We start from the raw sequence: 57,671 nt of genomic DNA on the forward strand, positions 1-57,671 counted from the left end.
CCACCCGTGGATCGGGCAGGTCCCGAAAACTGATGAGTAAGCTGATCGGGTTTTCGTCTGACATAGTGCCTCCTGGTTAGAGGCATCCTATTATTCCCTATCAGCACTTTTGATGCGATTGCCCTGAGCCAGTCGGAGCTGCTCCGCTAGCATACCGAATGCAATACACGCCTGCCAGCCAGAAGCCTCACCGCCTGAGCGAGCAGCCAGCACCAAGGATTTTCCTGCCCGGCGACCGGCATGACGAACCTTTGCCCTCGCACCTTAACCTCCCTATCCCCACCCCACCCGCGTGTAGCATGGCCCGATCATCGACAGTCGCGGCCCGCCTTCCCACCGCTGACAGCCACCCTGCGCGGCGGTATAATCATCTCTGCTTGTTCCAGCAAACGGTGTTACCGGAGTGTTTCCTGCCACCCGGCGGGTTGCCAACACCCTGCGCAATCCGGGCCGGGTTTCCGCCCGGACTGGCCCTAATCGGAGGAGCGCCATCGTGGATCGTCCAGTTCGTGTCCGTTTTGCGCCCAGCCCCACCGGCCCATTGCACATCGGTGGGGCGCGGACGGCGCTGTTCAACTGGCTGTTCGCCCGCCATCACGGGGGCAGCTTTATCCTGCGGATTGAAGATACTGATCGCAGTCGCTACAAAGCCGGCTCGCTGGAGCAGATCATCGAGGGTCTGCGCTGGCTGGGCCTGAACTGGGACGAAGGCCCGGAAGTGGGCGGCGCTTACGGCCCGTACTTCCAGTCCCAGCGCACTGAACTCTACCGTGAGTGGGCTAACTGGCTTGTGGCGAACGATAAGGCGTACCGCTGCTACTGCACGGCTGAACGCCTGAACGCGATCCGGAAGTCGAATCCCTCCGGCTATGACCGTCATTGCCGCTACTTGACGCCGGAGGAACGGGCAACCCATGAAGCGCAGGGTGATCCCTTTGTCATTCGCTTCAAGATGCCGCTGGAAGGCACAACCACCGTATTCGACGAGATTCGCGGCAATATCGTGGTGGACAATGCTACACTGACCGACCTGGTGCTGCTGAAGTCGGATGGCTTCCCCACCTATCACCTGGCGAACGTGGTCGACGATCACTTCATGGCCATCACGCACATCATGCGCGCCGAGGAATGGATCCCCACCGCGCCCGTTCACCGTCAGCTCTACGAGGCTTTTGGCTGGGAGATGCCGCGTATCGCCCACCTGCCCGTGATCCTGAATCCCAGCGGGCGGGGGAAGCTCAGCAAACGCTCGGCGGGGCGGCTGCCGGATGGGCGGCGGGTGCCCGTGCTCCTGCACGAATTCCGTGAGGCGGGCTATCTACCGGAGGCACTGGTAAACTTCCTGACCAATATTGGCTGGAGCTTTGGCGAGGATCGCGAAGTTTTCAGCGTGGAAGAGACAATCGCGCGCTTTGACCTGTCACGGGTTAACCCGGCGGGTAGCAAGTTCCCGCTGGAGAAGCTTGACTGGCTCAACGGGGTATACATCCGGCAGAAAACGGTGGAAGATCTGATGCCGTTGCTGCGTGAGCGCCTGGAGGCGGCGGGGTATACCGTGCGCGATGAGGTGCTGCGGCAGGCGATCCCGCTGATCCAGCCGCGTCTGCACTCGCTCAATGACGTGGTAGAGAAGGCTGGCTTCTTCTTTGCGGAAACGGTGACGCCCACGGCGGAAGATCTGATTCAGGAGCAGATGGACGCTGCAAGCACACGGACAGCCCTGGAAGCGGCTTATGGTGTGCTGGCCGGCCTGCCGGTCTTTGAGACCGCGGCCATCGAAGCGGCGCTGCGCGCCCTGGCCGGGACATTGGCGCTCAAGCCACGCCAGCTGTTCGGCGTCCTGCGTGTGGCGGTGACCGCCCAGGCGGTGGCGCCGCCACTGTTTGAGACAATGGCCATCCTGGGCCGGGAGACGACACTGGCCCGGATCGCCGCGGCGCAAGCGCTGCTGGTCGATACACCGGTTGAGGGTTAGCGCCGCGCGCCTGCCTGTTGAGGATAACCAAACACCCCTCCACCCTGTATAACGGTGAAGGGGTGTTTGGCGTTTACAGGCCGGCGGCTACTCGCCTTTGGCAGCGATCTTGGCCCACTTGTCGCGCAGGGAAACCGTCCGGTTGAAGACCAGCTTTTCCGGCGTCGAATCGGGGTCGACGCAGAAATAGGCTATGCGCTCAAACTGGTAACGGGTGCCGGGCGCGGCGCCGGCAACGCTTGGCTCTACCCAGCAGGTCGGCACGATTTCCAGCGAATTGGGGTTGAGGTTGGCCGTGAAATCCTGGCCTTCTTCCACGTCATCCGGGTTGGCCTTGAGAAACAGGTGATCGTACAGCCGGGCTTCCGCCTGGATGGCATGGGCAGCGGAAACCCAGTGCAACGTCGCCTTGACCTTGCGGCCATCCGGCGCATCGCCGCCGCGTGTTGCCGGATCGTAGGTGCAGCGCAGTTCCACGACCTGTCCTTGGGCATCCTTGACCACATCCACGCACTTGATGAAGTAGGCATAGCGCAGGCGAACTTCCCGCCCTGGCGCCAGGCGGTAGAACTTGGCGGGCGGGTCTTCCATAAAGTCGTCCTGTTCGATGTACAGCACGCGGGAGAACGGCACCAGGCGGGTCCCCATGGCCGGGTCTTCCGGGTTGTTGATAGCCTCCATGTACTCGACCTGACCCTCCGGGTAATTCTCAATGACCACGCGGAGGGGGCGCAGCACCGCCATCACCCGCGGCACGCGCAGGTTAAGGTCCTGGCGCAGGCAGTGCTCCAGCAGAGCGATATCCACGATGCTGTTGCTCTTGGAAACACCGATGCGCTCGCAGAAGTCGCGGATGGCTTCCGGCGTGTAGCCGCGCCGGCGCAAGCCGGAGATGGTCGGCATACGCGGATCATCCCAGCCGCGGACGTGACCATCGCGGACCAGGCGCAGTAACTTGCGCTTGCTGAGCACCGTGTTGGTCAGGTTCAGGCGGGCAAATTCGATCTGCTGCGGATGATAGATCTCCAGCTCATCCAGGAACCAGTCGTAGAGGGGACGGTGATCCTCAAATTCCAGCGTGCAGATGGAATGTGTGATCCCCTCGATCGAGTCCGACTGACCGTGGGCGAAGTCGTACATCGGGTAGATGCACCAGGTGTTGCCGGTGCGGTGGTGCTCAGCGTGAAGGATGCGATAAAGCACCGGGTCGCGCATATTGAGGTTAGGCGAGGCCATATCGATCTTGGCCCGCAACACACACGTACCATCCGGAAAGTCACCGCGACGCATCTGCTCAAAAAGAGCCAGGTTTTCCTCCACCGAGCGGTTGCGATAGGGGCTTTCCCGTCCGGGTTCGGTCAGCGTACCGCGATATTCGCGGATCTCGTCGGCGCTGAGATGGTCAACGTAGGCCTTGCCCTTCTTGATCAGCTTAATGGCAAATTCGTAAAGCTGTTCAAAATAGTCAGAAGCATAGAAGAGCCGGTCTTCCCAGTCCGCGCCTAGCCAGCGCACATCTTCGATGATCGAGTCGATGTATTCCTGATCCTCTTTGGTCGGGTTGGTGTCATCGAAGCGCAGGTTGAACTTGCCATTGTACTTCTTGGCGATGCCATAGTTCAGGCAGATCGACTTGGCGTGACCGATGTGCAGGTAGCCGTTTGGCTCCGGTGGAAAGCGGGTGTGGACACGTCCGCCATTCTTGCCAGCGCGTAGATCGGCTTCGATGATCTCGTGGATGAAGTTGGTCGCGCCCGGCGCAGGAATTTCCGCGGGGGGCAAAGGAGGGTTACTGTCGCGTTCGTTCTCAGGCGTAGTCATAGTCATCACCTTGGATGGCGGGTGCAGGTCTGCCCATAAGTGTAGCTGATTTGCCATAGCGATCATACATTGCCGGGCCGCTTTTTGCAGCCTTGACATTCAGGCCGGGCTTGCTAGAATAAGCAATGTTGATGGGGGATAGTTTAATCGGCAGAACGACTGGTTCTGGCCCAGTTAGTCTTGGTTCGAGTCCAGGTCCCCCAGCCTGCAAAAGCCTTCCCGGTGGGAGGGCTTTTTCATTTTGTGGGCGGCTTGCTTTGCCGCTTAACCTGGCGCGTCCCGTTCGTCTGGCCTGTCATCTCTTGGCTTTTGCCCCTCCCTTGGCTCTTGCCTCCGGCCCCTTGCTTTCCGTTTTGTCGCTCCAATCACGACCGTTCCAACCCATCCTCAGCGGTTGAGCGGTTGACAGACCGCGCTTGCCCCGCCATAATCCCGCGCATGAGCCGACCTGCTTTCCTCACAATGGGCCTGCTGCTCCTATTGACCGGTGTCTTGCTAGCTGGCTGCGACCTGATCGCCCCGGCACCGCAGCCGATCTACATCACTGCCACGCCGGTAGAGCCGCTTCCAACCGCGACCCCAACCCTCCCACCAACACCGATCCCGACCCCGACAAACACGCCGGATGTGACGCTGCGCATCGCGGAGACCCAGCTGCGCAATGGGCAGTATGAGCAGGCCATTGTCACTTACCAGACTGTACTCGATCAGCCGGCGGCTGAAGCCAACCTGCTGGCTGCTGCAGCCTATGGACAGGGCGAGGCGGCGCTGCGAGCCGGGCAATTCAACGCCGCAGTCAACGCGCTAACCCTGTTCCTTGAGCGCTATCCGACGGATGCGCGCATACCCTGGGCGTACTTCCTGCGCGCTGACGCCCTGATGGGGCTAGGGCAATGGCAGGCTGCTGCCGCCGACTTTCAACAGTACCGGGCGCTGCGCCCCGGCATCATCGACAGCTATGTCTATGAGCGCCTGGGCGATATTCTGCTGGCGCAGGGACAGACGGCGGAAGCTCTGGCTCAGTACGAGCAAGCGGTACAGGCCGGGCGGGCGCTGGTTCCGTTGCTGGCGCTGCGGGAGAAGGTGGCTCAGATTTACGCCAATGCCGGCCAGACGGCAGCAGCGGTGACCCACTATGATGCCATCCTGGGCGTGGCCCGTAACCCCGGTTACCGCGCCGAGATTCTGTTCCTGGCAGGGCAGGCGCTGGCGCTTGGCGGTGATCAGGCCGGGGCCTTCGCCCGCTATCGCCAGGTGGTGGCAGACTACCCGGATACGCCGTACGCCTACCAGGCATTGCAGGCCATGCAGGAAGCCGGGCAGACAGTTGACCCGGCGCTATGGGGGCGAATCAGCTTTGCCGCCGGGGACTACAACGGCGCGATCACAGCGCTGCACCAGTACACCAGCCAGACGCCCCTGAGCGAGATTCCCCCTGCTGTGCACCTGACGCTGGGACGCGCCTACCGGGAGGTGGGCAACTTTGGTGCGGCCTGGACGGCCTTCCAGACTGTGATCGACCTGGCGCCGACCAGTCCGGAGTTCGGCGTTGCTCTGCTGGAGCAGGGCCGGACGCGCTTTGTAGCTGGCGATACAGCGGGCGCGATCGAGCGCTACCGCTACCTGGCGGAGACTTACCCGCAGCTCCCGGAAGCGGCGGAAGCGCTCTGGCGCATCGGGTACCTGTACGACACGCAGGGTCAGACGGCAGAGGCGCTGACGACATTTGAGCGACTCGGGAAGAACTATCCTGGCAATCAGTGGGCGATGAACGGTCTGCTGCGGGCAGCCACCATCGCGCTCAAGCAGAATGACCTGGCTACAGCGGAACGGGTGCTGGCCATGCTGGGGGCGACGGGCAACGGCCAGGATGTTGCGGCGGCTTACCTGTGGCTGGGACGCCTGGCCCGGCAGAATGGCAATCCCACCCAGGCGGAAAGCGCCTTCCGGGCGGCGGCAGCAGCTGATCCGGGCGGATACTTCAGCATCCGCGCTGAGGACCTGCTGGCCGGGCGTGGGGTTTTTGAGCCACCGGCCAGCTACCGCTTCGAGTTTGAAAACCAGGTGGAGCTTGGCCAGGCGGAAGACTGGTTGCGGGCCACGTTTGACATCGCCCAGACCGAGGCGTTGTGGCCGCTTTCCGAACGTCTGGCCGCTGATCCACGCCTGATCGCCGGGCGGGAACTATGGGCGGTGCTGGCGGTCACCGAAGCCAGCGAGGAGTTCTACAGCCTGCTGGACGAATACAAGGATGATCCGCTGGCCAGTTACCAGCTGGCAATCTGGCTGCGCGGCATTGGCGCTTATCCGCATTCGATCACTGGCGTAGCGAATATCCTCAAGAAAGCCAATGTCCCCACACTGGCTGCGCCGGCTTACCTGGCCCGGATGCGCTACCCGATCTTCTATAGCGACCTGGTGATCCCGGAGGCGCAGCGGTATGGCTTTGACCCATTGTTGCTGTTCGCCCTGATCCGGCAGGAAAGCCTCTTTGACCGCTACGCTACCGCTGCCGCTGGTGAAAAGGGCCTGACCCAGGTGATTCCAAGCACGGGCGATTACATCGCAACCCGGCTGAACTGGCCGGACTATGATCACAGCGATCTCTTCCGGCCTTATGCCAGTATCGCCTTTGGCGCGTACTACCTGTGGGAGCAGTTAAGTCGCTTCGGCTTCAATATCCCGGTCGGGCTGGCGGCATACAATGCCGGGCCAGGGAATGCTGCATCATGGCTGGAGGCTACCGGCAGCGATCCGGATGTGTTCATTGAGGGCATCGGCTTCGAGGGTACACGGACATATGTGCGCCGGCTCTACGAGCACTATCATGTCTATCGCCAGCTCTACGGGACGGGGTGAAGCTGTTGCTGGAGGACAACAAAAAGCCGGCCCCCCTGGGGACCGGACTTTTATCTGGCGGTCAAAAAGTATTTATTCGGTGACGATATTCATGTCCAGCATCTTGCGGACCTTGTCCACCAAGTCATGGTGCAGAATGGGCTTGGGCAGGTAGTCATTGGCGCCAGCATCCATGCCACGCATGACGCTCTCAGCGTCGCCACGTGCAGAGAGGATGAGCACAGGGGTAGACCGGGTGGCGGCACGGTTGCGGATAACACGGCAAAGCTCAATGCCATCCATGCCGGGCATCATCACATCAAGAATAATCAAATCGGGCGTTGTCTTTTCCAGTTCAGCCAGTGCGGCATTGGCATCTTTGGCCTTAATGACGTTGAAACCGCCACGCTCAAGCATAATACCGATCAGAGTTAGAGCGCCGATCTCATCGTCTACCACCAGAATATGCTTCATCCCCGATGTCTCCCTTCCTGTGGCGACGTTGAGGAATTCCATCACCGCTGCTGGGTCTAGTTTAGCATTCTTCGCAACCTTTGCAAACCGCCCCTGAGGGCCAGGTGATGTGATTTTAGGAATTCTTAAGTTGGCGTCCTGTTCTTCTGCAGGCACGGCCTCGCCGGGCACAAGTGAACCATCAGGAGGATGGCATGATTGACGCGGAACGGACGACAGTCGCTTACGGCGATGTGGTGCTGTTTGTGAGCAAAGATCGCAAGACATTCCTGCGCTTGCTGACACCGGGGGGGCGGTTGCAGACACATTACGGATTCATCGACTTTGATTCCGTGATCGGGCTGCCCTTTGGCAGCCGGTTAAAGACACACCTTGACCAGGATATCTGGATGCTGGCGCCGAATATCGACGACCTGATCCGCTATATGCGCCGCGAGACGCAGATCATCTTCCCCAAGGACCTGGGATACATCCTGCTCAAGCTGGGGATTCGCCCCGGCGTGCAGGTAATTGAGGCGGGCACTGGCAGCGGCGGGCTGACCACCGCACTGGCGATCATGGTCGGGCCAACAGGGCGGGTCTATAGCTACGAACGGCGTGCCCGGATGCAGAACCTGGCCCGCCAGAACCTGGAAAGGCTGGGTCTGCTGGATCGGGTCACCCTGATCGAGCGCGATATCGCCGAGGGGTTCGACCAGCAGGGGGTGCATGCAGTCTTTCTGGATGTCCATGATCCCTGGATGTACCTGGCACAGGCTCACGCGGCATTGCGGGGGGGCGGTTTCCTGGGCTGTATCGTCCCGACGCTGAACCAGGTTGTGGAGCTGAATCAGGCCCTGCACAGCCGGCTGTGGTTTCTGGTGGAAGTGGAGGAATTGCTCCTGCGCCAGTACAAGACGTTGCCCCGACGTGTTCGACCGGATGAGCAGATGGTCGGGCACACGGGCTTCCTGATCTTTGCGCGGGCGATCACGGGAGCTGACGGAGGAGAAGGACCGGAGGAGATCGACCTCTGGGACGATAGCCGGGCCTCGGATGAGTGATCGTGCGTGGTGCTGGGTACAGACAGCGGGTGATCTGCTTGACCACCCGCTGTGCAGTGCTTCGACAACTGTGAGAGGGGAAGCGCTATTCTTCCTCCTCTTCCTCCTTGCCGCGGCGGATGACTTCCACTTCGCCAGCAGCTTCCACGGGGCCTTCCAGCTCTTCCTCTTCCGGACGGGTGGCGTACTCCAGACGAACCAGCACTTCGGTTGGCTCCATCAGGATCGTCACGCCTTCGGGGACCTCGAGGTCGGCCACTGTCAGGAAATCGCCAATTTCTGCCAGCCGCGCCACATTCAGTTCCAGATGGGCAGGAATGTTGGTTGGTAGCGCCTCGATCTCGATCAGGACGCTCTCCGTAGCCACGATCGCTTCACCGGAGCGAACCATCTCAGGCACGCCCACAGTGACGAAGGGCACCTCGGTGCGGATCTGGGTGTCCAGGGACACGGCATGGAAGTCGACGTGCAGGATGTCATTGCTCAGTACATCCCGCTGCACTTCGCGGACGAGCACGGTGTGCTTATCCGCACCAACGGTGATCTCGATCAGGCCGGTGCCGCCAGCCCGGCGGAGCACGGTGCGCAGGTTATCGACGGGCACCTGGATGTTGACGGCCTGCTCCAGCTTCTGCCCGTAGATCACCGCGGGAATCCAGTCCATCGCGCGCAATTGTTTGACCTTCTTGCCGGTGATCGTCCGGGGTTGGGCTTCCAGAGTGATAATCTCGGTCATGGTTTTGGTTCTCTCCCTGCAGAGTGTTCTGCTGCCTGTGTAACCACGTGTTCCGGGTCAATCGGATGCCAGACGGACCCGCTCCGGATGGGCGGGCCGCAAATACAGGCCGCTCATGCTGAGGCCGCCGGGTGGCGGGGCAGCAGGAGCCATGGCTACCGGACACGCTGGCCGGATTCGGCTGGGCCGGACGGCAGGGCAGTTCGCCCCGGTCAACAGGCGCAACCGCAGCGGAGTGAGCCGCAGTGTACCGGGAACACGGTTTCGGCCTGGGGTTTGACGTCTTTGCTGGCGCAATCCAGCGCTGGCCATGGCCGCCGTCCGCGACGCGCAGGAAGCATGTCCGGTGATCAGCCGCTGGCCTGACCCCGCCATTCTAGCGATCGGCTGGCCTGCCGTCAATGGCTGGTTGGCGCTTTCCAGCCACCGTTCCGGGCGGAGCAAGCCACAACTGGCTTTGCTGGTTGGAACCAGGACGCCCGCTGCCAAGCGCCCACAGGCTGGTTATACTTCACCGGAGAGCGACACACCGGGAGACTCAGGTGGCAACGATGGATCAACAGATCAGGGATATCATCCAGCACATTCACGATTCGCCCGTGCAGGCTGTTCTGGTGGCAAGCGGCGGCGGCAGCCAGGCGCTGGCCTGGTTGATGAGCGTGCCAGGAGCCACACGGACGGTGCTGGAGGTTACACTGCCCTACAGCCACCCATCGTTTGAGCGATTCCTGGGGAAGCGCCCGGCGCACTTCGTGGCGCGGGAGACGGCGATACAGATGGCCGCCATCGCCTACCGGCGGGCGCGGATCCTGGCTCCGGAAGGCACGCCGGCGATCGGGCTGGCCTGCACGGCGGCGCTGGTGACCGACCGGCCTCGACGCGGTGAGGATCGCTGCCATGTGGCGGTGCGCGATGAGCGCCGGATCACCACCTATGCGCTGGTTCTACAGAAAGGCAGCCGCGACCGGGGCGAGGAAGAGGATATCGTCAGCCGGCTGGTGATCCGGGCGCTGGCGGAAGCCTGTGGGTGTGCTCAGCCGGTAGCGCTGCCTCTGCTTCCATCAGAACGTGTTGAGGTAAGCTACGAGGACGCGCCAGACCCGGTGCTCAAGGTGTTGCGGGGGGAACTGCCCGCCATCCTGATCGAGCTGAATGGGCAGGTCAGTACCGAGTTACCGCGTGATGTAGCGGTCCTGCCGGGCGCATTCAACCCGCTCCATGGCGGCCATACTCAGCTGGCGCATATGGCCGGGCAGTTGACCGGACGGCGGGTGATCTTTGAGCTTTCAGTGCTGAATGTGGACAAGCCGCCCCTACTGGAGGCGGACATTCGCCAGCGACTGGAGCAGTTTTACGGCCATGGCGCTATTGCCGTGACGACCACGCCGTTGTTCGAACAGAAAGCGCGGCTCTTCCCCGGCAGTGTGTTTGTGGTTGGCTATGATACGGCTACCCGTCTGGTCAGCCCACGCTACTATGGCGGCGACGCAGGCGCGATGCTGGCCGCACTGGAATCGATCCGCGACAGAGGATGCCGCTTCCTGGTCGCCGGGCGTCTCTTTGAGGGTCGGCTGCATACGCTGGATGATGTGCCGGTGCCTGAGGAATTCGCCGGGATGTTCACCGCGATCCCGGCGGAGGTCTTCCGCGTGGATATTTCGTCGACCGCGCTGCGCGAGCAGGCCAGCGGCGGGTTGTAAAAGGGAAGGACCATGGGGATTCTCGCAACGCATCCTTACGTGGCGGCATGGTACCGCGCCAGCCGCCCGCGCACGCTGACCGCCACCTATGCCCCGCTGGGATTGGCAGCGGCCATCGCCCTGGACGATGGCGTGTTCGAGGCTGGGCGGTTTGCGCTGGCGCTGATCGGTGCGCTCTTCCTGCAAATTGCCGCCAACCTGATCAATGAATACGCTGACTTCCGGCACGGGGCGGATGCGCTCAAGCAGGCCGGGCAGGGGATGGTGATCAAGCAGCGGGTGCTGACCCCGCGCGAGGTGCTTTGGGGGGCCATCCTGACGACGACTGCCGGCGTGATCATTGGTCTGGTGCTGCTGCTTCAGAGCGGCCCGCTGTTGTTGTGGATTGGATTAGGGGGCGTACTGGTCGTGATCACCTACACCGCCGGGCCATTCCCACTGGCGTATCACGGCCTGGGAGAAGCAGCTGTGTTTGTTTTCATGGGGCCGCTGATGGTGCTGGGCGCCTATTACGCCATGTCTGGCGGCCAGACCAGCCTGACCCCGTTGCTGGCCGGGCTGCCGATCGGCTTCATGGTGGCAGCGATCCTGCACGCCAACAACATCCGCGATATGGATGCTGACCGTGCCGTCAATAAGCGCACGCTGGCGGTGATCTTTGGGCTGCGCGTGGCGCGGGTCGAGTACATTCTGCTGGTCGCCGGGTCATATGTGATGGTGGCAATGATGGTTATCGCCGGGGTGATGCCCTGGCCGACGCTGATTGTGCTGGTGACCGCGCCGGAAGCTTACCGCCTGATCCGCATCTTCACGACCAGCACCGACACGGCCCTGCTCCACCAGGGACAGGGGCGCACCGCCCGCCTGCATGGGCGGTTTGGGCTGTGGCTGATGATCGGCTGGTTAGTGACCGTGGTACTGGGTAGGCTTTAAACAGGGGCAATCAACAAAGGCCTCATGCCTGATCAGAGCAGCGGCGCACAGGTCAAGCGCAGGGCAACCGACGGGCTGGCGGCGGGACGAATGCGATCGGGCCTCTGCTATAATGAGGACAAAACCGCCAAGGAGTGCACCTGCCCATGATCCGCCAGCGTCGCTCTCATGCCCCGCAGTCTTCTGGCCCCGTCCGGGTGCCGCCGCACCTCCAGCGCAGGCGGACTCCGGCCCCTGCTCGTGTCATCCAGCCGCGCCCGCTGGTCTATGGGCGGCAATCGTCCCCCCTACGTTCGAATGTGAATGACCGATCTGCTGCCGGTTATGTCCATGGCGCTGCCCCTGCCAGGCGCAGACCTCCCCGCGCCCGCCAGCAGCGCCGCTGGCTACTGTGGGGCGTTGCCGTGCCCCTGGCGGTGATCCCGGCCCTGCTGATCATGTCTGTGGTGCTGCTGGGGCTGGGGCTGACGCTGGCCTACGCGGGACGGGTCTTCCCGCAGGTGATGGTAGCGGGTGTCCCGGTGGGCGGTCTAACACAGGCGGAAGCCGCCCAAACGCTCAGCCATGCCTGGGGAACCGTGCTGTTGCGCGATGGTGAGCGTGTCTGGCCGGTTGAAGCTACGGCGCTGGGCGTAACGCTCGACACAGAGGCGACGGCCGCCCGCGCGCTGGCTCACGGGCGCGGACGCGGCGGACGGCTGGACGGCTTGCTCCGTCCGTCGAATATTGGTCCTGTGCTGGTGATTGATGAGTCAGTCGCCCGCGCTGGTCTGACCTCGCTGGCTCCACAGGTAGCTCTGGCGCCGGTCAACGCTGGCGTGCGCCTGGTTAATGGTCGCGTGGAACCGACGCCACCGCGGGAGGGCCGCGCTCTGGACGTTGAGGCGACATTGCAGCGCCTGAGGACTGATGGTGCGCTGGCTGATGGTACGCTGGCGCTGGTCATGCAGCCGGTCGCGCCCGAAGTAGTCGACGCCACCCCGCTGGTCACGGCGGCGGAACGCCTGCTAAGCCAGCCGCTGGATATCCGGCTCTACGATCCGGTGACCGGGGACATTGTCCACTGGACGTTGCCGCCGGAGCAGTGGGGGGCGTGGCTGGTAGCGGTGCCCGATCCGGGCCAGCCAATTGGCCTGGCGCTCAGCCTGCAGGAAGGAGCACTGGGAGATTATCTGCATGGGCAGGCCGCCGCGGCGCTTGATGCGTCCCGTTATTTGAAGATTGAGGAAGTCGTGGCGGCGGTGCAAGCTGGCCTGGCTAACGGGCAGCCCGCTGCTGATGCCCGCGTTTATCACCACGACCGGCAGCATACCGTCCAGCCCGGCGAGACACTGATCAGCATCGCCTGGGATTATGGCGTACCGTACCCCTGGATTCAGCAGGCTAACGGCGACCTGACCGGCGTTTCCGCCGGGCAGACGATCACGATTCCCTCGCCGGATACTTTTCTGGAATTCCCGGTGGTAGCCGATAAACGCATCGAGGTCAGCATTAGCCAGCAGCGTGTGCGCGTTTACGAGGGCGGCGCCCTGTTGTGGGACTGGCCGGCCAGCACCGGCATCGCCGACAGTCCCACCTGGCCGGGCATTTACCAGATCATCTCCCACGTCCCCAACGCTTATGCGGCTAACTGGAATCTGTATATGCCTTATTTTCTGGGAGTCTACCGGCCAATCCCCGGTGCGGATTTCACTAACGGGTTTCACGGCTTCCCCACACGCGGCGGCAGCCAGCTCCTGTGGACGAACAGCCTGGGCCATCGCGTCACTTATGGCTGCATCCTAATTAGCACTCGCAACGCGGAACTGCTCTACAACTGGGCGCAGGAGGGCGTCGTGGTGGAGATCACACCGTAACGGCGACGCCCCGATCAGGCAGATCACCCTCGGAAAAGATACGGGGACGGCTTGCCAGGAAACCGTCCCCGTTGCAATCCAGGTCTCTGCCGCGCTCAGGACTGGCAGAGATACAGGTGAATAGACTCAGCGGCGTGCAGCCCGGCGCGGATGGCCGTCACGACCAGATCCGGCCCGGTGACAGCGTCGCCGCCAGCCCAGACGTTGGTCATGGTGGTTCTGCCGGTTTGCGGGTCAGCGACGATCAGCCCCCAGTCGCGCGTCTGTAGTTCGGGGTTCTGCTCGCCCAGGGTAGCGTCCGGCCAGTAACCCAGCGCCAGCGCAACAGTATCCGCCGGCTCCATGTACTCCGAGCCTTCGATGGCCACCGGCCGGCGCCGACCACTCGAATCCGGTTCGCCCAGACGCATGCGGATGAATTCGATGCCGATCAGATTGCCGTCTTTGTCACCGATGAATCGTTTGGGCGCGGTCAGCCACTCAAAGCGGGCGCCTTCCTCACGAGCATTGGCGCGTTCCACCCGGCAACCGGGCATCTCCGCCTCGGTGCGGCGGTAGGCGCAGGTGACATCAAGCCTGTAGCCCTGAGCCTTCTGTAGCCGCAGGGCGGTACGGACACAGTCCATGGCGGTGTCACCGCCGCCAATCACAAACACCCGCCGTCCAACGACCGGTCTGCCACTCTCGGCCAGGTGGGTGGGCTGCAGTGGGCGGGGGACATTGGCCCGGATCAGGAATTCCCCTGCCTGGTAAACGCCCTTGAGGTTGGCGCCTTCCCAGTTGGCCGGAACTTCCTTGTTGGCGCCTACAGCAACGTAGACCGCGTCATATTCCGTCGTAAGTTGACTGAGCGGGATGTCCCGGCCGATCCGGGTGTTGGGCACAAAGCGAACACCGATCGTCTCCAGTTGTCTGACTTTGGCGGCAACGCGATCCTTGCTGAGCTTGAATGCGGGGATGCCATAGATGAGCAGGCCGCCGGGGAAAGGGTTAGCATCATAGACGGTCACGGCGTGGCCTTTGCGCCGCAGGCTCTCCGCGGCGGCCAGCCCTGACGGCCCACCGCCCACGATCGCTACGCGCTTGCCGGTATCCGGGGCAACAGTGCCGAGGGGGATGCCTTCGGTAGCAATCTGGTAATCGATCACGAACTTCTCGATCTTGCCGATGCGCACGGGTTCGCCGCTGGTGCCGCCGCCATGCGTGCACGAGCCTTCGCACAGCCGTTCCTGTGGGCAAACGCGGGAGCAAATCTCCGGCATCGGACTGGTCTGGCGGTAGACATTGGCTGCCTCGATGAAACGGCCATTTTCCACCAGGCGCATGATGGTCGGGATGTCATTCCCCAGCGGGCATGCTTGCTGGCAGGGCGCCGGATCGGGGCACTGGATGCAGCGCCCGGCCTCAATGCAGGCAATCTCCGCTTCGTAGTTGAGATAAATTTCGTCAAAATGCTCAAGGCGCTGGCTGGCGTCCTGCTTGGCGACGGGCTGCATGGGCTGGTAGGCGCGTGATTTGCGGTCGATATTCAGATCGGCTCGCTGGTCTGCCATGAACTTGTTCATCCTCCCGTGAGCACCCGATCACGACAGGCCTGATCAGGCTGGTGGTCGCAGTCTACTACTACCATAGGCGAAGGGCGACAATCTGGTAAGTGAAGGCTATCACATTTGTCCGGTTACCTATGGTTGGAATGGGTCGCCTGGTAACCGGCAGTGCGATCGATTTTCTTCAGAACTTCCATCGATTCTTGTATGGTTTGTCGTTGACGTTCGGCGTGTGAGATACTAAAACAATAAACCGGGTGGGTAAAGGCGATCTGCAGCCATGACCCACTCCGCTTGTTGATGACAACGGTTCGGAAATGGCCGAAGGGTAAGCCGATATGTCAGGGCATTCCAGGAGAAGCATCGGGGTACTCACCAGTGGCGGTGACGCCCCCGGGATGAATGCGGCAGTGCGGGCGATAGTCCGCACGGCGATCAACCTGGGGCATGATGTCTATGCGATCTACGAGGGCTACCAGGGTATGGTGGATGGCGGCAACTTCATCCGCCGGATGACCTGGGGGTCGGTGGGCGGCATCATGCACCAGGGCGGCACGGTGATCGGTACGGCGCGTTGCGCTGCGTTCCGCACCCGCGATGGGCGCCGGCAGGCAGCCCGCAACCTGCTGGAGCATGGCATCGATAGCCTGATTGTGATCGGCGGCGATGGCAGTCTGACCGGCGCGAATATCTTCCGGCAGGAGTGGCCAGAGCTGCTTGAAGAACTCGTGCAGCGGGGCGAACTAAGCCGCAAGAAAGCCGATGCGCATCGCGAATTGCGGCTAGTGGGCCTGGTCGGATCGATTGACAACGATATGGTTGGCACGGATATGACCATCGGGGCGGACACAGCGCTGCATCGGATCACGGCGGCGGTTGATGCCATCGCCAGTACAGCGGCCAGCCACCAGCGGGTATTCGTGATCGAGGTCATGGGGCGGCACTGCGGCTACCTGGCATTGATGAGCGCCCTGGCAACCGCCGCCAACTGGGTGTTGATCCCGGAAAGCCCGCCCGAGGTGGACGATTGGGAAGATGAGATGTGCCGGGCGCTGCGCGCCGGGCGTGAAACCGGCCGCCGCCACAGTATCGTCATCGTGGCAGAAGGCGCTCAGGACCGCTTTGGTAATCCCATCACCAGCCAGTATGTCCAGAAGGCGCTGGAAGAACGGCTAGGGGAGGAAGTGCGCGTCACCATCCTGGGGCACGTGCAGCGCGGCGGTGCGCCGAGCGCCTTTGACCGTAACCTGGGCACCCTGATGGGCTACGCGGCAGTAGAATGCATTGTCTCTGAAGAGGCGCGGGAACCCCTCCTCATCGGCATCCGTGAGAACCGGTTGGTTCATGCGCCGCTGATGGCCTGCGTCGAGGCTACCCAGGAAGTCGCGCGAGCCATTGAAGCCCACGACTACAACCGGGCGATGTCATTGCGCGGCGGGAGCTTCAAGGATGCGCTGCGCACTTTCCGCACGCTGGTGCAGGCGTACCCGCGCAAACCGGAACCCGGCCAGAAACGGCTGCGCTTTCTGGTTATGAATTGCGGCGGGCCCGCCCCCGGTATGAATACCGCTGTCCGCGCTGCCGTCCGGCTGGGGCTGGACAAAGGCCACATTATGCTCGGAGCGCGCAACGGCTTCCGCGGCCTGCTGCGCGATGACATCAGCGAGATGGACTGGATGAGCGTCAGCGGGTGGGTCTCCCGCGGCGGCGCTGAGCTGGGCACGAGCCGTAAAATCCCTGCGGAAAGCGACCTGCCCAGGATCGCCCAGGTCCTGGAGGCGCATGACGTTCAGGGCTTGCTGATCATCGGCGGTCTCTCCGGCTATCAGGCGGCTCATCTGCTGTTCACGCACAGCAACCAGTATCCGGCCTTTAACATCCCGATCATCTGCATGCCAGCGTCGATCAATAATAATCTACCCGGCTCCGAGCATAGCATTGGCGCGGATACCGCCCTCAATAGCATTGTGATGGATGTGGACAAGATCAAGCAGTCCGCGGTGGCTTCCCGGCGCTGCTTTGTGGTGGAAGTGATGGGGCGCTACTGTGGCTACCTGGCGCTGATGAGTGGTCTGGCGACAGGGGCGGAGCGGATCTACCTGCATGAAGAAGGACTAACCCTCAAGGATTTACAGGACGACCTGGCCAGCCTGGTCAAGGGATTTGAGCAGGACATGCGGCTGGGCCTGATCATCCGCAACGAGGATGTCGATCCGTTCTATACGACATCGTTCATTGCCTCACTGTTTGAGAAAGAGGGCGGCGGGCTATTCAATGTACGGCAGACCATCCTGGGGCATGTCCAGCAGGGCGGCGACCCTTCGCCTTTTGACCGGATTCAGGCGACACGCTTGGCCGCCCGCTGTATGGAGTTCCTGATTGCCGAGGCGGGACGGGTCTCGCCAGCTGGGGCGTTTATCGGCCTGCAGGCCGGTCAGGTGACCTTCACCAGCCTGGGCGATTTGCCGCGCCTGCTCGACAGCGAATTTGGCCGACCCAAGGAGCAGTGGTGGCTGAGCATGAGACCGATCGCCAGCATCCTGGCCCGGCCCAGAACGCAGTAGCTCGCAATCGTCTTTCAGGCTTCTGCGCCCGCGCCGCCTGCCGGTGCGGGTGTTTTATTCATAGCGCAGGGCATTCAACGGCTTTTCCGTGGCTGCTGGCCAGGCTGTGATCAGGGTTGCGGCGATAGTCACCAGCACCGCCAGGGCCAGCATCAGAATCACCAGGTCGGTGGGCAAAGGCATGTGAACCAGCCCTTCGCTCAGGACAGGGACGAGCGCCAGGATAAGCAGGGTGGGCAACAGGCTGATCACGCCGCCAGCGATACCAACCAGGCTGTTTTCCGCCAGCAATTGACCCAGCGCCTGCCAGCGACTGACCCCGATAGCCTTAAGAATAGCGATCTGCCGACGGCGTTCCATGGTCGCCAGGGCGACGGTTGTGGCGATCAGGGCGCTGGCGGCGAACAGGCTCAGTCCGGCAACCAGCAGTGGAAGCGCGGCCAGCTGGTTCATCAGGCGGCTGATGATCGAGTCGAACAGAGCGACGTCGAAGATGAACACGCCGGGAATGGCGCCAACTGCCGCCATAACCTCGCGCACCGCGTCCGGCTGGACGTCCACAACAATGAAGTCAAAGGGAATATTCTGGCGCGGCATCATATCCAGCGGGACCTGCAGGGCGCTGTCATTCAGGCTGAAGGGGATCAGACCGGTTGACGGCCCTGGCGCGACAATACCCACGACCTCGAAATCTTGCACCCGTTCGCCTATGCGCAGCGTGATCGGCGAGCCAATTGTCACGCCATGCGCTTCCAGTTCGGGCAAATAAGGGATGGTGATCACAGCCTGCCCGGCATCCTCCGGACCAAGGAAGCGTCCGGCGACCAGCTGGCCACGCGGCGGGTCGCCATAGGCAGCGACGCCCAGAACCAGGTTCAGGCTGACGCGACGCATGCTTGACTGCGCGTCAGTCCGGGCGAGGGCGAACCACCGTTCGTAATCTCGCGCGCCATTGATGGCCACCAACTCAAGTCTACCGGGGAAGCGGATCTCCCGGTAACCATTGACCGCCGGGATCGAATCCAGCCGGGTGCGCACTGTTCCCTGGACGAGCGACAGGGGCAGGATCACCACATTGCCACCAAGCGGCTGGCTGATACTGGTGTACAGCAGGATATTGAGGCTGCGAGTCATGATCAGCGTGCCACTGAGCGCCGTCATGCCAATAATCAGGGCCAGCAGGCTGAAGGCGGTGCGGGTGCGGTGTGTTGCCAGACCGCGGATGGCCAGTTGCAGGTTGGCGTTGCGGAAGCTGGGCAACTTGCTCAACAGCCAGACCAACGCCCAGTTGAGGGCGAACAGCACGGCCAGAAAGATGAAGGTTCCCAGCGTGGCAGTGATGCCGGGCGTCAGCGGCGGCGGCAACCGCAGGTAACGCGCAAAGCGGTGGCTGGCCACAATCAGGTCGATCAGCAGGCCAAAACCGATGATCAGCACGATGAAGCTGATGCCTGTCCACAGAGCACCCGCGCGCAGCATGGGAACATCGTCTTCCCGCAGCACCAGCTTGGGGCGGACACGGGCGGCGGTGATCATGGGCAGCAGACTGAAGAACAGGGTGACCACCAGGCCCAGGGCTATCCCGATCAGGATCGGGTCAAGGTAGGGGCGCCAGGGCAGACCAATGGCAAAGGCCTGCTGCCCCAGGTCACGCGCGATATAGCTGAGCAGCATGCCAAGCGCAGCGCCCAGCAGGCTACCGAAGAAACCCGCCAGCGTCGCCTCCGCCAGCACCAGCAGGGAGATATCCAGGCTGTGCAGGCCAAGTGTCTTGAGCACGGCGATTTCCAGCGAACGACGGTTGATCGCCACAACCATCGTGTTGATAATGCCCACACCGCCGATGACCAGCCCGACCAGGCTCAATACCAGCACAAAGCGGGAGATAGCATCCGCGATCTCAGCATTCTCCTCCAGCACTTCCCCGGCAGAAACGGTCCACCAGCGGCTGTAGCGCTGGCGGTCCGGTCGCTGCGGCCAGCTGGCGATCTCCTCTTCAATGGCCCCGGGATCGGCCTCAGGGGGCAGCTTGAGGTAAGCGCGATCGGCCAGATCGTCCAGGCCGAACAATGCCTGCTCGGCGCGATTCAGGTAGATGAAGCTGAACAGCAGACTCTGCGGACCATCCAGCGAGCTTTCGGCGGTATCCGGCACGATGCCGCTAACCGTGAAATAGACGTTGGCCGAACCGACGCGCACCTGATCGCCAACTTCCGCCCCAATCTGGCTGGCCAGACGCTGGCTCAACACAGCTGCATTGGGGGTGGCGAACAGGTCGCCCAGCAGCGCACGGGCTGGCCTGTCTGCCCGGATGGTATCGTAGAAAGGGTAAACTGCCGGATCGATGAAGACGCTCATGGTCAGGGCAGGCGGCCCGGCGCGACCATACTCCCCGATCACAGCGACCTGCATCAACTCACCGTTGAGAGTGAAGGTGATCGCGATGTCGCGTTCGGCAGCCCACGCTTCAATGGCCGGGATGTTCTCCGCACCAAAGGGGTGGTTCCGCTCTTCGGAATTGAAGATGCTCAGCACGAAGCCGCCATCCATGGTCGTGTCGGTTACCCGAATGTCGCCGCGCAGGAACGCCTGCGCGTTGCTGGTGAGGGCGTCAGTGAGCATCAACCCCAGGGCGCGCAGAGCGACCACAGAGGCTACGCCAACAGCTACCGACAGCAGGGTGAAGGCGGCGCGACGCCGATCGCGGACGATATTGCGCAGCGCATAGGCAAAAGCGAACCGAAGACGTTCGATCATGGGTGCGCCTGCTCGCTGGCGGGCTGCGGACCTTGCACTGGGGCGCCGTTAAGCGCGTCTTCAGCGATGCGGCCGTCAACCAGAATGATGCGGCGGTCGGCCTGCGCAGCAATATGCGGCGCGTGGGTGACCACGATGATGGTTGTGCCCGTGCTCTCCCGCACATTGTGGAGCGCCTCCAGGACAACCTGGCTGGAGACGGAATCCAGATTGCCAGTCGGTTCGTCAGCCAGTAACAGGGGGGGATTATTGGCCAGGGCACGGGCGATGGCAACGCGCTGCTGTTCCCCGCCGGAAAGCTGCGCCGGGCGATGGTTGACGCGATCGCCGAGGCCAAGCAGGGTCAGGATTTCCCGTGCGCGGCGGCGTGGATCAAAGCGGCGCTGACGGGCGAACTGGATCGGCAGGGCCACGTTTTCCAGGGCGGTCAGAGTGGGAATCAGATTGAAGGACTGGAAGACAAAGCCGATCTTCTCGTTGCGGATGCGGGTCAGCGCACTTTCGCTCAGGTGGGTGATATCGACACCATCAATGAACACCCGCCCGCTGCTGGGCGTATCCAGGCCGCCGATCAGGCCCAGAAGGGTGGACTTGCCGCTGCCAGACGGCCCGCTGATGGCCAGAAATTCGCCCCGCCTGACGGTCATGGTCACACCCCGCAGGGCATGGACAATGACTTCGCCCGTCCTGAAGTCCTTGCGCAGGTCTTCTGTGCGCAGGACAGTATGGTTTTCGGCCATGAGATGGCCTTACTTTCTGTTCGATGATCCGGTTTTGCCGCGCACACCAGGCCGTGCGCCCTCACTACTGTTGCACGAAGGGGTTAGCCTGTCAAGGTGACCTGGAATCACAACGGGGGACGCCGCACGCCCCCCGTCAAGAGCGGGTAACGGGATTCGAACCCGTGACATTCAGCTTGGGAAGCTGACGTTCTACCGCTGAACTATACCCGCCGATTGACCGTGATTATAGGGCGGGTGCGGAGGGCTGTCAAGATCGTTGAACGGCGGTTGCCGGGTCCGGCCTCAGCCGCGTGGCGGCCGCCGGACGTACACGCTCTCCACCAGCCCGATACCCAGCAGCAGGGTTAACAGGGAGCTACCACCTGAACTGATGAACGGCAGGGTCAGGCCGGTGACAGGCAACAGATTGAGATTCATGCCCACCGAGACAAAAGTCTGGAAGAAGATCAGGTTGGCCACGCCGTAGCACAGCAGGCTACCGAAGGGATCGGCGGCAACCCTTGCCACATAAAGGATGCGCCACAACACGATCGCGATCAGACCGAGCGCCAGCACCGCCCCGGCAAAACCCAGTTCCTCGGCGATGACGCTGAAAATGAAGTCTGTATGCCGCACCCGCAGGAAGCGTAACTGCGTCTGCGTGCCCTGGGCATAACCTTTGCCCAGCAATCCGCCAGAACCGATGCTGATCAGCGCCTGGTTGATGTTGTACTGCCCACTGGGATCAGCTTCCGGGTTTACAAAGTTGATGATCCGCTGGCGCTGGTAGTCTTCCATGTTGATCCAGAGCACCGGCAGCAAGATCAACATCACCAGGGCGAAAATCAGAATATGCTTTAAGCGCAGGCCCGCCGCCCAGGCCATCACCATCCAGGTAGTCATGATCACCACGGTAACACCCAGCGAGGGCTGCAGAAAGACCAGCAACGCCGGAATCCCAATGTACAGCAAAGATACAAACACCGTCTTGAGGTCACTAAAACGGGTGTAATTGTTGCTCAGATGCTGGCCCAGGGCGATCACCAGCAGCACCTTGCTGATCTCCGAGGGCTGGATGGGGATGCCGACATTCAGCCAGCGTTGCGCCCCCGCCGCGCCAACCAGCCCAAAGAAGGCCACCAGCCCCAGAAACACCAGGACAAGCGCGTAGATCCACTGGTAAAGTGCGCCGATCAACCGGTAATCAATTGCGGTCATGATCAACAGCACCGCGAACCCGACTACCGCATACTGGATCTGCCGGGGCACGCGGTTGATCAGGTCAGGATCGATTGCATCCAGGGTGGCGCTGCGGATCATCAGCACCCCGTAGATGACCAGCAGTACGACCGCGCTGAACAAAATGAAGTCAAACCGTCGCCAAATACTTACCCCGGTACCATTCATGCCACAGGAACCCTATCCAGGTAGATACCAGATTGGACCAACCCAAAGCCTATCGCCAAACAAAAGGGCCGCGTCTTCGACGCCGCCCCAAGCTTCCCCAACTTGCCAGCTCCTGTCAAGAGCAACCCGCCGCGCCGCCACGCAGCCCAGACCGTCGCCTACCCGCGCGAGTCATCAATCGCCAGCGGGATATCGGCCACCAGCCAGCTATCGCGCTTGCGCTGCTCCACCGTGATCTCCACGTTTTCGCGGTCAATCTGCACATACTTGGAAATCACCGCCAGGATTTCTTCCTCCATCTCTTTGAGCTTCTCAGGGGAAAGATCCAGGCGATCGTGCACCAGCACCAGTTGCAGGCGCTCCTTGGCAATCTTTGCGGAACCGGTACTGCTCCGCCCCAGCAGGCGATCGATTAGGCTGCTCATGGACGCTATCTCCTGCTATCCCATGCCTGCCGAATTGCCGCTAAAAAGCCGTGACAACCGCTTCAGGAAAGACTGTTCCTGATCCAGGGCCATCAGCGGGACATCCTCGCCCAGCAGGCGGCGGGCAATGTTGCGGAACGCCTGCCCGGCCCTGGAGTTTGGATCTCCGGCTGCCGGTTCCCCCTTATTCGATGAGGTTAGCACGGTTTCATCTTCCGGCACAACCCCGATGATCTTGATCGACAGGATCTCCACTACATCATTGGTGGAGAGCATCTCGCCGCGTTTGACCAGATCCATCTTGAGCCGGTTGAGGATGAGCTGGCCGGGGCCTTTCTCTTCAGCCTCCAGCAGGCCGATAATCCGGTCAGCATCCCGGACGGCGGAAACCTCGGGGTTAGTCACAATCAACACTTCATCAGCCGGAGCTACCGCATTGCGGAAGCCGCGCTCAATCCCGGCGGGCGAGTCGATCAGAATAAAATCGTAGTCCTCTCGCAGTTTTTGCGCAATGTCCACCATATCCGCCGGGCTGATCGCAGTCTTGTCGCGGGTCTGAGCAGCAGGGATCAGATACAGGTCCGGGTAGGATTTATGCTTGATCATGGCCTGGCGCAGTTTGCAGCGCCCTTCAACGACATCCACCAGATCGTAGACGATGCGGTTTTCCAGCCCCAGGATGACATCCAGGTTGCGCAGGCCAATATCGGCGTCAATCGCCACCACCTTCTTGTTGAGCGCGGCCAGGGCGACACTGAGGTTCGCCGTAACTGTGGTTTTGCCCACACCGCCCTTGCCAGATGTAACGGTTATCACTCGTGCGCCCATAGGCTCTCCATCAGTTCTTGAGATGAGTCCTGGCTCAATTCCATGCTTCCACCACAATGCGGTTGCCGCGAATCCTGGCGCTTTCCGGGCGAGGTTCCCGCCGCTGCTCCTTGGGGGATGTAGCGATATACCCGGCGATCCGCAGTTGCATAGGAGTCATATCCAGCGCGCAGACGGTTGCGCCTTCGTCGCCCTGCGCACCGGCGTGGACAACGCCGCGCAATCGTCCCCAGACAATCACGTCCCCCCCGGCAATGATTTCCGCACCGGGGTTGACATCCCCAAGTACTACCACATGCCCATCGCTGTGAATCGTGCGCCCGCTGCGCAGCGTCCGCTTGAAGAGCACACCGATCGTGCCCACTTCTTCCGGGTTGATCGGCGGAGGGGCGCCGTCATCTTCCTGGACGCGCAACAGCGTCTCGGCAATCCCCGCCGGAAGCCGTTCGCCAGGTGAACGCTCCGGCACAGGGGCCTCCAGCGTTGTCGCTACCCCCAGTTTCCGCGCCGTCGTCAGGGTTGTCAGGCTGCCGCTCAGCACCGCCCACAGGCTCACTTCACGATCCGCCAGCACATGTTGCAACAGACTCAACTCCTGCCGGCGCACCGAGCGCTCCCCAACATCGATCGCCAGACGCGCCCCGCGGAAGAAGTCGCGCTGCCGATCGATAACATTGGCCAGCTGGCGGGCCACCTCATCCCACGCCGCTTCGGGAGACACGTAAACGACAAGCCCATCCCGTGTACCCTTGATTTCGAGGGGTTTGTTGCCTGACATGCCACCACCTGTATCAGTCGCGCGGTCAGCCGGAATCACTCCGTCTCAGGTTCTGAGTGTTGTCCACTACTATACTCATTTTTGGCTCTTGCGCTACGGGCATTATGAGCCGCGCGCCTGCTTCAACCGGAAGTATGCTTCCATCGTGTCGCGCACAACCGGCAATGCCACTAGCGATCCTTCGCCGCCGTTATAGACAAAGGCGATGATGATCACTTCCGGGTTTTCATAGGGTGCATACGCCACAAACCAGGCGTGCGCTGGCCAGTTGCCGGGGACGCACAGTCCCAGCGGCCGGGCGATATCATCACAGTATTCAGCCGTGCCGGTCTTGCCCGCTACCTCCACGTATGGCAGCGCGGCCTTCATCCCGGTGCCATTGATGATGGTCTCGCGCATGCCCCGCTGAACGATGGCAAGGGTTTCCGGGCTGACAAATGGCGGAAGGTAATCCGGGTTGAATTGTGTCCGGTCGCAAACGCCGCCATTGAAGACATAATTGCGCGGCACATTGACCGTGTACGGGATCGTTTCGCCCTGCCAATCAAGCGTAGCCCGGTAGTTCTGCGGATCACAGCGGGCCGGATCGTAGAAGGGGCTATCCGGCTCACACCGGCAGACCAGACTGTTCTGCCCCTGAATGATCATGTCCTCCTGCATGAACAACACGGCATCCTGGCCAGGGGGTGGCTTGACTAACGTGCGGTTGACGTGCGGCGTGAAACCCTCCAGGACGTTGCCCTCGCCATCCAGAAAGCTATGGATGATCGTTGGCTGGTAGACCGTCCCACCATTGGCAATCGCTGCCACAGCGTTGACCAGCTGCAGTACCGACGTCACCACATATCCCTGCCCGAAGGCTGCGTTATAGGTATCGCCGGTTGACCAGTTCTCACCGTAGGTGCGGCGCTTCCAGTCACGATCGGGCATCCGCCCGGCGATCTCGCCAGGCAATTCGATACCCAGTTCGGAGCCAATACCGAAGGCAGTAGCATAGCGGTACAGATTATCGATCCCCAGACCGCCGGGTTTGAGCGCTGCCGGCGAAACTTCCGGGTTGCCGCCGCCGACCTGGTAGAAATACACGTCACAACTCTGGGCAATAGCCTGTATCATGGCCAGCCGCCCGTGCCCGGACCGCAACCAGCACACAAAGGTCTGGGAAGCTGCCGGATCATTGGGGGCGTAACTGTTCGGCAGCACCAGCCGCCCGGGATCAGAGAGTTCGGTGTTGACGTCGATGACACCTTCTTCCAGAGCGCCTACTGCCGTGATCAGCTTCCAGACAGAACCGGGTGGGTACAGGGACTGGATGGCATGGTTGATCAGCGGCAGCAGCGGGTTGTCGAACAGCTGGAAGTAGTATTCGCCGTCAATACTCCGCGCGAAGCGCTGGTTGTCATACGAAGGCCAGCTGACCATCGCCAGCACTTCACCTGTCTGCGGATTCATAGCAATCACCGCACCCGATTGCGTGATCACCTTGCCCGCTTCACTGTTGACGATATTGATCCGGCGAGTTAACGCCTCTTCCGCGGCCTGCTGCAACTCCAGATCAAGTGTCAGCCGAACGTTGCGACCCGGAATCGGATCCTCCTGCTGGACCACGCGCAGCGGTAGCCCAGCGACATCGACCTCCCGCAGGCGGCTGCCCCGCCGCCCAGCCAGTTCGTTTTCCAGGAAGAACTCCACCCCGGCGTACCCGATGCGGTCAAAGGCCGGATTGTAGCCCTGCTCCTGTAGCGCCTCGGCTTCCTCCGCCGGGATCGGCCCCAGATAGCCGATGATCTGCGAGGTGGTTGTGCCGGAGGGATACTCGCGCACCGCCGCGACCTCGATCCCCACACCGGGCAACAGCAGGCGATCCTCCAGGATGCGCAGGGCGACATTGCGCGGCACGTCCTGCGCCACGATGACCGGCCGGTACGGCTCGATACCAGCGCCCTCCTCGACCATCCCTTCCAAGCTACGCTGGTTGAACCGGCCGGTTGCCTCGGCAGCGGCGCGGGTCGGGGGCACATCGATCAGGGCGGATAGCCGGTTGTAGATGGCCAGTGCCGCTTCATCGTCCTCAGGGATTGCCGCCGGGACGATCGTGACATTGAAAGCAGGCACGTTGAGGGCCAGCGGTGTTCCGTTCCGGTCATAAATCACACCGCGGGACGCGGGAATGGGGAGCAGTTGGAGACGGTTTTCCTCGGCCTGCAGCGTCCAGATCTCCGCCTGTACAAACTGCAGATCATAGAGCCGGATCAGCAGGATCAGGAAGGAGAAGAAAACAATCGCACCGAAAAAGGTCAGCCGCCAACCCTGGAACGGCAGGATAATCCTTCGCATAGCACAGGCTCCAGCGGCCCGGCCATCACCTTCATAGCCGCCGCTGGCGGTCGTCCAGTGGACGCGGACGCCGTGACGGGGAAAGACCTGCCAGCAGGTGATAGACCGGAACCATCAACACCAGATTATAAACCGCCGTCGGCACAGTCACATACATCAGTAACGCCGGGATCGGCAGCGGTCGCCCGACCAATAGCAGACTCACCAGCACAACAACGTGATACAGCGCCGTTGCGCCAGCGGCCAGCAACGGCGGGATCACCAGATTACGCGGGGCATTCCGGCCAACAATCAACGCCACTGCGCCAATCGTTGTGACCAGCGCCAGCGAGGTTACCCCCTCCGGCACTGCGGAGACCAGGTCATGCAGCAGGCCGCCCACAATGGCCCATACAACGCCACGCTCGAAGCCCTGCAGCAGGCTGTACCCCAGCACCAGCAGGAACAGCAGATCCGGCGCCCCGCCAGCAATGCGCAACTCCGGCAACACCGTAGCCTGAATCACGACGGCCAATGCCAGCACGGGAATACTCAGATACCCACCCATCGATCGGCTCCGCTGGGGGTCTAGCCCGGTCTTTCAAACACGGACAGATCTACGGGCTGGAAGTTGGTGATGACCAGCACCGTCTCCAGGCGGTCAAAGTCGTTCAGGCTACGAATTTCCGCCTCCTGAAACAACTCAAACTGGAACTGGCGAATGCTGGTCACCTGGCCGATGATGATCCCCTCCGGGAAGTTCCCACCCAGGCCGGAAGTTACGGCCGTATCACCTTCCTGCAGAGTCGCGTTCAGATCGATATAGGTCATCCGCAGGCCGCCCGCCTGCCCCAGCACACTACCTTCAGCGCGGGAATTCAGCAGGCGAGCATTCACGGCGCTGATCGGATCCGTGATCAGCAACACCTGGGCGGCATTCGCACTGACCTGGGTGACCCGACCCACCAGACCCTTTTCTGTAACCACCGGCATCCCTTCAGTCACGCCATCGCGGGCACCGCGGTTGATGAAGATCACGCGGGTGAAAGCGCTAATGTCGCGGCCAATGACATCAGCCACCAGGTATTCCTCATTCTGGCGGGCGCGGGTGTATTCCAGCAATGCGGCGATACGGTCGTAGTCGTGGCGGATCTCGCGCAATTCTACGATCTCCGCCTGGTATGCCGCCAGCGCGGCCTCCAGGCTACGATTACGCTCCTCAAGCTGCTGGATGGTCAGGATATCTTCTGCCAGCCCGCTGGTACGCATGACCAAGCCGTTGGCAATGCCTTCCACCCACTGGAGGGGAACCGCCAGCAGGTTACCCACCGGGGCAGTCAGGCCTGCCACGCTCAGCGCAATCAGGATTCCGCACAGGACGACGCTGATCACAAACAGCAGCAGGCGGTTTGAACGATACATAGACTCTGCCAGTGGAAATCCGGTACACGATCCGGTGTCATCTGCCGTCAGCGCCGGCCACTCTGACGGCCGCTAACCGGCGAGCGGGGCCGCGCCAATCAGTGTTGCGTGCTGCCACGCTCCAGGCCGACCAGCAACCGCCGCAGGTTGTCATAGTCTTCCAGAATGCGGCCAGCGCCACGCGCCACGCAGGTCATCGGATCGTCGGCCAGCCAGACCTTGATGTTCGTCTCCTCGGCCACGCGTTCCGTCAGGCTCTTGAGCTGGCTCCCGCCGCCCGCCATGCAGATACCGGATTCCATAAGGTCGGCGACCAGTTCGGGTGGTGTCGCGTCGAGTGCCTCTTTGATCGTGTTGACGATGATGCTCACCGAGCCAGCTAGCGCTTCCCGCAGTTCGATCGAACTGACTTCGATCGCTTCCGGCAAGCCGGTGACCAGGTTGCGGCCCCGCAGCGTGATCGTGCGTTCTTCCGGCAACGGATAGGCAGAGCCGATCTCGATCTTGGCCCGCTCCGCTGTGCGGTCGCCGATCAGCAGGTTGTATTTGTTGCGCATATATTGCACGATATCCTCGTCCAGCTCATCGCCCGCCACCCGGATCGAGCGACTGATTACGATCCCGCCGAGCGAAAAAACGGCCACTTCTGTAGTGCCGCCGCCGATATCCACGACCATAGAGCCGTGTGTCTCGGTAATCGGCAGCCCGGCGCCGATAGCCGCGGCAACCGGCTCCTCGATCAGGAAGGCTTCCCGCGCGCCAGCACTCATCGTCGCGTCGTAGACGGCCCGCTTTTCCACCTCGGTCACGCCGCTGGGAATCCCCACCACCACCCGCGGACGGGGGACCGGCACCCAGGTCTGCTCATGGGCCTTGCGGATGAAGTAGTCAAGCATGGCCTCGGTGATGTCAAACTCGCTGATCACGCCATCACGCAGCGGGCGGATAGCAACGATATTGGCCGGAGTCTTGCCAACCATCTCCTTGGCTTCACGCCCGATAGCCAGGGGACGGCGTGTTTTCTTCTCAATGGCAACGTAGGATGGTTCGTTAATGACAATGCCCTTCCCCCGCACACTGACCAGCGTGTTTGCCGTGCCCAGGTCAATGCCAATATCGAGGGAGAAAAGGCCAAGTAGCCAATCTAGTGGACTCAACACAGTCGATTTAGTCTCCTTCACGTCGTGCAGGAAGACACGACTGGGCATTATAGCATACGGATCACGGCCCAACTACTGCGCTCACCGCTGCGCCCTTCAATTTAAGCATCCTTTCATCTTCAGCAACAGTCACGATTCTATCCCGTTTTGTACCCAAAATCGCTTCTTCGCTTCGCACAACCCGGCCTCGACCTCCCCCCGCCCGTGCACTATACTGAAAACATGGACTTGCTTCCTGAATTTCTGAAAGCGCTGGCGCGTCACAGCCTACCCCGCCAATTAGCGATGGGCCGCCCGCTGGTGGTAGCCGTCTCCGGCGGTGCGGACTCGCTATGCCTGTTGCACCTGCTACACCGCGCCAGCCCGCAACTGGGCCTGCGGCTGCATATCGCCACCCTCGATCACGGTCTGCGCGGCGAGGACAGCCGCGCTGACGCCGAATTCGTGGCACAAACTGCGGCAGACTGGGGCCTCCCGGCGACCTGTGAGCGCGTCGACGTCGCTGCGCTGGCCGCCCGGCACAACTTGAGCATTGAGGAAGCCGCCCGCCGCACTCGCTATTCATTCCTGGCTCGCGTCGCCGCGGCCACAGGCGCGGCGGCCATTGCTCTGGGCCACACCGCCGACGACCAGGCGGAAACCATCCTTATGCATCTGATTCGCGGTAGCGGCCTGACCGGGCTGCGCGGCATGCAACCGGCTACGCCGTTGACCGCCGCCTATCTGCTGCCCGGCGACAGCCTGCCGCCCGGCCTGACGCTGCTCCGCCCGCTGCTGGGCATCTCCCGCGCCGCTACCCAAGCGTATTGTGACACCTTTGGACTGGCTGCCCGCCACGACAAAACCAATGCCGACCTGACCTACTTTCGAAACCGCATCCGCCATGAGGTCCTTCCCCTGCTGGAACGCCTGACACCCGGTATCCGGGAACGGTTGGCCCGGACCGCTGAAACCCTTGCCGCGGACTATGCAGCGCTTGAAGCGCAATTCAGCGCGGCGCTGGCCACCTGCCTGGTCAGCCGCCGGGCCGATCGCATCATCCTGAGCCTCAGCCGTTTCCGCAGCGACGAGTATTGTGTAAGCAGCCAGCGCGGGATGTTACGGCTGGCGCTGCGCCAGCTGGCTCCTGCCGGGGGAGAGATCAGCTATCCGGCGCTGGAAAAGGCGCTCCGGGTGGCCCGCCAGGGCGTCACCGGCCAGCAGGCCGATTTACCCGGCGGCTTCCTGCTGCGCGTTGAGTATGACCACCTGATTTTGCAGCGGGTAGACGCTTTAACCTCACTTCCCGACTGGCCGCTACTCCAGCCGGGAATGCTTGTGCCGGTGGCTGTGCCCGGCTGTACCGCGCTGCCGGATTGCCCCTGGGCACTGGAGGTTCGCTGGCTGGCCCCCGATGAGAATCCGACGGCCTTCCACGGCCAGCCGCTGACGGCCACGCTGGCCATCCCACCAGGGACCTCACTGGCTTTGCGCACCCGGCAGCCTGGCGATCGCTTTCAGCCATTCGGGTTGGCCGGACAAACCCAGAAGGTCAAAGACTTCCTGATCAACGCTCGCATGCCGGCCGGCATCCGCGACCGCTTGCCGTTGTTGACCGCTGGTGGCGCAATCGCTTGGGTGATTGCCGGGCCGCACAGCCGGATTGCCCAGCCGTATGCGCTCACCGATCGCGCCCAGACGGCGCTCCTGCTGCGCTGGGAACGATTCTAAAAGTCAATAAGCTATCCTAAATAAACTCATTAATTTGCAGTCATAGATAAAATGAAGTATAGTTAAGGTACCCTTGACGGCCTGTATATTAGCGACTAATGCAAAAGACGCCGAGAACCTATGACTACAGATAACGAAACCGCCCACATTCTGGTCGTAGATGACGAAAGCGCCATCCGTTACTCCATCACCAAGACGCTGCAGCGTGTCGGCTACCAGGTTGACTCCGCGGCCAGCGGCGAAGAAGCGCTGGAGATGATCGCCCGGCAGAACTATGACGTCATCCTGACCGACATCCGCATGCCTGGTATCAGCGGCGTGGAACTGCTGGCCCGCGTCCGGGAAAGTGCACCGGAGGCCATTGTCATCCTGCTCACCGGCTACGCCAGTCTGGATACCGCCGTGGAAAGCCTGCGGCTGGGCGCGCACGACTACCTGATCAAGCCCAGTTCCAGCCAGGACATCCGCGACAGCGTGGCGCGCGGCATTGAGCGTGCCCGCAACCTCAAGCGGCGGCGCGCCCTGCTGGATGCCATTCAAAACAACGTGGCTGAGCTAGCCCATGTCGCAGAGTCCAAGTCGCCCGCTGCCCGCGAAACGCCGACTGAGCCAGCACACGCCCCGGTCACTCCGATTGCGACACCGATCAACACCATGACTCTGGGTCCGCTGACCATCTTCCCCGGTCGTTACCAGATCGCCATTGGCGAGCAGCCCATCGACCTGACGCCCACCGAATTTGACCTGCTGCTTTACCTGGCCGTGCACCGTGGACGGGTTGTCCCCTGCCACGAGCTAGTGCGCGAGGTGCGGGGTTATTCCATCGACGAGCCAGAAGCGCGGGAAGTCATCCGCCCCCACATCAGTAATCTGCGCCGCAAGCTCAAGACCGCCGGCCAGGACCCGGACCTGGTGGTGAACATTCGCGGTATTGGCTACCGCCTGGCCGATCTGCCCGGCATGCAGGATTAGCAATGCCGCCCCGACCCGGACGCTGGCCGCCTGCGCCGGGCGTCTTGTTGCTGGTAGGGCTGCTGATCCTGCCGTGGCTCTGCGTGCCGCCTGTCCACGCTCAGGACGACGAGATCGATCGTCTGCTCGCCGGGATGTCCACCACTCAGAAGGTTGCCCAGTTGTTCATGGTCAGCCTGTGGGGGGAAGTCCTCACCCTGGACGGCGCTGACTTCCTGGCCAGCTACCCTCCCGGCGGCGTCATCCTGTTTGGCTACAACACCAGCACACCGGAACAGATCACCCGCCTGACCAATGACATCCAGGCCGCGATCATTGCCCAGCCGGGCGCGGTCCCGGCCTGGATTGCCATTGATCAAGAGGGCGGCCCGGTTTCCCGACTGGCCACTGCAGAAGCAAACGCCTTTACTGCTTTCCCGGTCAGTATGGCCATAGCGGCTACCGGCGACCCAGCCTATGCGCAGAGCATCGGGCTGGCAACGGCGGAAGAGCTGCGCGCTGTGGGCATTACCATGAACCTCGCCCCGGTCGCCGATGTGGAGACCAACCCGGACAACCCTGTGATCTTCCGCCGCGCCTTCAGTGCCGATCCAGCGCTGGTTGGCGCCATGGCCGCCGCCATGATCCGGGGGCTGCAGGAGGGCGGAGTACTGGCCACCGCCAAGCATTTCCCCGGCCACGGTGACACCAGCGATGACTCTCACCTCACCTTGCCGGTCGTCCCGCACGATCGCGCCCGGTTGGACGTCGTAGAACTCGCCCCCTTCGGGCAGGCAATCGCCGCCGATGTGGGGGCGATCCTGGTCGCTCATGTCGCTTACCCTGCCCTTGACCCGGCGCCAGACACCCCGGCCAGTCTATCGGCGCCAATCGTCAGCGGTCTGCTCCGCCAGGAACTCGGCTTTGACGGCCTGATCATGACCGACGCCCTGGATATGGATGCCATCGACTTGCGCTACAGCCTGGCCCATGCTTCCCTGCTGGCGCTGCAGGCCGGCGCAGACCTGATCACGCCGGGACCGCACGTCAGCCTGGAGACACAGCAGGCGGCCATCGAAGCCGTGGTGCGCGCCGTCGAGGATGGCACCCTCCCGCTAGAACGGATCGAAGACTCGGTGCGGCGTATCCTGCGTCTCAAGACACAGTTCGGCGTACTGGACTGGTCGCCCCTGGACCCGGCAACGGCCCGTCAGCGGATCAACCACGACACCCATGAACAACTGGTGTCGCAACTCCTCGCCGCCGCGGTGACACTGGCCTACGACCAGACGGGCGCCATCCCGCTGAGCACCGAGCAACACGTAGCCCTGATCTACCCGGCCACCCTGCCGAGTATCGCCCGCACCTGTGAAGCTTATCATCCTGCCCTGCGCTTTGTCGGCGTCTCGCTGGGGCCAACCGCGGAAGAGCGTAGCTGGGCGGTCGAGGCCGCGCGGGCGGCGGAAATCGTGATCGTCTTCACCATTGATGCAGCGCAGAATCCCGACCTGCAGGCCCTGGTCCACGCCCTGCCTCCGGAGAAGACTATCGCCGTGGCGCTTCGCTCCCCCTATGACTGGCAGCAATTCCCGGATATTGCCGGTTACATGGCCGTCTATACCCCCCTGCCCGCAGCCATTGATGCTGCCTGCGCGGCCCTGTTTGGCGCCCAACCGGTCACGGGCGTACTGCCGGTGAATCTTGGCCCGGCCCTCATGGCCGGCAGCGGCCTCCGCCTGCCCTGACTGCAGCAGGGTATGTTATACTCCTGAGGCGAGGCGTCTCCTGGCAAGGCTGTTTGCCTGACCGGTGATTCGTTCCCGCAGCGACTTTTGGCCGATTGTGACGTAGTGATTCGCGGCGCAATAGCGCCATCCTCCGAACAGATCGTGCCCCGGCACTTGAGAGGGTCAAGACATGGGAGCAACGCTCAACCCCAACCTGCTGGCGCCAGATACCGCCGCCCTGCTGAATGACACCGCGGCCCTGATGGACCGCTACCGCAAGAACAACATCTTCCCGGAAATGGCGTTGCTGGCCCTGATCGAGGCCAAGGACACGCCGGGCCATGCCCTGCTGCAACGATTTGCCGCCAGCAATAACGTCGATCTGACCCGCCTGGCCCGCCAGACCCGCCTGGCCGTGGAAAGCCGCCGCGATCTCCCTGGCGACCTGGCCTTCATCACCCGCGACAACAAAGCGGTGCAGCTTTCCCGCCAGATGATCATCGCCATTGACGACGCCCTGACCTATGCCGAGCAGAGCAACGAGGTCTACGTGCGCACCGACCACCTGCTGGCCGCCATGAGCCAGAAGCGGCTGGGCACAGGCGGCATCCTGGCCCAGTATGGCATCACGCCGGAAGCGATGCTCAGCCTGATCGGCGGCAGCCCGGCCAAGTCCGCCAGCGCCTCAGCTGTCGCCCGGCAAATGGGCGGCACCGCCGTTGACTACGTGGCGCTGGCCCGCGCCGGAGAAAAGCGTCCCGTTCACTACCGCCAGGCGTTGCTGACCGAACTGATCAACATGCTCGCCCAGCGAGTCAACCGGCATGTCATCCTGATCGGGCAAGAAGGCGTCGGCAAACGCACCCTGGCGTACAGCCTGGCTCTGTTGATCGCCGAAGGCAAAGGCCCGCTGGGGCTAGACCGGCTGGTGCAGATCGACGAGACCGCCCTGCTGGATGATCCGGTGCGGGCCATCCGCGCCGGGATCAACAAGGCGACCGGCGGAATCCTGTTCATCCCGCAAATCGACCGTTTCTTTGACCAGCAGACGCGCCTGCGCCAGCCCAAAGTGCCCGCTGACCTGCAGAAAGCCTTTCTGAGCAGCGATCCCGTGATCATTGGCACAACCACCGAAGCGATCTACAACGAGGTACTGGCTGCTATCCCGGCAGTGCATGAGCACAGCCAGCGCCTGCGCGTCCCCGCACCGGATGAAAAAGAAACGGTGCTCATCCTGCAGACGCTCAAGCCGCAACTGGCCGCCGATTACGACATCACGATCACCGACGATGCACTGAGCATGGCCGCCGCCCTGGCCAATCGCTACATGTCCGGCACGCCCCTCCCGCGCAGCGCGGAGAACCTGCTCCACCGCGCCGCGGCGCTGGTCAACATGGGCAGCCAGCAACACATCGCCTTCAAGCCGGAGAAAGAAAACGGCTTCGATAGCACCCTGGACGCCGAAGATGTCACCCTGGCCGCCAGCCAGATGACCGGCATCCCCGTCAGCAAACTGGGCGAGGACGAGCGCAACCGCTACGCCCGGATGGTTGAGCATCTGCACGAGCGCATCATCGGTCAGGAGGAGGCGGTGCTGGCCGTCAGCCGCGCCGTTAAGACCGCTCGGGTCGGCCTCAAGGACAAGAAACGCCCCATCGGCGGCTTCCTCTTTCTCGGTCCGACCGGCGTCGGCAAGACTGAACTGGCCAAAGCCCTGGCCGAATTCATGTTCGGCAGCGAAGATGCCATGCTCCAGCTCGACATGAGCGAGTTCCAGAACGAGTCCACGGTCAACCGTCTGATCGGCTCCCCCTCTGGCTATGTGGACAGCGAGGCAGGCGGCCAGCTTACCGAGCGCGTCCGCCAGCAGCCCTATTTGATCGTGCTCTTCGACGAGGTGGAAAAGGCCCATCCCCGCGTGTTGGATATCCTCCTCCAGGTGCTGGAGGAAGGCCGTCTGACTGACGGTCGGGGTAACACAGCGAACTTCAGCGAAACCGTGATCATCATGACCAGCAACCTGGGCGCCGAATATCTGGCCGTCCCTGAAATCACGGAGGAAGTACGGGAAGCCGTGATGGAGGAAGTACATGCTCACTTCCGCCCGGAATTCCTCAACCGCTTGGACGAGATCGTGATCTTCCACCCGCTGAGCGCTGAACACCTGGCGCAAATCCTTGACCTGCTGCTCAACGCTGAAGCGCGCCTGGCCGCTACACGGGGCCTGATCCTGGAATTCACCGATCGCGCCCGGCGCTGGATGCTCGACCAGAACGATCATCCCGAATGGGGCGCGCGACCGTTGCGCCGGATCATCCGCCAGCACCTGCGCGAGCCGCTGGCTGACTTCCTGCTCAAGGAGAACCCCGCCCCCGGTACGGCTATTCACATCACGGCGGGCAAGAACGGCCTGATCTTCAAGACCGCCAGGCCGGAGCAAACCTGACCCGCGCTTCCCTCGGCAGCCCGGTCAACTGGCCGGGCTGCCGCGCTTGCGCGCAATCCCCCGTTGCAGTTAAGCTGTATCCATTAGCAGCGGGCGCTGGTCAGCGGGCGCTGTTATCCTGTTGTGTTCAACCGGTCTTATCAAGCATGAGGCAAGCGATGGATAGTCCTATCGAATTCGGAACGGACGGCATTCGCGGCGTCGCCGGGACGTACCCCCTCTCTCCGGAGGCAGTGCTGGCGACCGGCAGAGCTATCGGCCGCTGGTTACGGGAAAACGCCGCCGCGCCAACAGCTATCATCGGGCGGGATACCCGCCCCAGCGGCGAGCAGATCACCCATGCCCTGCTGGCCGGGCTAACCGCCGAAGGCATAGCCGCCGATGACGTCGGCGTGATGACCACGCCCGGCATCGCCTACCTGACTCACGCCCTGGGCTACAGCCTGGGCATCGTGATCTCCGCCAGTCATAACCCCGCCGATCAGAATGGGATCAAGGTGATCGGCAGCGATGGCTTCAAGCTCAGCGACGAAGCGGAAGCGGCCATCGAGGCTCTGATCATGCGCTATCTGGCCGACCCACCCATCTCCAGCGGTTTCGGCCGGGTGCATCGTGCTGAACAGCACCGCAGCCGCTACCTGCAGCACCTCCTGACCGGCCTGGCCCCGGACGCGCTGCAGGGGCTTTCCGTGGTACTGGACTGCGCTAACGGGGCGTCCTACGCCATCGCGCCGGAAGCCTTCGCCCGGCTGGGGGCCGCCGTCACAGCGCTCGGTACTGCGCCGACAGGCGACAACATCAATGTGCGCAGCGGCAGTGAGCATGTCCGGCGGCACAGCGAGACGCTGCGAGCAATGATCGCCGACAGCAACGCAGATGTTGGTATTGCCTTCGATGGCGACGCCGACCGCGTGATCTTCCTGACGCCACGCGGTACGTTAATCGACGGTGATCACATCCTGGCGTTGCTGGCCGACCATCTCCTACAACACGGCGATCTGCCTGGCCCGACAGTGGTTGCTACGACCATGAGCAACAGCGGCCTGGAGCACTACCTCAGCCAGCGCGGCATCACTCTGGAACGCACCAAAGTCGGCGATCGGTACGTGATGGAACGGATGCGTGCCGGAGGTTTTCGCCTGGGCGGGGAGCAGGCCGGGCACATCATCCTGCTGGACGCCGAACACACCGCCGGGGATGGCATCTACATTGGCCTGCAGGTGGCCGCCCTGATTGCCCGCCAGCGCACCCTGCTGGAAGATATTGCCTGCGCCATGCCCCGCTACCCGCAGGTGATCGTCTCCACCCATCTGACCCGCCAGGTGCCGCTGGAAGGCATCCCGGCGTTGCAGCCACTGGTGGACGAAACCCTGGCCGCCTTCGACCACCAGGGGCGCGTCAATATGCGTTACAGCGGCACGGAGCCGAACCTGCTGCGGGCGATGGTGGAAGGCGGCCCGCGATCGTCGATGGATGAGGTAATCGAGCGGGCGCTGGCGTTGTGCCGGCTGGTTATCCAGGCCGGCCAGAGCGATTCAGCCCAGATCGATATCGTCGACTGCGCAACAGGTGCTAAAATTGACGCCAACAGATACCGCTGAGCGCACCAGGAAAGGGCAGAGCATGACCCAGGTCAAGAGCCATGTCTTCCGTAAGTATGATATTCGCGGCCTTGTCACCGGCGCCGATCCTGACCTGACCCCGGATTTCGCCCGGCTGGTCGGCAGGGCCTACGGCACCTACATGAAGCGCCACCATGACATCGAGCGCGTTTATGTCGGCAGCGACAACCGCGAAAGCTCCCCCGCTCTGCGCGCCGCCCTGATCGAAGGTGTCGCCGCCAGCGGCGTCGATGTCACCGACATCGGCCAGGTCCTGACGCCGACCGTCTACTTCGCCACCGCTTCCCATGGGCCACGCTCCGGTGGGGTGATGATCACCGGCAGCCACCTCAACACAGACTACAACGGGATCAAGCTGGCCCATGGCAAGCTAGCACTTTATGGCGACCAGATCCAGACGCTGCGCGAGATGATCGAAGCCGACGACTTTAATTCCGGCAATGGGCGGATCACTGAGGACCTCAACATGATCCACCGCCACCTGGAGACAGTCAAAAGCAAGGTCAAGCTGGGCAGCCGCAAGATTAAGGCGGTCGTGGACGCCGGGAACGGTCTGAGCGGCGCTTACATGCCGGCGATCATGGAATCACTCGGTGTTGAAGTGATCTGCTTGTTTTGCGAACCCGATGGCACCTTCCCCAATCACCTGCCCAACCCCGAAGACCCGGAGCTGACCAAGGACCTGGAAGCTGCGGTGATCGCGCACGGCGCGGATATCGGCATTGGTTTCGACGGCGACGCCGACCGCTGCGGCACGATCGACGAGCGTGGGCACCATGTCGCGGCAGATCGCCTGCTGGCCCTGCTGGCCCGTGACCTGCTCAGCCGCCGCCCCGGCTCCAGCATTGTCTTTGACGTCAAGTCGTCCCAGGCGCTGGCCGATGAGATCAAGAAGCATGGCGGCCACCCGGTCATGTGGATGGCCGGGCACAGCCTGATGAAAGCCAAGATGAACGAGATCGGCTCTCCGCTGGGCGGAGAAGTCAGCGGGCACATCTTCATTGGCGAAGACTACTACGGCTTCGATGATGCCCCGCTGGTGTCGCTCAAGGTGCTGGAAATCCTCAGCAAGAGCGATCAAAGCTTCTCCGAACTGCTGGCCGGGATGCCCAGCCTGGTCGCCACGCCGGAGATCATCTTGAGTACGCCGGACGCAGAAAAATGGCACATCATCAGTGCCCTGGCCGCCAAACTCAAAGAAAAGTACGAGGTCGTCGATGTAGATGGGGCGCGGGCGATTTTCGAGCAAGGCTGGGGGTTGGTGCGGGCCAGCAATACGCAACCGGCGATCACGCTGCGCTTTGAGGCTTACACAAAGCCAGAAGTCATCCGCTACATGAACCTGTTCAACGACATGCTTAAAGCTTACCCGCAGGTTGACCGTAGCAAACTGGAAGAGTTGATCGCCGCTTACAGCTAGCGCCTCCGCAATGGCTACAACGGTGGGCGTCAGCCAGAAGGGTTGACGCCCACATTGTCTTTTCAGATACGGCTGCGTCCATCGGGCAGGTAGCCACGGCGCACCGCCCGCGTCTCGTCCAGCGTGATGAAGGCGCGCGGATCAACGTTGTTCACACAGTCGATGACGCGCTGAATGTCCCGGTGCCTGACCACGATCCGCACGGAGCCAACCACCCCGCTGACACCATGCCCCAGAGACTCGGTCGCGCCAAACCCGGCCTTGCGCACCTGCTCGGCGATCTGATGGGCATGATGAGCAGATACCACATTAACCGTCGCGAAGTTGGTCACGAAACGCTCTTCCAGCAGCATACCGATATACGTCCCGACGGCGAAACCCAGGCAATAGGCCGTCAGATTCCACAGGTTATTCAGCTGGCTGACCACGCTGCCCAGCGCTACCGCAAAAATCAGCGCCTCGAAAAAACCCAGTACCGACGAAAGCAACCGGCGACCCCGCACCGTGATCAGCATCCGCACGGTGGAAATCGACACCCCCAGAATGCGCAGCGCGAATATTCCCAGCGCGCCCAGAATCTGCCCTTCAACCCCCATGACTGCTTTCCTCTTCGCCAGTGTCCTTCGACTCTGCGATGGAACTATCCCGCCCTTCCCCGTTGATCAGCCGTACCGGCCGCAACAGGCTGCGGTCAAACTGGGCGATCTCCTCCGGAGCCATACCCTCCAGCGCCGCCCTCACCTGCGCCACATCCGCGCGCAACCCGGCCACATCAACCCCCTGGCAGATATCCGGCAGCGGCGCGAGCCACTGCAGGCTGCGCAGGAGCATCTTCAGCGCCCCGCGATGATTGCCCCGCGTGATCTGGTAGTAGGCCACGCCGACCTGCAAAATCGCCCGGTAGAGATCACGCACCGGCCCGCGCTCCACCATCCATAGCGCCTCAAACAGGTCATGCTGCCGGTAATATTCGCCGGCATTGAAGCGGCGGATGCCTTCCAGCGCCTCCGGTGGCAACGGCTCCGCACACTGGCTCTCCAGCGCCGCGCTAACCTGCCGCCGTCCCTGCTCGCGGCGCGCCAGCAGGCAAGACAGCGCCTGCCCCAGGCCCGTCAGTGGCAGCACATCATCCGCACCGGCGTCACGCCCCGCAGCAACCAGGGCCGGATCATCGGCCACCAGCGCCACCGGAATGCGCCGCGTGGCCGGGCTGGTCTTGGATGCGGTGACCCACCGGCGCCAGTCGCTGCGCGAGCCATCGACCACGATCACCGCCGGCAGATCCGCGGCCAACCGCCTGACATACCCTTCTGCATCGCTTGTCAACGGATAGCGCACCACCCGGCAGGAGCTTTCAATAGAGACCAGTTCCTCCCCCCATTCGGAATCGCTGAGGATCACGACAACAATATCGCTCACAGGCATACTCCTGGCAGGGGCAGCCGACTGGCAATTAAGTCTATCCTACCACTGGCGATGATGGTATCCTACGACCCGCAACTGCACCGATGAGCATTACCTTGCCGGGAGATTCGACTGTCATGCCTCACATCTTCGTCACCAATGATGATGGCGTCCAGGCCGCTGGGTTGCTGGCGCTGGTCCAGGCGCTTAAGACGCTGGGCACTGTCCAGATCGTCGCCCCTGCTGTCAACCAGAGCGCCGTCGGCCACAAGAAAACGCTCTTCCAGGACATCCCCATGCATGAAACTGTCCTGGCCGATGGCACCCCGGCCTATGCGGTAGGCGGCTCTCCTGCCGATTGCATCGCTATCTCTGCCCTGGGCGCGACACCCTGGCCGCCTGACCTAGTCGTCTCCGGGATCAATCGTGGCCCCAACATGGCCCAGGACATCACCTATAGCGGCACCGTCACCGCCGCGTTTGAGTCGGTGATTCACGGCGTCCCGGCCATCGCCGTGTCGCTGGATAACCACCGCGCCGATAACGTGGAGGACTACCGGCCTGCCGCGGCCATCGCCGTCAGGATCGCCGCCCGCGTGCTGGAAAAAGGCCTGCCGCCGTTAACCATCCTCAACCTGAACGTGCCGGATGGCCACACCGTCCGGGGCCTGCGGCTGACCCGCCAGGGGATCCGCATCTACCGCGATGCCCTCTCCCGCGATGGCAACATTTTCCAGATCGTCGGGGAAGTACCCACCGGTGTCTACAACCAGGAGGGTACCGACCTGTGGGCTGTCCACAACGGCTACGCCAGCCTGACGCCGCTGCACCTGGACCTGACCGCTCACCGCTTTATTGCTGACCTGGCTGCCTGGGACATCACGCTCCAGGACAGCTGATCGATCTCAGACAGGCAAATCCTTGACATATTGACAGTTATCTATATAATGTCCAGCCATGAACCTGGAGTCAGTCCTTTTCGCCAAAGCGATCGCCGACGAGACGCGGCAGGAGATCATGGGGCACCTGTGCTGCGTCTGGCTGAGCGTGAATGACGTGGTTGAACGGCTGGGAGGGCGGGTCAGCCAGCCCACCGTCAGCCACCACCTCAAAGTCCTGCAGGAAGCTGATCTGGTGCTCGTCCGGCAGGAAGGCCGCCAGCGATTCTATACGCTCAACCAGGCCCGGCTCACCGTGTGCTGTGGCACCCTGCTGCGCACCTTCGCGCCGGATTACGCCGGGAAAGCGCCGGTTATCCGCCCGGAAGTGATCGTGGGACCAGACGCCGACTCGTGAGGGGAGACCGCCTGCCTCTCTTTTTTTGGCGAAAAGCATTGATGAACATCTATACATTGGAGGGTATCATGACCGACCAGCGCAGTGCCATCCACGACGCCGTTCGCGATCACTATGCCGGGATCGCCCGCCAGGCCGACCCGGAACTGAAACTGAGCGCGGCCAGCTGTTGCGGCGATTCATCCGCCGGTTGCAGCTGCAGCTCGATGGTGTATGACCCGGCCCTGCTACAGAATCTACCCGCCAGTGTCACTGACCTCTCCCTCGGTTGCGGCGACCCGGTCACCATTGCCGCCCTCAGGCCCGGTGAGACCGTGCTGGACCTGGGCAGCGGCGGCGGGATTGACTGCTTTCTGGCTGCCCGGCAGGTCGGGCCACAGGGCCATGTGATCGGCGTCGATATGACACCGGAAATGCTGGAGCGCGCCGAGGCCAACCGGCTGCGGTTAGGGATGGCCAACGTCGAATTCCGCCGGGGCCAGATCGAGGCCCTGCCGGTTGAAGACGCCAGCGTTGATGTGATCATGTCCAATTGCGTGATCAACCTCTCCCCGGACAAAGCCGCGGTCTTCCGCGAGGCGTTCCGGGTGCTCAAGCCCGGTGGGCGCATTGCAATCAGCGATATCGTGACTGCAGGGGACTTCGGCGCTGAGCTGCAGGCACAACTTGACCACTGGGCAGAATGTGTGACCGGTGCGATCGATGTTGAGAGCTATACCGCTTTGATGCGCACCGCTGGGTTTGTCGAGATCACGGTCGTCGACAAAGCAGACGCAGACAGCATTATCACCCCCACTTCAGGCATGCCGCGTATCTTCAGCGCACGGATCACGGCGCGCAAACCGGCCTGATCCCCCGCCTGACTGGCAACCGGATAACCGCTGCCAATTGCCTCTCCAGCAACCTCACCCCTGGCCCTTCCGCCGCTCACAGAACGAAGCAGCACGAGGGGCAAGGGGTGAGGCTGCCGCTAAAATGACTGCTAGGTCTTACCTGTACCTCACAATCAATGCTGGCTGTTTTGGTCGGAAAGCGCTACACTCGCCGGGTGTGCTTCCTTGTGCGATGAACAAGCGAGGGTCCAGCTATGCCCTTTCAGCCCTTCAGCCGTGTCCTTATCCTCGTGATGATCACCCTGACCCTGACGGGGTGTGGCACTTTCGCTACGCCGGTAAGCGAGGTGCAACCCACCCGCGAGCCAGCTACCCTGGCCCCAGCCGTTCTACAGCGTATGACTCAGCCGGCAGAAGGCGCGGCCATCAGCCTGCAGCCAACCGCTACACCCACCGACATCCCGCCAACCGAGCTACCTCCCACCGCAACGCCAACGCAGGTACCCCCCACTGCAACGGCCACCGCCACCAGCACCCCTACCTCGATCCCACCTACAGCGACTCCAGCCAGCATCGGCGACGCGGTCAACGGAGAAGCGCTGTTCCGCAACGGCAAGGCGGCCGCGCCCGCCTGTGTCACCTGCCATATGATCGAGCAGGACACGATCCTGATCGGCCCTTCCATGGTGGGTATCGCTGCGCGTGCGGCGACCCGCGTCGAGGGTCAAAGCGCGGAGGAGTATCTGCGCCAATCGATCCTGGAGCCGAATGCCTACCTGGTGCCGAATACAGCAACAAACATCTTCGCTGCCGGCGGCAACAGCCTGATGTTCCAGCAATACGCTGATTACCTGACCGAGCAGGATGTCAACGACCTGATCGCCTACATGCTGTCGCTCAGGTAACATCCAGCGACTGCCCCCCGCCTGCCAGATTCGTCTAGCCCTGCCTCGAGTTGAGGCAGGGTTTTTTTGCTGTCGTCTGCGTGATCCATCTCTGAATCGCCATTTTCTGATAATGTCCATATAATACATAAGAATATCGTTATTGTGTTCTTTTGGTGTCCCGGAGCACTCCAAAATGACTGATATGCCCAGCAGCAACAATGACCACTGGTATAACCCGCCCGAAGACCTCGTCCGAAACGCCCACATCCCCGACTATGAAGCGGTCTACGCCCAGGCTCAGCGCGACCCGGAAGCCTTCTGGGCGGAGCGCGCCCGCGAACTGGACTGGTTTCAGCCCTGGGACAAGGTCCTTGACGATAGTCAGGCCCCGTTCTACAGGTGGTTTGTCGGCGGCAAGACCAACATCGCCCACAACGCCCTGGATCGGCACATCGGCACCTGGCGGGCCAATAAAGTCGCCCTGATCTGGGAGGGTGAGCCGGGCGATGTTCGCTCCTTCAGCTACTGGCGGATGTGGCAGGAAGTTAACCGCTTCGCCAACATCCTGCGCAGCATGGGCGTCCGCAAAGGCGATACGGTGACCATCTATATGGGTCGTGTCCCGGAGCTGGTCTTTGCCATGCTGGCCTGCGCCAAAATCGGCGCCGTCCATTCGGTCGTCTATGGCGGCTTCAGCGAGCAGGCCCTTGCCGATCGCATCGAAGACTCCAAGAGCCGCGTGCTGGTCACCTGTGACGGCGCCTGGCTGCGCGGCAAGATCGTGCCCCTCAAGGATACCGTTGACGAAGCGGTCCGGCGTTCCCCGATTGTCGAGCATATTATTGTCGTCAGGCGCACCGGGCAGGACGTTTACATGGAGTCCGGGCGCGACTACTGGTATCACGACCTGCGGGCGCTGCCAATTGCCGCCACCCGCGCCGAGACCGAAGTGATGGACTCTGAGGATCCGCTGTTCATCCTCTACACCAGTGGCACGACCGGCAAGCCCAAGGGTGTGCTGCACACCCACGGCGGCTACCAGGTTTATGTCAGCACCACGTTGAAGTGGGTATTCGACCTCAAAGATGAAGATCGCTGGTGGTGCGCTGCCGATCCGGGCTGGATCACCGGACACAGCTACATTGTCTATGCCCCGCTGATCCTGGGCGCGACCAGCTTCATGTACGAAGGCGCACCGACCCACCCCTATCCCAACCGCTGGTGGAAGTTGATCGAATACTACGGCATCACCATCCTCTATACCGCGCCGACGGCCATCCGCGGCCTGATGCGCTTTGGCGATGCCTGGCCCAGCCGCCACGATCTGAGCAGCCTGCGTCTGCTGGGCAGCGTCGGTGAGCCGATCAACCCGGAAGCATGGCGCTGGTACTACGAAGTGATCGGTCGAGGTCGCTGCCCGATCATGGATACCTGGTGGCAGACGGAGACGGGCGGCTTCATGATCACGCCGCTGCCCTCCGTCCGGCTCAAGCCCGGCAGCGCCACCCGCCCCTTCCCCGGCATTGAGGTGGACATCGTCGACGAGGCGGGGAATTCCGTCCCACCCGGCGTAGACGGCATGCTGGTGATCAAAAAGCCATGGCCTGCCATGTTGCGCACAGTCTACGGCGACCCACAGCGCTATATCGACCAGTACTGGAGCGCCTACCGCAAGCAGGGCTGGTACCTGGCCGGGGATTCCGCCCGCCGCGACAAGGATGGCTATATCTGGATCATCGGTCGCATCGATGACGTGATCAAGGTCAGCGGTTACCGGCTGGGCACGGCGGAGATTGAGTCCGGCCTGGTCAGCCACCCCGCCGTGGCAGAAGCCGCCGTGATCGGCGTGCCGGATGAGATCAAGGGCAACGCCATTTACGCCTATTGCCTGCTGGCCAAAGGCTACGCCGTCACGCCCACCCTGGAGCAGGAACTGAAGGAACACGTCCGCCACGAGGTTGGCCCAATCGCTGTCCCGGCCAGGATCGAGTTCGTGGATAGTCTGCCCAAGACCCGCAGCGGCAAGATCATGCGCCGCGTGTTGAAGGCGCGGGCGATGGGTCTGCCAGAAGGCGATGTGAGTACGATGGAGGAATGAGCATCTGCCCGCTGGAACGGGGCGCGTCAGGCCTGGATGCGCCCCGCAAGGCCCCCGTCAGGCGCTCATCAGGATGTCAGCGCCATAGCGCCGATTGAACCGCTACCGGGCGCATGCTACCCTCAGGGCAGTCAGGGAAACCCTGGAAACATCCGGGCTGCACCGGAGGGAGAACAGCGGAATGTGGTACATCACGCGGCGTTATCTCAGCCTGCTTGTGTGGCACTGGGGGCCGGTACTGGCGGCCATGCTAATGATGTTCGTCGCTTCCGCTCAGCCCAAGTATGGTCCACCGCCGGGAGCCAGCCCGTTTACGATCTACTTCTCCGGCGTGTTGCCGGTCTTCCCCGGCCTGTGGGAATTCCTGATCAAGAAGAGCGCCCATATGATCGCCTATGGCGTTCTAGCCCTGCTGCTGGCGCGGGCATTGGTTGCCTGGGGCGTGACCGCCCGCCGGGCAGCAATCCTGGCCGTGTTACTGGCCCTTGCCTACGCCTTGCTGGATGAAGCGCACCAGGCACTCGTACCGGGCCGCCATGCCTCGCTCACAGACATCGGTCTGGACGCAGCCGGAGCATCCCTGTTCATGATGGTGGGGCATTCCATCCGGAGGAAACAACCACTACCATAAGCCCGCAAGATCAGGGCACGGCGTTATCCTGCCGCGCCCTGATCATGTTTCCAGGCTCGTCTCTGTCGTCGCCTGGCCGCTAACGCCGGTTCAGGCGCAACTCGTACTTCCCGCCGTTGTACGCAAACTCACGCACCAGGATGGTATACGTGCCGCTGCCGGTCAACGTGAATTCCAGCCGCGAATCGTAGCCCTCGCTGGATCCGTCATCGTTATAGGCAACCTGCAGGTTCTGCGGATCGTACAGCGCCACAACCGGGTCAAAGCCGCTCCCGGCGTCGCTGGCTACCAGCTCAATCACCACCTGATCCCCGCTGCCGCCGCTGAAGGTCCAGCCATGCTGCTGGCCGGCGTCAAGTGTATCCCGCCGCGATTCGCCATAGCCCAGGCTGCCGCGCCCGATCACCCCCGCCGGAAGAGGCGAGCCGATAGCTTCAAAGCTCAGCACGCCGCTGGCATCCAGAGTCTGCAGCACCGGCGGCACACCGCCCGCCTCCAGCGTCCCGATCATCTCGGATATCCCACCTGCCTGCAGCGTTCCCATCACCGACTCGTCAATGGGAAAGCCCTCGGCCTGCAGAGTCGCCACAACCCCCGATGTATCGATCTGACTGATCACCTGCTGGGCGACATTGACGCCGATGGTCGGGAGCACATACGTCAGCGCCAGGCATCCCAGGCACACCAGCAGCACCAGCCCGCCTAGCACTGCCAGCAGGATGACGAGCGGGTTGGTGCCTTTCGTGGTCGCCGTCCGCGCAGTTGTAGCCGCGGGGCGCTGTTTTGCCTGGCGCGGCTGTGCCGTTCTGGCGCCTGGCCGGGACCCAGTCCCCGCCGCCGCCCCGAAAAGATCGCCTTCTGCCGGGCGCGGGCGGGTCTTGCGGCGGGGTGCCTCCGCCGCAGGCTGCCCCGCTGCGCTCTTCACAGCAAACGGGTCTTCTTCTGTTTCTGCCGCCGGCGGGCCAAAGCTCTGGGCCGGCCCAAAAGGATCGTAAGCCGGGGCAGCAGCCTGCCATTCCGTGGTCGGAGGCGCGAACGCAAACGGGTCTTCCTCGTCTGCAACGGGCGGGCCAAAGCTCTGGGCCGGGCCAAACGGATCGTATGCCGGAGCAGCGGCCTCGCGCTCCTGGGGCGAAGGTGCGAAGGCAAAGGGATCCTCCTCGCTTTCCTGCTCCGCCACTGTATACGACTCCACCGGTGGAGCGCTGGCTCCCGGCGCGGCAAACAGATCGGCCCCGGCGAACGGATCGGAAGCCGAATCTCCAGAGCCAAATTCGCCGGGTTTGGGTTCCGGCTCAGGCTCAGGTTCCGGGGCCGGGCGCGGATACAACTCGTTGATGCGGGCCAGCATCCGCTGCGCCTTTTCGTGGTCAGGACGCAGGCGTAACAGGGTCTCCAGCGCCTCGCGGGCGTCATCAGGATCGGTCAGAGCGTTGGCCATCAGCCACCACGCGTTGGCGTCCTGCTCATTGGCCTTCAGCACCGGCAGCAGCACCTGCACCGCCTCAGCACGCCGGTTGGCTTTGATCAGTTCAGCAGCCCGGCGCAATGATTCCATCGAATCAGTCATTGGATCATGCCTTTCGATTGAGTCGCCAGCCAGAGCAGCGACACCCTCGTTATGGCGCATTATAGGCAAATTGCACCTGCAGAGCTAACGCCGCCCGGCACCCGGACAACCACCGTTGTGTTAGCATAGAGACAGGCAGTGATACGGCAGGTTCTGGCCGGGATGCCCATGGATTTCCAGACTGTGTTATCTCCATCCAGTGATCGCACCGATTTATCCCCGCTGATTCCACAGCTCGGCGAGGAATTCAACCTTGCCCCGCCCGGTCCGGAAGTGACACTCGCCCCGGTGCGCCGGGTGATCCTGGTAGCCGAAGCCTTCCTGCCCAAATTTGACGGCGTATCCAAGACGGTGCTGATGACCCTGCGTCATCTGCAGTTGACCGGGCGGGAAGCGCTGGTCTTCGCCCCGGATACCGCCCCCGCCGCGATCGGCCCGACGCCGGTCATCCCGGTGCCTTCGCTGGGGATGCCGTTTTACCCGGAGTCGCGCGTCGCCCTGCCCAACCTGGGACTGCGCCAGTATCTGGACGACTTCCAGCCCGATCTGATTCATCTGTTCAGCCCGGCGCTGTTCTCGCTCACCGTTGCCCTCGCTGGCTGGGATCGTGGCATCCCCATCGTCGCCACCTATCAAACTGATCTGCCGGGCTACAGTGAGGAATACGGCTACCCTTTCCTGATCACGCCGATTCGTGAATGGCTCCGCGTTACCCATAATCTGTGCCACCTGACGCTGGCGCCTTCACAGGACACCCTCCGCCAGTTACGCGCCTGGAGGTTTCATCGCGTCCGTTACTGGGGACGCGGCGTCAACAGCCGCCGCTTTCACCCGGCCAGGCGTAGCACCGACGCTCGCCGCCGCCTGCTGGGCCAGCGCCCGGTTGAGTCGCTACTCTGCCTGTACGTTGGCCGCCTGGCCCGGGAGAAACACCTCGATCTGCTGCGACAGGTGGCCGAACTCCCCGGAGTCGCGCTGGCAATCGTAGGCGACGGACCGGCGCGCGCCGAGATCGAGAGCCTGTTCGCGGGTACGGAGACGGTCTTCACCGGCTACCTGTTCGGCGATGACCTGGCTGCTGCCTATGCCAGCGCCGATATCTTTGTCTTCCCCGGCACTCGCGAGACATTTGGCCAGGTGGTACTGGAAGCGCTGGCATCCGGGCTGCCGGTAGTCGTCCCCGCCAGCGGAGGCGTTACGGACCTGGCCGTTCCCGGCGAGACGGGCATCATCTGTTCGCCAACGGCGGAGTCATTCGCTGCTGCTGTGGGCCTGCTACGCGACCAGCCGGATTTGCGCTGTCGCCTGGCCGCGGGAGCACGCGCCTATGCCGAGGCGCGCCCCTGGGAACGAATCATGGCCCAGCTGGAAGGCTACTACGCCCATGCCGTGCAACTCAACAGGCGATGGCGGAGATTCCTGAGGGCAGGTCAACCGATTACGTAATCGAGGGTGAGGAATAAGCGGAGGCAATAGCAAAGCGCCGGAGCTTAAGGCCTTGAACCACATAACACAAAGTGGGTAGTCGTAAAACGACATGACCCTATCAATTGGTGTTGGTTCGAATCGCCCCGAATGCCCGGCGCTTCTACCTGTATTATACAATGATTTTCGGTTCGTGGTGTGCAGCATCCAATGGACGCGGCGCTATGCCCTGTGCGGCTCACATCAACCTGCTGCCGCGCCAGCCATAACATCAACCGGGAGGAGAATAATTGCCATGCCTGAAGCTAAAACCCTGGCTTTGATCGCCCATGACGGCAAGAAGGCGGATATGGTCGCCTTCGCCCTGGAGCATCGCGATATCCTGTCCCGCTATGAACTGGTCGCCACCGCCACCACCGGCCAGCTGCTGGCAGAGAAATGCGGACTGAAGGTGGAATGCGTGCTCTCCGGCCCACGCGGGGGGGATGCCCAGATCGCTGCACGGGTGGCGGAAGGGGTTATCGAGGCGGTTTTCTTCTTTATCGACCCGCTGGGCAAGCACCCGCACGACCCGGACATTCAGGGGTTGATGCGCATCTGCAACGTGCACAACGTACCACTGGCCACCAACACTGCCACCGCTGCCTTCATCATTTCCACCAAGGCGCTCTAGGGCGTTCTGGGGCAGACCCAGCCATATCGTCCGCTCAGGCCAGCCCTTCCATGATCGCCCGAACAGTAGCAACTGCGCGATCCGGTGAGATGCGATCGGCAGCCAGGTAATTGTCATGCAGGGCAGCCTGGACATTTGGCATGTGCGCCACCGGGATAACCGGCTGGCGGACAGTCACGGCAGTATCCGGATCAACCACGACAATCACCGCATAAACCGGTACGTTGGTGATCCCACGCTCAGCCAGAAAGACACGCAGGGCGTTGACATCACGGGCGGCTTCCTGAGTCGGATTCTCGCTGATTGGCTGCAGTTTGCCGCCTGAGTCGGCAAACCACAGGTTACGTTCCGAGTAGTAGGCGCCGGTGCGGCGGAAAAAGTAGAAGACCAGCACGCCGGGCGGGCCAATCAGCACGGCATCCACGTATCCCAGCCCGCGCCGCCCGATATTGCGGATGAAGGTGTAGCGATAATCCAGGAACCGGGCCAGATATTCCGCCATCCGCAGGGCGTGAGGATTGTCGCGGGGGAAGCGCAGGCTGCGCAGGATCAGTACTCCGGCAACCAGCAACACAGCCAGCCCGCTCACCAGCGCAGCACCCTTGAGAAACCCGTACCAGCCAGCGCTGGACAGGGGGATGACGACCAGCAGGAACCATGCGGCGAGTATCACCAGGCCGAACAGGGCCAACAGCATCCCACTTACCAGCAGTCGCCGGGCCTGGCGGGCCATAGCCTGAGTGGGCGAGATGTTCCGCATCGTCAGATACCCTTCTGCGCTGGCGACTACGGCATGCGACTACAGGGGAGAAGCTGAATCCGCCGGCTGGGCAGGTGGCATCTCGGCGGCTTCATCCGCACCTACTTCAGCCAGCGCAGCCCGCCGCTCCAGAATTCCTTCCAGCAGACGCTTGAACTCATCCGGGTGCGGCAGGGGCTTGTACAGGAGCATGTCTGCCTGGGAGATAGCCATCGCTTCGTCTTCTTCCGCAGGCGATATATGGTAGGCCGTGATCAGGCAAATCCCAATGTTGCCAAGGATGGGGCTTTGCCGAAGCCGGGCCGCAACTTCGATACCAGAAACGTCTGGCAGGCGGATGTCAATAATCGCCATTGGAGGGAGATCGGTCTGAATGCGCATGGCATCCACATCTTCGATCCAGGCGATGGCCTCGCTGCCATCCACAAAGGCAACGCCGTCGATCCCCCAGAATTCGAACATGGCCAGCAGCAACTCGTAGATGTCAGGCTCGTCGTCAACAACCATCCAGGTAGCCAAAGCGTGCTCCTTGCCCAGCGTGCTAGCCGGAGACTTCCCACCGCCGCAGGGAAGCGGTCTACAACGGCGACGATCGGAATGTTAGTTCAATCATAAAGAGGTATAGCTCTGGAGGCAAGCCGTACCTTGGCTGGATTGTCACGAACCTGAGACTTTCCCCTTGATCAGCCGGTTGTATCTCCTGCCATGCACTGGTAGTATGGTTAGTAGAACGTTTGCATGGGGGGAATGGCCTCCGTACGCTTTCTGACATCCTGTTCCATTGCCCAGGCGTCCAGGCGCTGCCCTATGCATCTGAACGCCGGACCCTGACCCGGAGAGGTGGCGGTGACAGACTCCCGGCCCCAATCACTGACCCTGTCAGCCCAGCAGCAGGAGGCACGCGGCATTTTCGGCTTTATCCGCACGCTTGGCACGATTAGCGAACGCCTTTTCCGTCGATCCTACCAGGAGCAAAGCGGGGCCGCCCTGACTCCCGCGGCTTCCCCGCCTGAACTCGGCAATCAGCTTCACCGCCGTGAAAGTCAGATCGAGCACCTGACGGCGGTCCTGGAGAATCTGGGCGAAGGCGTGATCATGCAGGATTCTGACGGCCGTATCCTGCTGATGAACAGAGCCGCCTACCAGATGCTCGGTAGCCAGAAAGCCTTCTGGGAAGGGCCGCTGGCCCGTCTGCACCAGCAGGCACAGAATGTCTCCGGGATATCCGCCGAGCTGGAGCCGCTGGGAGCGCCTATCCGCGCCGAGATCAACAACCGCGTCCTGGGCGCCCAGGTTGCTGCTGTCGCCGACAGCAGCGGTCAGATCATCGGCACGGTCATCGTCCTGCGTGATGTCACCCATGAAGTGCTGGCAGAGCGTCTCAAGGATGATTTCATCACCCAGATTTCCCACGAACTGCGCACGCCGCTGACCGCCATCAAAGGCATGAGCGATATCCTGCTCAGCCAGCCAGCCGATCGCCCCCCCAACCGCCGCTTTCTGGAAACCATCAGCCGCAACGTTGACGTGCTGGATCGGATGATCGTCGAGTTGCTGGACATTTCTGAGATCAGCGCCGGGACGTTCGCCGTCCGCCACGATGAGCTGGCTCTCGATGAAGTGATCTGGAGTGTCATTCGCGGTCTGCAACCGCGCTGGGAACGCGCCCGCCTGGAAATCCATGTCCAGAGTGTCCGCCCTGCGCAAGCTCGCATCCTGGGGGATAACCGGCGGCTGCGCTGGGCGCTGGGGCATATCCTGGAAAACAGCATCAACTACACGCTGCCTGGTGGGCGCATCATCGTCCGCTTCGGCGAGCTTCGCCAGGGGCGCATCCTGATCCAGGTTGAAGACACCGGTGTGGGCATCCGCGAGACAGACCTGCCGCACGTCTGCGAACGCTTCTACCGGGGTGAGGCTCGCACCCCCGACAATCGCCTGATCGACCCGCGTGGCCTGGGGCAGGGCCTGTACATTGCCCGCGCCGTGGCCGAAGCCCATGGCGGCTACCTGAGTCTGGAAAGCAAAGTCGGGGTGGGTACCCGGGTGACCCTGGCGCTCCCCACCGCCCTGGAGCCGCCACCCGACCCGGAAGCAACCGTCCGGCATCAGCCGTTGGCCCTGCCACCGGAACCCTGAGCGCACCTTCCGGGGCCTGCACATTCGAATGGTGAATACCAGTGTGAAGGGAGAGTGCGGTGAAACCGATCGGCGCGTTTACATTTGTTCTGCACAGCCATATGCCCTATGCGCGGCTGGCCGGGCGCTGGCCGCATGGCGAAGAGTGGGTACACGAAGCGATCTGCGAAACCTATATCCCTCTGCTCAACGCCCTGTATGACCTCGCCGAAGAGGGTGTCCTGTACCGCCTGACCATCGGCATCACCCCCATCCTGGCCGAACAACTCGCCGACCCCGACATCATCGATCATTTTGACGCCTTCATGGAAGAGAAGATTTCTGCTGCGCGGGCCGACATTCCGCGCTTCAGGGGGCAGGCGGCCCCGCCCGCGGTGGTCAACCCGACCGCCGCGACTGCTGCCCGGCTGGGACTGGAGGAAGAGGAACGCCGCGCTGAAGTCGTCCCCACCAGCGAGGCCAATCCCCACATGGCCTACCTGGCTGAGTGGTACCTGAGCTGGTTTGAGCTGATCAAGCGCAGCTTTGACGCCCGTTTCGGGCGCGATCTGATCGGGGCTTTCCGCCGCCTGCAGGATCAGGGCTACATCGAGATTCTGACCTGCGCCGCTACCCACGGTTACCTGCCACTGCTGGGTACGGACTCGGCCATCTACGGCCAGCTACGCGCCGGGATTGCCAGCTACGAGCGCCACTTCGGTCGCCGCCCTACCGGCATCTGGCTGCCGGAATGCGCCTATCGCCCCGCCTACTACACTGAGGACGGCCGCCTGCGCCCCGGCATTGAGCGCTTCCTGGCCGAGCAGGGCATCAAGGTATTCTTTGTGGAAACCCATACCATCACCGGCGGGCAGCCTGTAGGCGTGGCAGCAGGTGAGGTCATCGGGCCATACGGCGAGATCAAACGCCGCTATGTCATCCCCACCTCCACCGTGATGCCGGAGCGCTATGCCACCACGTTCAAGCCGTATTATGTCAGCGATACCACCAGTGGCGCGTACGCCGACCAGCACTCCGGAGTGGCCGCCATCGGCCGTAATAACCGCACCGGCCAGCAGGTCTGGAGTGCGGAATGGGGCTACCCCGGCGACCAAGATTACCGCGAGTTTCACCGCAAAGATCACATCAGCGGTCTGCAGTACTGGCGTGTCACTGGCCCGCGCGTTGACCTGGGTGGCAAAGATGCTTACCATCCCGACTGGGCGCAGTACAAGGTGCATCAGCACGCCGATCACTTCGCACACCTGGTGGAACAGGAATTACGCGCCTACGCCGACGGCTCTGGCGGCGACTTCGGGCTGATCGCCTCCAATTACGACACCGAACTGTTTGGTCACTGGTGGTTTGAAGGCGTGGACTGGATCCGGGAAGTACTGCGCCGGCTGGCGGCCAATCCGCTGGTGGAGCTAACGACCGCCACCCGTTTCATCACCGAGCATCCCCCGGTAGAAGTCCTGCACCTGCCAGAAAGCAGCTGGGGCGCTGGCGGCAACCACTTCACCTGGGACAATAGCGAAACGCATTGGATGTGGCAGCCAATCCATGAAGCCGAACAGCGCATGGAGCGACTGGCCGCAGCCCATCCTAACCCTGACCCGGCGACTCGTGACGTGCTCAACCAGGCGGCCCGCGAGTTGTTACTGCTGGAAAGCTCCGACTGGCCGTTTCTGGTCACCACCGGCCAGGCGGGCGGGTATGCCATCCAGCGCTTCAGCCAGCATGCCGAACGGTTCAACCGCCTGGCAGCAAGTCTGGAGTCAGGCCAGCCGGATGTCGCTGCTGCCGCGCAGTACTGGGAACTTGACCGGGTCTTCCCTGAGGCGGATTATCGCTGGTGGGCTTACCGCCCATCACCGGCGCACCCTTGAGCCAGGTGGCACTGACACGCCGGGCTGACATACGGACATAAGAGGGAGTCGCGCCTATGAATGTACTGTTTGTCGCCGCAGAAGCAGCGCCCTTCGCCAAGACGGGCGGCCTGGGCGACGTTGTCGGCAGCCTGCCCCGGGTCCTGCGCCAGCAGGGAATCGACGCCCGCGTGATGATCCCGCAGTACGGCATCATTAACTGGGAACGCTACAGGATTCAGCCGCTGTTCAGCTTCCAGTTGCCGCGTCGCACGGGCACGGCGGATGTTCATATCGCTTACACCGAGCACGAAGGAGTGCCGGTCTATTTCCTGGGCGGCTGGCCGTACTTCTCCGGCGGAGACTTCCTCTATACCACGGTCGAGTGGGACATCCCGCGCTACATCTTTTTCTCCCAGGCGGCGATGGGAGCCGCCTGGGAACTGGGCAACCGGCTGAGCTGGTTCCCGGATGTGTTCCATGTCCACGACTGGCACACGGCCCTGATCCCGTTTCTCATCTATGAAAGCCGTTACCATGACCGCTGGGCCAGGACAGCCAGCCTGATCACCATCCACAACCTAGGCTACCAGGGGTGGAACGCCGGGGGCTACCTGTGGGATGCTGGCGTCCCGCCGCGCACTCATCCTGATCTGGTTTACCAGGACAAAACCGATAACCTGTTTGCCATCGGGCTGGCTTACGCGGACGAACTGACCACGGTCAGCCCGCGCTACGCTGAGGAAATCCAGTATGCGTCCTTCGGAGAAGGGCTGGAGAACCTGATCCGCGCCCGCAACCGCGACCTGTACGGTATTCTTAACGGCATCGACACCGAACAGTTCAACCCGGCCACCGATCCGCATCTGGTTCGCAACTACTCGGTAGATACGCTCGACCAGCGGATCGAAAACAAGCGCGCTCTGCAGCGCGATTCTGGGCTGGAAGTGCGCGACGATGTCATGCTGATCGGCCTGGTGTCCCGCCTGGTGGAGATGAAGGGAATCGACCTAGCAGTGCCAGCCATGCGCCACCTGCTCACCACCGAGGATGTGCAGTTCGTGGCCCTGGGCACTGGCAAAGAATCGATTGAGAACAACGTCCGGCTGCTGGGCCATCACTTCCATTGGAAAGCGCGGACGACCATCGGGTTTGATGCGCGGCTGGCGCAGCGTATCTACGCCGGTAGCGACCTGTTCCTGATGCCCAGCCGCTACGAACCCTGTGGCCTCGGGCAGATGATCGCCATGCGCTATGGCGCCCTGCCGCTGGTTCGGGAGACGGGTGGACTGGCCGACACCGTGGAGAACTACGACGACGGTGACGCTGAGCACGGCACTGGCTTCCGCTTCCTGTGGGAAACGCCGGACGCCCTGCTGGGCACGCTGCGTTGGGCGCTCTATACCTACCGCCATCGCCCGGCGGCCTGGCGGCGGATGCAGGAGCGGGCCATGCGCCGCGACTTTAGCTGGCAAAAAAGCGCCGAGTTGTATGTTCAACGCTATGAACGGGCGCTGCGGAAAAAACGCACCTGATGGTCTGTTGGGAGTTCCGGAAGGAGAAAAACCGTGAAAGTCAAAGCCGTAATTCTTGCCGGTGGCGAAGGCACCCGCCTGAAGGTCCTGACGATCAAACGGGCCAAACCTGCTGTCCCCTTTGCCGGGAAGTACCGCATGATTGACTTTCCGCTGAGTAATTGCGTCAATTCCGGCATCTTTGACGTTCTTGTGCTCACTCAGTACCGGCCCCACAGCCTTAACGACCACATTGCACGTGGTCGCCCTTGGGACCTGGATCGCTCCTTTTCCGGTGGTATCCAGCTACTCCAGCCCTACAAAGGGCATTATGACACGGACTGGTACAGCGGCACCGCCGATGCGGTCACCCAGAACCTGAACTTTGTGCGGCGCGGCCTACCCGACCAAGTTCTTATTCTCTCCGGCGATCATGTCTACCAGATGAACTACAACAGCCTGATCCGCTACCACAATGAGCGCAACGCGGATGTCACCGTCTGCACGATCACGGTGCCGATTGACGAGGCCAGCCGCTATGGGATCGTTGACGTGGACGACGAATACCGTGTCAGGGCCTTTGTGGAAAAGCCTCCTGAGCCGCCAGGCAACCTGGCCAATATGGGCGTTTACCTGTTCAACCGCGATGTGCTGGAGACCTACCTGAACGAAGATCGCGTCATGCCGGGATCGAAGCACGACTTCGGGCGGGATATTCTGCCACGTATGGTCGCCACCAACCTGCGGGTCTACGCCTATCCTTTCGCCGGGTACTGGATCGATGTCGGGACAGTCGACGCTTACTGGTCGGCACATATGGATCTGCTGGAAATGCCCCCCTCGCTGGACCTTAACGACCGCACCTGGGTGATCCACACCCGCAGCGAAGAGCGGCCGCCAGTGCACATCCAGGCCGGCGCTACCGTGATCGACAGCCTGATCACGGATGGCTCCTTTGTCGGCAATGGCGCGGTCGTGGAACGGAGCATCCTCTCGCCCGGTGTGTATGTCGGGCCGGGCGCAGTCATCCGCGAATCGATCGTCATGACCGACAGCTATATTGATGCCGGGGCGGTGGTCGAGCGTTGCATCCTGGACAAGTATGTCTTTGTGGGCAAGAACGCCCGAGTCGGCGAAAAGCGGGATGTCGGTGACCTGGGCCTGACCCTGATTGGTAAGAACAGTCGCCTGCCGGAAGGCTTCCAGATCGGCTACAGCTGTGTGCTGGGCACCGATCTTTCTGAGGAAGACTTGCTGCGCCACTACCCCGGCAAGCAGATTCCAGCCGGCACCGAACTGGTGGAAGACTAAAACCAGGGCGCAACTCTTCCCTGCCTGAATCCGACTCCACAACAGACCTGCTTCAGCGGCGGCAGCCTTCACGCTACCGCCTTTGTGGTTGCCTGTCAGACGGCA

At 62.3% G+C, this 57,671-nt stretch carries 44 protein-coding genes and 2 tRNA genes; 26 read left to right on the plus strand and 20 right to left on the minus strand.

Annotated elements, in window-relative coordinates; translation table 11 throughout:
• Positions 1-493: 493 nt before the first annotated feature.
• Complete coding sequence (locus HPY64_07310) at positions 494-1,975, plus strand: glutamate--tRNA ligase (GenBank protein NPV66937.1); 1,482 nt, start codon at positions 494-496, stop codon at positions 1,973-1,975.
• Positions 1,976-2,062: 87 nt separating this feature from the next.
• Here HPY64_07310 and HPY64_07315 read toward each other — a convergent pair whose 3' ends face one another.
• Entirely contained in the window at positions 2,063-3,802 is a 1,740-nt protein-coding gene (locus HPY64_07315; protein ID NPV66938.1) for a glutamine--tRNA ligase/YqeY domain fusion protein, read from the minus strand.
• A 126-nt stretch (positions 3,803-3,928) separates the two neighbouring features.
• Between HPY64_07315 and HPY64_07320 the strand changes: the two genes are divergently transcribed.
• A tRNA-Gln gene (locus HPY64_07320) sits at positions 3,929-4,000 on the plus strand.
• A 234-nt stretch (positions 4,001-4,234) separates the two neighbouring features.
• A complete protein-coding gene (locus HPY64_07325) occupies positions 4,235-6,655 on the plus strand; it encodes a tetratricopeptide repeat protein (protein ID NPV66939.1) in 2,421 nt (806 codons plus the stop codon).
• A gap of 72 nt (positions 6,656-6,727) precedes the next feature.
• On the opposite strand, the gene HPY64_07330 is transcribed toward HPY64_07325, so the two are convergent.
• A complete protein-coding gene (locus HPY64_07330) occupies positions 6,728-7,150 on the minus strand; it encodes a response regulator (protein NPV66940.1) in 423 nt (140 codons plus the stop codon).
• Between the two features lie 152 nt (positions 7,151-7,302).
• On the opposite strand from HPY64_07330, the gene HPY64_07335 reads away from it, so the two are divergent.
• Positions 7,303-8,151 (plus strand): tRNA (adenine-N1)-methyltransferase, encoded by an 849-nt coding sequence (locus tag HPY64_07335; protein ID NPV66941.1) that lies wholly within the window; start codon positions 7,303-7,305, stop codon positions 8,149-8,151.
• A gap of 85 nt (positions 8,152-8,236) precedes the next feature.
• Here the strand turns inward: HPY64_07335 and HPY64_07340 are convergent, their stop codons facing one another.
• On the minus strand, positions 8,237-8,887 hold the full coding sequence (locus HPY64_07340; protein NPV66942.1) for a 50S ribosomal protein L25: 651 nt from the start codon (positions 8,885-8,887) through the stop codon (positions 8,237-8,239).
• A 551-nt stretch (positions 8,888-9,438) separates the two neighbouring features.
• Here HPY64_07340 and HPY64_07345 point away from each other — a divergent pair.
• The 3 genes from HPY64_07345 to HPY64_07355 all read left to right on the plus strand — a co-directional run bounded on the left by HPY64_07345 (position 9,439) and on the right by HPY64_07355 (position 13,376).
• On the plus strand, positions 9,439-10,587 hold the full coding sequence (locus HPY64_07345) for a hypothetical protein (protein ID NPV66943.1): 1,149 nt from the start codon (positions 9,439-9,441) through the stop codon (positions 10,585-10,587).
• A 12-nt stretch (positions 10,588-10,599) separates the two neighbouring features.
• A complete protein-coding gene (gene menA, locus HPY64_07350) occupies positions 10,600-11,520 on the plus strand; it encodes a 1,4-dihydroxy-2-naphthoate octaprenyltransferase (protein NPV66944.1) in 921 nt (306 codons plus the stop codon).
• A 146-nt stretch (positions 11,521-11,666) separates the two neighbouring features.
• Complete coding sequence (locus HPY64_07355; protein NPV66945.1) at positions 11,667-13,376, plus strand: L,D-transpeptidase family protein; 1,710 nt, start codon at positions 11,667-11,669, stop codon at positions 13,374-13,376.
• A gap of 95 nt (positions 13,377-13,471) precedes the next feature.
• Here HPY64_07355 and HPY64_07360 read toward each other — a convergent pair whose 3' ends face one another.
• The gene (locus tag HPY64_07360) at positions 13,472-14,929 is read right to left on the minus strand and encodes an NAD(P)-dependent oxidoreductase (GenBank protein ID NPV66946.1); all 1,458 of its coding nucleotides are present in this window, start codon (positions 14,927-14,929) and stop codon (positions 13,472-13,474) included.
• Between the two features lie 332 nt (positions 14,930-15,261).
• On the opposite strand from HPY64_07360, the gene HPY64_07365 reads away from it, so the two are divergent.
• A complete protein-coding gene (locus HPY64_07365; protein ID NPV66947.1) occupies positions 15,262-17,487 on the plus strand; it encodes a 6-phosphofructokinase in 2,226 nt (741 codons plus the stop codon).
• A gap of 54 nt (positions 17,488-17,541) precedes the next feature.
• Here the strand turns inward: HPY64_07365 and HPY64_07370 are convergent, their stop codons facing one another.
• The 11 genes from HPY64_07370 to HPY64_07420 form a co-directional block, all read right to left on the minus strand.
• Positions 17,542-20,244 (minus strand): FtsX-like permease family protein, encoded by a 2,703-nt coding sequence (locus tag HPY64_07370; protein NPV66948.1) that lies wholly within the window; start codon positions 20,242-20,244, stop codon positions 17,542-17,544.
• Positions 20,241-20,984 (minus strand): ABC transporter ATP-binding protein, encoded by a 744-nt coding sequence (locus HPY64_07375; GenBank protein ID NPV66949.1) that lies wholly within the window; start codon positions 20,982-20,984, stop codon positions 20,241-20,243. Before HPY64_07375 ends, HPY64_07370 begins: the two co-directional genes overlap by 4 nt.
• Positions 20,985-21,125: 141 nt before the next feature.
• Positions 21,126-21,197 (minus strand) — tRNA-Gly (locus HPY64_07380).
• A 72-nt stretch (positions 21,198-21,269) separates the two neighbouring features.
• The gene (locus tag HPY64_07385; GenBank protein ID NPV66950.1) at positions 21,270-22,328 is read right to left on the minus strand and encodes a rod shape-determining protein RodA; all 1,059 of its coding nucleotides are present in this window, start codon (positions 22,326-22,328) and stop codon (positions 21,270-21,272) included.
• A 203-nt stretch (positions 22,329-22,531) separates the two neighbouring features.
• Entirely contained in the window at positions 22,532-22,798 is a 267-nt protein-coding gene (gene minE / locus HPY64_07390; protein NPV66951.1) for a cell division topological specificity factor MinE, read from the minus strand.
• Between the two features lie 15 nt (positions 22,799-22,813).
• The gene (gene minD, locus HPY64_07395) at positions 22,814-23,626 is read right to left on the minus strand and encodes a septum site-determining protein MinD (GenBank protein ID NPV66952.1); all 813 of its coding nucleotides are present in this window, start codon (positions 23,624-23,626) and stop codon (positions 22,814-22,816) included.
• 34 nt (positions 23,627-23,660) lie between these two features.
• On the minus strand, positions 23,661-24,404 hold the full coding sequence (minC, locus tag HPY64_07400) for a septum site-determining protein MinC (GenBank protein ID NPV66953.1): 744 nt from the start codon (positions 24,402-24,404) through the stop codon (positions 23,661-23,663).
• 102 nt (positions 24,405-24,506) lie between these two features.
• Positions 24,507-26,741: a penicillin-binding protein 2 gene (gene mrdA, locus HPY64_07405; protein NPV66954.1), complete on the minus strand. Its 2,235-nt coding sequence runs from the start codon at positions 26,739-26,741 to the stop codon at positions 24,507-24,509.
• Between the two features lie 31 nt (positions 26,742-26,772).
• Entirely contained in the window at positions 26,773-27,288 is a 516-nt protein-coding gene (mreD, locus tag HPY64_07410) for a rod shape-determining protein MreD (GenBank protein NPV66955.1), read from the minus strand.
• 20 nt (positions 27,289-27,308) lie between these two features.
• Entirely contained in the window at positions 27,309-28,142 is an 834-nt protein-coding gene (gene mreC / locus HPY64_07415) for a rod shape-determining protein MreC (protein NPV66956.1), read from the minus strand.
• A 98-nt stretch (positions 28,143-28,240) separates the two neighbouring features.
• Positions 28,241-29,350, minus strand: a complete 1,110-nt coding sequence (locus HPY64_07420) for a rod shape-determining protein (GenBank protein ID NPV66957.1) — start codon at positions 29,348-29,350, stop codon at positions 28,241-28,243.
• 174 nt (positions 29,351-29,524) lie between these two features.
• On the opposite strand from HPY64_07420, the gene tilS reads away from it, so the two are divergent.
• From tilS to HPY64_07450, 6 genes are all read left to right on the plus strand, one after another.
• The gene (gene tilS / locus HPY64_07425; protein ID NPV66958.1) at positions 29,525-31,012 is read left to right on the plus strand and encodes a tRNA lysidine(34) synthetase TilS; all 1,488 of its coding nucleotides are present in this window, start codon (positions 29,525-29,527) and stop codon (positions 31,010-31,012) included.
• Between the two features lie 120 nt (positions 31,013-31,132).
• Positions 31,133-31,984, plus strand: coding sequence for a response regulator transcription factor (locus HPY64_07430; GenBank protein NPV66959.1), 852 nt, complete (start codon positions 31,133-31,135; stop codon positions 31,982-31,984).
• 2 nt (positions 31,985-31,986) lie between these two features.
• A complete protein-coding gene (locus HPY64_07435) occupies positions 31,987-33,708 on the plus strand; it encodes a hypothetical protein (GenBank protein NPV66960.1) in 1,722 nt (573 codons plus the stop codon).
• A gap of 172 nt (positions 33,709-33,880) precedes the next feature.
• The gene (locus HPY64_07440) at positions 33,881-36,136 is read left to right on the plus strand and encodes an ATP-dependent Clp protease ATP-binding subunit (protein NPV66961.1); all 2,256 of its coding nucleotides are present in this window, start codon (positions 33,881-33,883) and stop codon (positions 36,134-36,136) included.
• 158 nt (positions 36,137-36,294) lie between these two features.
• Entirely contained in the window at positions 36,295-37,737 is a 1,443-nt protein-coding gene (gene glmM, locus HPY64_07445) for a phosphoglucosamine mutase (protein NPV66962.1), read from the plus strand.
• A 22-nt stretch (positions 37,738-37,759) separates the two neighbouring features.
• On the plus strand, positions 37,760-39,178 hold the full coding sequence (locus HPY64_07450; GenBank protein ID NPV66963.1) for a phosphomannomutase/phosphoglucomutase: 1,419 nt from the start codon (positions 37,760-37,762) through the stop codon (positions 39,176-39,178).
• 62 nt (positions 39,179-39,240) lie between these two features.
• Here HPY64_07450 and HPY64_07455 read toward each other — a convergent pair whose 3' ends face one another.
• Together HPY64_07455 and HPY64_07460 are read right to left on the minus strand one after the other, a co-directional pair.
• Positions 39,241-39,774 (minus strand): DUF2179 domain-containing protein, encoded by a 534-nt coding sequence (locus HPY64_07455; protein NPV66964.1) that lies wholly within the window; start codon positions 39,772-39,774, stop codon positions 39,241-39,243.
• Positions 39,764-40,597 carry a DUF309 domain-containing protein gene (locus tag HPY64_07460; protein NPV66965.1) on the minus strand — a complete coding sequence of 278 codons (834 nt, stop codon included), beginning with the start codon at positions 40,595-40,597 and terminating at the stop codon, positions 39,764-39,766. The genes HPY64_07455 and HPY64_07460 overlap by 11 nt, the downstream gene beginning before the upstream one ends.
• Positions 40,598-40,719: 122 nt before the next feature.
• Between HPY64_07460 and surE the strand changes: the two genes are divergently transcribed.
• The 6 genes from surE (at position 40,720) to vanZ (ending at position 46,327) form a co-directional block, all read left to right on the plus strand.
• Positions 40,720-41,481: a 5'/3'-nucleotidase SurE gene (surE, locus tag HPY64_07465; protein NPV66966.1), complete on the plus strand. Its 762-nt coding sequence runs from the start codon at positions 40,720-40,722 to the stop codon at positions 41,479-41,481.
• A gap of 58 nt (positions 41,482-41,539) precedes the next feature.
• Positions 41,540-41,878 (plus strand): winged helix-turn-helix transcriptional regulator, encoded by a 339-nt coding sequence (locus HPY64_07470; protein ID NPV66967.1) that lies wholly within the window; start codon positions 41,540-41,542, stop codon positions 41,876-41,878.
• 68 nt (positions 41,879-41,946) lie between these two features.
• Positions 41,947-42,729 (plus strand): arsenite methyltransferase, encoded by a 783-nt coding sequence (arsM, locus tag HPY64_07475; GenBank protein ID NPV66968.1) that lies wholly within the window; start codon positions 41,947-41,949, stop codon positions 42,727-42,729.
• A 236-nt stretch (positions 42,730-42,965) separates the two neighbouring features.
• The gene (locus HPY64_07480; GenBank protein NPV66969.1) at positions 42,966-43,616 is read left to right on the plus strand and encodes a c-type cytochrome; all 651 of its coding nucleotides are present in this window, start codon (positions 42,966-42,968) and stop codon (positions 43,614-43,616) included.
• A 175-nt stretch (positions 43,617-43,791) separates the two neighbouring features.
• A complete protein-coding gene (gene acs, locus HPY64_07485) occupies positions 43,792-45,696 on the plus strand; it encodes an acetate--CoA ligase (GenBank protein ID NPV66970.1) in 1,905 nt (634 codons plus the stop codon).
• A gap of 181 nt (positions 45,697-45,877) precedes the next feature.
• Positions 45,878-46,327, plus strand: a complete 450-nt coding sequence (gene vanZ, locus HPY64_07490) for a VanZ family protein (protein ID NPV66971.1) — start codon at positions 45,878-45,880, stop codon at positions 46,325-46,327.
• Between the two features lie 79 nt (positions 46,328-46,406).
• Here the strand turns inward: vanZ and HPY64_07495 are convergent, their stop codons facing one another.
• Positions 46,407-47,897: a hypothetical protein gene (locus HPY64_07495; GenBank protein NPV66972.1), complete on the minus strand. Its 1,491-nt coding sequence runs from the start codon at positions 47,895-47,897 to the stop codon at positions 46,407-46,409.
• A gap of 138 nt (positions 47,898-48,035) precedes the next feature.
• Between HPY64_07495 and HPY64_07500 the strand changes: the two genes are divergently transcribed.
• Entirely contained in the window at positions 48,036-49,343 is a 1,308-nt protein-coding gene (locus HPY64_07500) for a glycosyltransferase family 1 protein (protein ID NPV66973.1), read from the plus strand.
• Between the two features lie 274 nt (positions 49,344-49,617).
• A complete protein-coding gene (locus tag HPY64_07505; protein NPV66974.1) occupies positions 49,618-49,995 on the plus strand; it encodes a methylglyoxal synthase in 378 nt (125 codons plus the stop codon).
• 34 nt (positions 49,996-50,029) lie between these two features.
• On the opposite strand, the gene HPY64_07510 is transcribed toward HPY64_07505, so the two are convergent.
• Together HPY64_07510 and HPY64_07515 are read right to left on the minus strand one after the other, a co-directional pair.
• Positions 50,030-50,755 carry a hypothetical protein gene (locus HPY64_07510; GenBank protein ID NPV66975.1) on the minus strand — a complete coding sequence of 242 codons (726 nt, stop codon included), beginning with the start codon at positions 50,753-50,755 and terminating at the stop codon, positions 50,030-50,032.
• Between the two features lie 39 nt (positions 50,756-50,794).
• Positions 50,795-51,274, minus strand: coding sequence for a response regulator (locus HPY64_07515; protein ID NPV66976.1), 480 nt, complete (start codon positions 51,272-51,274; stop codon positions 50,795-50,797).
• 327 nt (positions 51,275-51,601) lie between these two features.
• On the opposite strand from HPY64_07515, the gene HPY64_07520 reads away from it, so the two are divergent.
• The 4 genes from HPY64_07520 to glgC are packed head-to-tail and all read left to right on the plus strand — an operon-like array spanning position 51,602 to position 57,566.
• Complete coding sequence (locus HPY64_07520) at positions 51,602-52,894, plus strand: PAS domain-containing protein (protein ID NPV66977.1); 1,293 nt, start codon at positions 51,602-51,604, stop codon at positions 52,892-52,894.
• A 59-nt stretch (positions 52,895-52,953) separates the two neighbouring features.
• Positions 52,954-54,762: a DUF1957 domain-containing protein gene (locus HPY64_07525; protein ID NPV66978.1), complete on the plus strand. Its 1,809-nt coding sequence runs from the start codon at positions 52,954-52,956 to the stop codon at positions 54,760-54,762.
• Between the two features lie 56 nt (positions 54,763-54,818).
• Positions 54,819-56,276 carry a glycogen synthase gene (locus HPY64_07530; protein ID NPV66979.1) on the plus strand — a complete coding sequence of 486 codons (1,458 nt, stop codon included), beginning with the start codon at positions 54,819-54,821 and terminating at the stop codon, positions 56,274-56,276.
• Between the two features lie 33 nt (positions 56,277-56,309).
• Positions 56,310-57,566 (plus strand): glucose-1-phosphate adenylyltransferase, encoded by a 1,257-nt coding sequence (glgC, locus tag HPY64_07535; GenBank protein ID NPV66980.1) that lies wholly within the window; start codon positions 56,310-56,312, stop codon positions 57,564-57,566.
• The last annotated feature ends 105 nt before the right edge of the window (positions 57,567-57,671 follow it).

It is taken from the genome of Anaerolineae bacterium (genome assembly GCA_013178165.1).
GTDB lineage: Bacteria > Chloroflexota > Anaerolineae > Aggregatilineales > Ch27 > Ch27.

Coding starts and splice junctions, on each gene's coding strand:
- HPY64_07315 (NPV66938.1), bottom strand. CDS start 3,802: ATGACTATGACTACGCCTGAGAACGAACGCGACAGTAACCCTCCTTTG.
- HPY64_07325 (NPV66939.1), top strand. CDS start 4,235: ATGAGCCGACCTGCTTTCCTCACAATGGGCCTGCTGCTCCTATTGACC.
- HPY64_07330 (NPV66940.1), bottom strand. CDS start 7,150: ATGGAATTCCTCAACGTCGCCACAGGAAGGGAGACATCGGGGATGAAG.
- HPY64_07335 (NPV66941.1), top strand. CDS start 7,303: ATGATTGACGCGGAACGGACGACAGTCGCTTACGGCGATGTGGTGCTG.
- HPY64_07340 (NPV66942.1), bottom strand. CDS start 8,887: ATGACCGAGATTATCACTCTGGAAGCCCAACCCCGGACGATCACCGGC.
- HPY64_07345 (NPV66943.1), top strand. CDS start 9,439: ATGGATCAACAGATCAGGGATATCATCCAGCACATTCACGATTCGCCC.
- menA (NPV66944.1), top strand. CDS start 10,600: ATGGGGATTCTCGCAACGCATCCTTACGTGGCGGCATGGTACCGCGCC.
- HPY64_07355 (NPV66945.1), top strand. CDS start 11,667: ATGATCCGCCAGCGTCGCTCTCATGCCCCGCAGTCTTCTGGCCCCGTC.
- HPY64_07360 (NPV66946.1), bottom strand. CDS start 14,929: ATGGCAGACCAGCGAGCCGATCTGAATATCGACCGCAAATCACGCGCC.
- HPY64_07365 (NPV66947.1), top strand. CDS start 15,262: ATGTCAGGGCATTCCAGGAGAAGCATCGGGGTACTCACCAGTGGCGGT.
- HPY64_07370 (NPV66948.1), bottom strand. CDS start 20,244: ATGATCGAACGTCTTCGGTTCGCTTTTGCCTATGCGCTGCGCAATATC.
- HPY64_07375 (NPV66949.1), bottom strand. CDS start 20,984: ATGGCCGAAAACCATACTGTCCTGCGCACAGAAGACCTGCGCAAGGAC.
- minE (NPV66951.1), bottom strand. CDS start 22,798: ATGAGCAGCCTAATCGATCGCCTGCTGGGGCGGAGCAGTACCGGTTCC.
- minD (NPV66952.1), bottom strand. CDS start 23,626: ATGGGCGCACGAGTGATAACCGTTACATCTGGCAAGGGCGGTGTGGGC.
- minC (NPV66953.1), bottom strand. CDS start 24,404: ATGTCAGGCAACAAACCCCTCGAAATCAAGGGTACACGGGATGGGCTT.
- mrdA (NPV66954.1), bottom strand. CDS start 26,741: ATGCGAAGGATTATCCTGCCGTTCCAGGGTTGGCGGCTGACCTTTTTC.
- mreD (NPV66955.1), bottom strand. CDS start 27,288: ATGGGTGGGTATCTGAGTATTCCCGTGCTGGCATTGGCCGTCGTGATT.
- mreC (NPV66956.1), bottom strand. CDS start 28,142: ATGTATCGTTCAAACCGCCTGCTGCTGTTTGTGATCAGCGTCGTCCTG.
- HPY64_07420 (NPV66957.1), bottom strand. CDS start 29,350: ATGCCCAGTCGTGTCTTCCTGCACGACGTGAAGGAGACTAAATCGACT.
- tilS (NPV66958.1), top strand. CDS start 29,525: ATGGACTTGCTTCCTGAATTTCTGAAAGCGCTGGCGCGTCACAGCCTA.
- HPY64_07430 (NPV66959.1), top strand. CDS start 31,133: ATGACTACAGATAACGAAACCGCCCACATTCTGGTCGTAGATGACGAA.
- HPY64_07435 (NPV66960.1), top strand. CDS start 31,987: ATGCCGCCCCGACCCGGACGCTGGCCGCCTGCGCCGGGCGTCTTGTTG.
- HPY64_07440 (NPV66961.1), top strand. CDS start 33,881: ATGGGAGCAACGCTCAACCCCAACCTGCTGGCGCCAGATACCGCCGCC.
- glmM (NPV66962.1), top strand. CDS start 36,295: ATGGATAGTCCTATCGAATTCGGAACGGACGGCATTCGCGGCGTCGCC.
- HPY64_07450 (NPV66963.1), top strand. CDS start 37,760: ATGACCCAGGTCAAGAGCCATGTCTTCCGTAAGTATGATATTCGCGGC.
- HPY64_07455 (NPV66964.1), bottom strand. CDS start 39,774: ATGGGGGTTGAAGGGCAGATTCTGGGCGCGCTGGGAATATTCGCGCTG.
- surE (NPV66966.1), top strand. CDS start 40,720: ATGCCTCACATCTTCGTCACCAATGATGATGGCGTCCAGGCCGCTGGG.
- HPY64_07470 (NPV66967.1), top strand. CDS start 41,540: ATGAACCTGGAGTCAGTCCTTTTCGCCAAAGCGATCGCCGACGAGACG.
- arsM (NPV66968.1), top strand. CDS start 41,947: ATGACCGACCAGCGCAGTGCCATCCACGACGCCGTTCGCGATCACTAT.
- HPY64_07480 (NPV66969.1), top strand. CDS start 42,966: ATGCCCTTTCAGCCCTTCAGCCGTGTCCTTATCCTCGTGATGATCACC.
- acs (NPV66970.1), top strand. CDS start 43,792: ATGACTGATATGCCCAGCAGCAACAATGACCACTGGTATAACCCGCCC.
- vanZ (NPV66971.1), top strand. CDS start 45,878: ATGTGGTACATCACGCGGCGTTATCTCAGCCTGCTTGTGTGGCACTGG.
- HPY64_07495 (NPV66972.1), bottom strand. CDS start 47,897: ATGACTGATTCGATGGAATCATTGCGCCGGGCTGCTGAACTGATCAAA.
- HPY64_07505 (NPV66974.1), top strand. CDS start 49,618: ATGCCTGAAGCTAAAACCCTGGCTTTGATCGCCCATGACGGCAAGAAG.
- HPY64_07510 (NPV66975.1), bottom strand. CDS start 50,755: ATGCGGAACATCTCGCCCACTCAGGCTATGGCCCGCCAGGCCCGGCGA.
- HPY64_07530 (NPV66979.1), top strand. CDS start 54,819: ATGAATGTACTGTTTGTCGCCGCAGAAGCAGCGCCCTTCGCCAAGACG.